This is a genomic window from Butyrivibrio sp. MC2013 (assembly GCF_000424585.1).
GTDB lineage: Bacteria > Bacillota > Clostridia > Lachnospirales > Lachnospiraceae > Butyrivibrio.
Window position 1 is genome coordinate 57,672 of the sequence record NZ_AUKE01000012.1, and the last position, 57,671, is coordinate 115,342.

48 protein-coding genes (2 of these 48 cut by a window edge) are annotated in these 57,671 nt (G+C 43.1%); 12 read left to right on the top strand and 36 right to left on the bottom strand.

Annotated elements, in window-relative coordinates; translation table 11 throughout:
* The 4 genes in view from G636_RS19525 to G636_RS0108560 are tightly spaced (at most 45 nt apart) and all read right to left on the bottom strand, a layout consistent with a single transcriptional unit that may run on beyond the window.
* Window positions 1–415: the 5' portion of an NADH-quinone oxidoreductase subunit C gene (locus G636_RS19525; RefSeq protein WP_051226763.1), read on the bottom strand. 62 nt of this gene lie to the left of the window's left edge; 415 of the gene's 477 nt are visible here — the first part of the coding sequence; its start codon is at window positions 413–415; the stop codon falls past the left edge of the window.
* Entirely contained in the window at window positions 408–866 is a 459-nt protein-coding gene (locus G636_RS0108550; protein ID WP_026507711.1) for an NADH-quinone oxidoreductase subunit B family protein, read from the bottom strand. Before G636_RS0108550 ends, G636_RS19525 begins: the two co-directional genes overlap by 8 nt.
* A gap of 45 nt (window positions 867–911) precedes the next feature.
* Window positions 912–1,775: a respiratory chain complex I subunit 1 family protein gene (locus G636_RS0108555; RefSeq protein WP_026507712.1), complete on the bottom strand. Its 864-nt coding sequence runs from the start codon at window positions 1,773–1,775 to the stop codon at window positions 912–914.
* A complete protein-coding gene (locus tag G636_RS0108560; RefSeq protein ID WP_051226764.1) occupies window positions 1,772–3,706 on the bottom strand; it encodes an NADH-quinone oxidoreductase subunit 5 family protein in 1,935 nt (644 codons plus the stop codon). Before G636_RS0108560 ends, G636_RS0108555 begins: the two co-directional genes overlap by 4 nt.
* A gap of 129 nt (window positions 3,707–3,835) precedes the next feature.
* Between G636_RS0108560 and G636_RS0108565 the strand changes: the two genes are divergently transcribed.
* The 3 genes from G636_RS0108565 to G636_RS0108575 all read left to right on the top strand — a co-directional run bounded on the left by G636_RS0108565 (window position 3,836) and on the right by G636_RS0108575 (window position 7,932).
* Complete coding sequence (locus tag G636_RS0108565) at window positions 3,836–4,246, top strand: hydrogenase maturation nickel metallochaperone HypA/HybF (RefSeq protein WP_051226766.1); 411 nt, start codon at window positions 3,836–3,838, stop codon at window positions 4,244–4,246.
* 262 nt (window positions 4,247–4,508) lie between these two features.
* Complete coding sequence (locus G636_RS0108570; RefSeq protein ID WP_026507715.1) at window positions 4,509–6,254, top strand: GGDEF domain-containing protein; 1,746 nt, start codon at window positions 4,509–4,511, stop codon at window positions 6,252–6,254.
* Window positions 6,247–7,932 carry a sensor domain-containing diguanylate cyclase gene (locus G636_RS0108575; protein WP_026507716.1) on the top strand — a complete coding sequence of 562 codons (1,686 nt, stop codon included), beginning with the start codon at window positions 6,247–6,249 and terminating at the stop codon, window positions 7,930–7,932. Before G636_RS0108570 ends, G636_RS0108575 begins: the two co-directional genes overlap by 8 nt.
* Window positions 7,933–7,996: 64 nt before the next feature.
* Here G636_RS0108575 and G636_RS0108580 read toward each other — a convergent pair whose 3' ends face one another.
* The 12 genes from G636_RS0108580 to G636_RS0108635 form a co-directional block, all read right to left on the bottom strand.
* Entirely contained in the window at window positions 7,997–8,743 is a 747-nt protein-coding gene (locus G636_RS0108580; RefSeq protein ID WP_026507717.1) for an amino acid ABC transporter ATP-binding protein, read from the bottom strand.
* 49 nt (window positions 8,744–8,792) lie between these two features.
* Window positions 8,793–9,449: an amino acid ABC transporter permease gene (locus G636_RS0108585; protein ID WP_026507718.1), complete on the bottom strand. Its 657-nt coding sequence runs from the start codon at window positions 9,447–9,449 to the stop codon at window positions 8,793–8,795.
* A 26-nt stretch (window positions 9,450–9,475) separates the two neighbouring features.
* Complete coding sequence (locus G636_RS0108590; RefSeq protein WP_026507719.1) at window positions 9,476–10,273, bottom strand: transporter substrate-binding domain-containing protein; 798 nt, start codon at window positions 10,271–10,273, stop codon at window positions 9,476–9,478.
* A 148-nt stretch (window positions 10,274–10,421) separates the two neighbouring features.
* A complete protein-coding gene (gene nagA / locus G636_RS0108595) occupies window positions 10,422–11,597 on the bottom strand; it encodes an N-acetylglucosamine-6-phosphate deacetylase (protein WP_026507720.1) in 1,176 nt (391 codons plus the stop codon).
* Between the two features lie 30 nt (window positions 11,598–11,627).
* Window positions 11,628–12,410, bottom strand: coding sequence for a response regulator transcription factor (locus G636_RS0108600; RefSeq protein ID WP_026507721.1), 783 nt, complete (start codon window positions 12,408–12,410; stop codon window positions 11,628–11,630).
* A gap of 32 nt (window positions 12,411–12,442) precedes the next feature.
* Entirely contained in the window at window positions 12,443–13,789 is a 1,347-nt protein-coding gene (locus G636_RS17900) for an ABC transporter substrate-binding protein (RefSeq protein ID WP_051226768.1), read from the bottom strand.
* Window positions 13,786–15,492, bottom strand: coding sequence for a sensor histidine kinase (locus G636_RS0108610; RefSeq protein WP_081668335.1), 1,707 nt, complete (start codon window positions 15,490–15,492; stop codon window positions 13,786–13,788). Before G636_RS0108610 ends, G636_RS17900 begins: the two co-directional genes overlap by 4 nt.
* A 106-nt stretch (window positions 15,493–15,598) precedes the next feature.
* Window positions 15,599–17,041, bottom strand: coding sequence for a phosphoglucomutase/phosphomannomutase family protein (locus G636_RS0108615; RefSeq protein WP_026507723.1), 1,443 nt, complete (start codon window positions 17,039–17,041; stop codon window positions 15,599–15,601).
* A 23-nt stretch (window positions 17,042–17,064) separates the two neighbouring features.
* Entirely contained in the window at window positions 17,065–19,488 is a 2,424-nt protein-coding gene (locus G636_RS0108620) for a GH36-type glycosyl hydrolase domain-containing protein (protein ID WP_026507724.1), read from the bottom strand.
* An 89-nt stretch (window positions 19,489–19,577) separates the two neighbouring features.
* Window positions 19,578–21,236: an ABC transporter substrate-binding protein gene (locus G636_RS0108625; protein ID WP_026507725.1), complete on the bottom strand. Its 1,659-nt coding sequence runs from the start codon at window positions 21,234–21,236 to the stop codon at window positions 19,578–19,580.
* An 18-nt stretch (window positions 21,237–21,254) separates the two neighbouring features.
* A complete protein-coding gene (locus G636_RS0108630; RefSeq protein ID WP_242826942.1) occupies window positions 21,255–22,196 on the bottom strand; it encodes a carbohydrate ABC transporter permease in 942 nt (313 codons plus the stop codon).
* 16 nt (window positions 22,197–22,212) lie between these two features.
* Window positions 22,213–23,193: an ABC transporter permease gene (locus tag G636_RS0108635; protein ID WP_051226771.1), complete on the bottom strand. Its 981-nt coding sequence runs from the start codon at window positions 23,191–23,193 to the stop codon at window positions 22,213–22,215.
* A gap of 731 nt (window positions 23,194–23,924) precedes the next feature.
* Between G636_RS0108635 and G636_RS0108640 the strand changes: the two genes are divergently transcribed.
* Window positions 23,925–24,857 carry an ArsR/SmtB family transcription factor gene (locus G636_RS0108640; RefSeq protein WP_026507728.1) on the top strand — a complete coding sequence of 311 codons (933 nt, stop codon included), beginning with the start codon at window positions 23,925–23,927 and terminating at the stop codon, window positions 24,855–24,857.
* 54 nt (window positions 24,858–24,911) lie between these two features.
* Here G636_RS0108640 and G636_RS0108645 read toward each other — a convergent pair whose 3' ends face one another.
* The 7 genes from G636_RS0108645 to G636_RS17910 all read right to left on the bottom strand — a co-directional run bounded on the left by G636_RS0108645 (window position 24,912) and on the right by G636_RS17910 (window position 36,232).
* Entirely contained in the window at window positions 24,912–26,822 is a 1,911-nt protein-coding gene (locus G636_RS0108645; protein ID WP_026507729.1) for an alpha-amylase family glycosyl hydrolase, read from the bottom strand.
* Window positions 26,823–26,846: 24 nt separating this feature from the next.
* On the bottom strand, window positions 26,847–29,237 hold the full coding sequence (locus G636_RS17905) for a glycoside hydrolase family 31 protein (protein WP_051226773.1): 2,391 nt from the start codon (window positions 29,235–29,237) through the stop codon (window positions 26,847–26,849).
* Between the two features lie 134 nt (window positions 29,238–29,371).
* Window positions 29,372–30,628 carry a sugar ABC transporter permease gene (locus G636_RS0108655; RefSeq protein ID WP_242826943.1) on the bottom strand — a complete coding sequence of 419 codons (1,257 nt, stop codon included), beginning with the start codon at window positions 30,626–30,628 and terminating at the stop codon, window positions 29,372–29,374.
* Window positions 30,628–31,995, bottom strand: a complete 1,368-nt coding sequence (locus G636_RS0108660; protein ID WP_196803061.1) for a carbohydrate ABC transporter permease — start codon at window positions 31,993–31,995, stop codon at window positions 30,628–30,630. Before G636_RS0108660 ends, G636_RS0108655 begins: the two co-directional genes overlap by 1 nt.
* 35 nt (window positions 31,996–32,030) lie before the next feature.
* Entirely contained in the window at window positions 32,031–33,326 is a 1,296-nt protein-coding gene (locus G636_RS0108665; protein ID WP_026507732.1) for an extracellular solute-binding protein, read from the bottom strand.
* A 257-nt stretch (window positions 33,327–33,583) separates the two neighbouring features.
* On the bottom strand, window positions 33,584–34,591 hold the full coding sequence (locus G636_RS0108670; RefSeq protein WP_026507733.1) for a LacI family DNA-binding transcriptional regulator: 1,008 nt from the start codon (window positions 34,589–34,591) through the stop codon (window positions 33,584–33,586).
* Between the two features lie 81 nt (window positions 34,592–34,672).
* Window positions 34,673–36,232 (bottom strand): alpha-amylase family glycosyl hydrolase, encoded by a 1,560-nt coding sequence (locus tag G636_RS17910; RefSeq protein ID WP_196803062.1) that lies wholly within the window; start codon window positions 36,230–36,232, stop codon window positions 34,673–34,675.
* A gap of 258 nt (window positions 36,233–36,490) precedes the next feature.
* On the opposite strand from G636_RS17910, the gene G636_RS0108680 reads away from it, so the two are divergent.
* Window positions 36,491–37,033, top strand: a complete 543-nt coding sequence (locus G636_RS0108680; RefSeq protein ID WP_026507734.1) for a glutathione peroxidase — start codon at window positions 36,491–36,493, stop codon at window positions 37,031–37,033.
* Window positions 37,034–37,190: 157 nt separating this feature from the next.
* Here the strand turns inward: G636_RS0108680 and G636_RS17915 are convergent, their stop codons facing one another.
* From G636_RS17915 to G636_RS0108710, 6 genes are all read right to left on the bottom strand, one after another.
* The gene (locus tag G636_RS17915; RefSeq protein ID WP_035779279.1) at window positions 37,191–37,469 is read right to left on the bottom strand and encodes a barstar family protein; all 279 of its coding nucleotides are present in this window, start codon (window positions 37,467–37,469) and stop codon (window positions 37,191–37,193) included.
* An 86-nt stretch (window positions 37,470–37,555) separates the two neighbouring features.
* Window positions 37,556–38,206, bottom strand: a complete 651-nt coding sequence (locus G636_RS17920) for a ribonuclease domain-containing protein (protein ID WP_196803063.1) — start codon at window positions 38,204–38,206, stop codon at window positions 37,556–37,558.
* 130 nt (window positions 38,207–38,336) lie between these two features.
* Complete coding sequence (locus G636_RS0108695; RefSeq protein WP_026507735.1) at window positions 38,337–38,618, bottom strand: type II toxin-antitoxin system HicB family antitoxin; 282 nt, start codon at window positions 38,616–38,618, stop codon at window positions 38,337–38,339.
* 59 nt (window positions 38,619–38,677) lie between these two features.
* Complete coding sequence (locus G636_RS0108700) at window positions 38,678–39,529, bottom strand: MetQ/NlpA family ABC transporter substrate-binding protein (RefSeq protein ID WP_026507736.1); 852 nt, start codon at window positions 39,527–39,529, stop codon at window positions 38,678–38,680.
* Window positions 39,530–39,729: 200 nt separating this feature from the next.
* Window positions 39,730–40,401: a methionine ABC transporter permease gene (locus G636_RS0108705; RefSeq protein ID WP_035779281.1), complete on the bottom strand. Its 672-nt coding sequence runs from the start codon at window positions 40,399–40,401 to the stop codon at window positions 39,730–39,732.
* A complete protein-coding gene (locus G636_RS0108710; RefSeq protein ID WP_196803064.1) occupies window positions 40,401–41,465 on the bottom strand; it encodes a methionine ABC transporter ATP-binding protein in 1,065 nt (354 codons plus the stop codon). The genes G636_RS0108705 and G636_RS0108710 overlap by 1 nt, the downstream gene beginning before the upstream one ends.
* Window positions 41,466–41,731: 266 nt before the next feature.
* Here G636_RS0108710 and trxA point away from each other — a divergent pair, with 266 nt between their 5' ends.
* On the top strand, window positions 41,732–42,049 hold the full coding sequence (gene trxA / locus G636_RS0108715) for a thioredoxin (RefSeq protein ID WP_026507739.1): 318 nt from the start codon (window positions 41,732–41,734) through the stop codon (window positions 42,047–42,049).
* A gap of 89 nt (window positions 42,050–42,138) precedes the next feature.
* Here the strand turns inward: trxA and G636_RS0108720 are convergent, their stop codons facing one another.
* Entirely contained in the window at window positions 42,139–42,321 is a 183-nt protein-coding gene (locus tag G636_RS0108720) for a hypothetical protein (RefSeq protein WP_026507740.1), read from the bottom strand.
* 332 nt (window positions 42,322–42,653) lie between these two features.
* On the opposite strand from G636_RS0108720, the gene G636_RS0108725 reads away from it, so the two are divergent.
* On the top strand, window positions 42,654–43,172 hold the full coding sequence (locus G636_RS0108725; RefSeq protein ID WP_026507741.1) for a helix-turn-helix domain-containing protein: 519 nt from the start codon (window positions 42,654–42,656) through the stop codon (window positions 43,170–43,172).
* Window positions 43,173–43,230: 58 nt separating this feature from the next.
* Here G636_RS0108725 and G636_RS0108730 read toward each other — a convergent pair whose 3' ends face one another.
* Window positions 43,231–43,524 carry a hypothetical protein gene (locus G636_RS0108730; RefSeq protein WP_026507742.1) on the bottom strand — a complete coding sequence of 98 codons (294 nt, stop codon included), beginning with the start codon at window positions 43,522–43,524 and terminating at the stop codon, window positions 43,231–43,233.
* A gap of 429 nt (window positions 43,525–43,953) precedes the next feature.
* On the opposite strand from G636_RS0108730, the gene G636_RS0108735 reads away from it, so the two are divergent.
* Window positions 43,954–44,550: a TIGR01440 family protein gene (locus G636_RS0108735; RefSeq protein ID WP_051226783.1), complete on the top strand. Its 597-nt coding sequence runs from the start codon at window positions 43,954–43,956 to the stop codon at window positions 44,548–44,550.
* Window positions 44,551–44,582: 32 nt separating this feature from the next.
* Here G636_RS0108735 and G636_RS0108740 read toward each other — a convergent pair whose 3' ends face one another.
* Window positions 44,583–45,284, bottom strand: coding sequence for a tRNA threonylcarbamoyladenosine dehydratase (locus G636_RS0108740; RefSeq protein WP_026507744.1), 702 nt, complete (start codon window positions 45,282–45,284; stop codon window positions 44,583–44,585).
* 217 nt (window positions 45,285–45,501) lie between these two features.
* Between G636_RS0108740 and G636_RS0108745 the strand changes: the two genes are divergently transcribed.
* On the top strand, window positions 45,502–47,160 hold the full coding sequence (locus G636_RS0108745) for an ABC transporter substrate binding protein (RefSeq protein ID WP_026507745.1): 1,659 nt from the start codon (window positions 45,502–45,504) through the stop codon (window positions 47,158–47,160).
* Window positions 47,161–47,272: 112 nt separating this feature from the next.
* On the opposite strand, the gene G636_RS17925 is transcribed toward G636_RS0108745, so the two are convergent.
* Both G636_RS17925 and G636_RS0108755 read right to left on the bottom strand, forming a co-directional pair.
* Window positions 47,273–48,484: a substrate-binding domain-containing protein gene (locus G636_RS17925; protein WP_081668337.1), complete on the bottom strand. Its 1,212-nt coding sequence runs from the start codon at window positions 48,482–48,484 to the stop codon at window positions 47,273–47,275.
* Between the two features lie 25 nt (window positions 48,485–48,509).
* Window positions 48,510–49,292 (bottom strand): DeoR/GlpR family DNA-binding transcription regulator, encoded by a 783-nt coding sequence (locus G636_RS0108755; RefSeq protein ID WP_242826944.1) that lies wholly within the window; start codon window positions 49,290–49,292, stop codon window positions 48,510–48,512.
* A gap of 316 nt (window positions 49,293–49,608) precedes the next feature.
* On the opposite strand from G636_RS0108755, the gene G636_RS0108760 reads away from it, so the two are divergent.
* The 3 genes from G636_RS0108760 to G636_RS0108770 are packed head-to-tail and all read left to right on the top strand — an operon-like array spanning window position 49,609 to window position 52,762.
* Window positions 49,609–51,012 carry a PTS mannitol transporter subunit IICB gene (locus tag G636_RS0108760; protein WP_026507747.1) on the top strand — a complete coding sequence of 468 codons (1,404 nt, stop codon included), beginning with the start codon at window positions 49,609–49,611 and terminating at the stop codon, window positions 51,010–51,012.
* 41 nt (window positions 51,013–51,053) lie between these two features.
* Window positions 51,054–51,476: a PTS sugar transporter subunit IIA gene (locus tag G636_RS0108765; protein WP_026507748.1), complete on the top strand. Its 423-nt coding sequence runs from the start codon at window positions 51,054–51,056 to the stop codon at window positions 51,474–51,476.
* A 20-nt stretch (window positions 51,477–51,496) separates the two neighbouring features.
* Window positions 51,497–52,762: a zinc-binding dehydrogenase gene (locus tag G636_RS0108770; RefSeq protein WP_026507749.1), complete on the top strand. Its 1,266-nt coding sequence runs from the start codon at window positions 51,497–51,499 to the stop codon at window positions 52,760–52,762.
* Window positions 52,763–53,017: 255 nt separating this feature from the next.
* Here the strand turns inward: G636_RS0108770 and G636_RS0108775 are convergent, their stop codons facing one another.
* Both G636_RS0108775 and G636_RS0108780 read right to left on the bottom strand, forming a co-directional pair.
* Complete coding sequence (locus G636_RS0108775) at window positions 53,018–55,291, bottom strand: glycoside hydrolase family 3 C-terminal domain-containing protein (protein WP_026507750.1); 2,274 nt, start codon at window positions 55,289–55,291, stop codon at window positions 53,018–53,020.
* Between the two features lie 22 nt (window positions 55,292–55,313).
* On the bottom strand, window positions 55,314–57,671 hold the 3' portion of the coding sequence (locus G636_RS0108780) for a beta-mannosidase (protein WP_026507751.1). Its footprint extends 243 nt past the window's final position; only the last 2,358 of its 2,601 coding nucleotides appear in the window; its start codon lies beyond the right edge, outside the window; its stop codon occupies window positions 55,314–55,316.

Below are 57,671 nucleotides of genomic sequence, written 5' to 3' on the forward strand. Positions count from 1 at the left end.
CTTCTGCACGCTTTTTAGCTTCCGCTTCTTCCTGAGCCTTCTTTTCCAAAGCGCCTTCCGGAAGCATGGGAGCTTCCTTCTCTATGCGATAAAACTTACCATGGAAGTCCAGATCGATCATCTCTACGTTTACATCATAGAGCTCTGCGATCTCGTTCTCATAGAAGATAGCATAGGGATAGATCTTGCATATACTGGGCACTTCCTCGTAGAGGTCGATCACTACGCGCAGTACTGTGTACTGGAAGCTCTCATCATCTGCAAAAGAATAACTCAGCTCATACTTTTCATTGATATAGGAAACACAGATTTGTGACAAGCGAAGACCGGCTTCCTTCTTTTTCATGACTTCAAAGAGGAGCTTATCCAGGGCTATTGTTTCCTGAATAGGTTCAGGATTTAATACCTTACACATTTGCAGCTCCTTTCTGACTGCGCATAAGCGCATCATGTTCATCAGACCTCTGCTGGAAGAGCTCTCTGGCCTGGATGATACCGTCGATTATGGACTGGGGCCTTGCTGCACATCCCGGAACATAGATATCTACAGGAATTACCTTGTCAGCTCCGCCCAAGATATTGTAGGTCTCCTTAAACACGCCGCCTGTGCATGCGCATATACCTACTGCTACAACCACCTTGGGTCTGGGCATCTGATCATAGAGCTGCTTTACAACAGGAGCATTCTGAGTATTGATACCTCCGGTTATCAGAAGGATATCAGCCTGCATGGGGTCTCCTGTGTTCTCTACGCCCAGTCTCTCTGCGTCATATACAGGAGTCAGACTTGCCAGTACTTCTATATCACATCCGTTACAGCTCGATCCGTCATAATGGAGGAGCCACGGGGATCTCTTAATATTCATGGATTAACTTCCTTTCCTCTAATCCGGTATTGTTACCGGGCATCGTTAACGGATCAGCATAAGTGCCATGAGGTTAACGCCTCCGGCAAGTAATGTTACTATCCAGCTGAGCTTTAGCATATCCTGCCACTTCATACGAGCTGAAGTGTTGTCGATGAGGATCTCCAGGAAATAGGTGAGTAAGATCACGATAACTGCTGCAAGCCAGCTCCATGGATTCTTGTTAACGATAAATAGTGCCTCAACACCCAGCATCAGGATGATCTCGTACCATTCAGTGATCTGGAAGAAGGCCAGATTCTTGGCACCCATTTCTGTTGTGATACCCTTGACAAGCTCCTGGTGAGGATGATGGGACTGAGCGCTGTCAAAGGGAGATTTTCTCATCTTGATGGTCAGTACAAATACAAAAGCAATGAAGAAGCCGGGCATCTTAACGATGGCACTCACATCTGAGTTCATGATCCCATGTACATCAAAAGTACCTGTTGTGAGATAAAAACCCACAGCGGCAAGCAGTACAGCAGGTTCATATGCCATATCCTGTACCAGCTCTCTGAGGGCACCCATAGTACTCATAGGTGATCCTGAGATAACTGCTGAGAAATAAAGGAATACAGCAGATGTGGACAGGACAAAGAGGACCATGAGAAGGTCAGTTCCTGCAAAGAACATACAGCCTGTCATAACGGTAAGGAGCAGATATGACAAAAGCAGGAAGTTCTGTGATTTCTCAACTACGATCACCTGCTTCTTCCAAAGCTTGATCACATCATATATAGGCTGTAATATCGGAGGGCCAACACGGCGCTGCATCCTGGCGGATATTTTTCTGTCAAAGCCTTCCATGATCGCTCCGCACAGAGGGGCCAGGAGGAGATAACACATCATAGGTATAAGTTGATTCATATCATTCCACCTCCCAGAGCTGAAGCAATTATCATACACATCATAATAATGATAACCGCGGTTGTAATGGCAATGCTGGGGTTCATCAGCTTTCTCTGTCCGCAGATATCCTTAAAGTAGAGATTAGCAAGTACCAGCTCTTTTTCTGCACCCATAGATCCCATAAATGCATCATTTTTGCCGGTATTGATACCATTCATATAAGAGAGCTTCTTATTGGTCTTGACGTTCTTCTCATAAATATATGCAAGGAAAGGAACCGCAAAGAAGAAGCATATCAGGATTATCAGGATGTAAAGAACATTATTGCTGATAACCTGGTTGGACTCAGAGAACATCTCCATAAGGAGAGGCTCTACATATACGGATGATAAAAACGGGAACAGAATGCAAAGTGCCAGCATCAGTACCGCGTGTATGGAAAGAGATATCATCTCGTTCTTCTTGGTTATATCCCTTACAGGAGGACGATTGGTATGAGCAATGAGCTTGCCCAGCCACTTGGTCCAATAAAAGGATGTTGTAGCAGAACCAAAGCAAATGAAGAATACAAGGATTATATTATTCTCATCAACTGATGCCTTAAGAGCTGCCCACTTGGAGATCAGCATACCAAAGGGTGCCAGGAACATACCGCATATTCCGATGAACATGAAGAGTGCCAGTACAGGCAGTCTGTAAAGGAGGCCATGCATCTCTTCTACGTCCCTGCTGTGAAGTGAGTTTTCTGTTGCACCTATATCCTGGAAAAGAAGGGACTTGGATACAGCGTGGAATATCATCAAAAAGCATCCTGCCCAAATTGTCTCAGGCCTTCCAACGCCGGCGCAGGCTACCATAAGTCCCAGATTGGAGATAGTAGACATGGCCAGTACTTTCTTGCCGTCGCTCTGAGCAATGGCCATGATAGAAGCTGACAGGAATGTAAAGCCTCCAATAAAGGAGATCATGGTACCTGTCATATTACCGGACATCGCAGGAGCAAGGCGGAAAAGAACGTAAATACCTGCTTTTACCATGGTCGCTGAGTGGAGAAGTGCTGATGAAGGTGTAGGTGCCACCATCGCTCCAAGGAGCCATTTAGAAAAGGGAAGCTGAGCAGCCTTGGTAAGGGCAGCAAAAGCAATAAGAGCGATAGCTACCTGTACAGAAGCAGGAGCCTGTCCTGTTCCCTGCTCAACTAATACGCTAAGTGAAGCGGTTCCCTGATCAAGGGCAAAATATACTATTCCCACGCAAAGAGCACAGCCGCCAAGCAGGTTCATCCATAAAGCCCTGAAAGAGTTGTGGATAGCTTCCTCCTGCTGGGTATAGCCAATAAGGAGGAATGAACATACGCTGGTGGTCTCCCAGAAGAGATCGATCCAGAGAAGGCTGTCTGAAAGGACAAAGCCAAACATAGCTCCAAGGAAGATAAAGAGTATCATGAAGAAATAGTATCTTCTGTCAGGAATCTCAGTGTGATAGTGCTGATATCCATGCATATATCCTACAGCATAGATCACAATAAGGCTGCCGATGATACCGATGATGATACACATGAGAATGGAGAGATGGTCAACCTTTATATGGCTGATAGCATCAAGCTCCGGGCCTTCCAGCTCAAGCCATGCAATGACGGCTGTAGGCACAATAGACAGGAGACTGACCCAGGGACGGTTGTATTTGAAGCTAAGGAAAGTTACAACCAACATAAGGAGGATCTCAGCCCCTAATATAAAATGATCTACCAGCTCGGTCTCAACATAAAACTCGGCCGGCGCAAAACCGTTCATGCCCCAATGAACAGTAAGTACTCCAGTCATAAGCATAATGATGACCGCGCTGACGTAAGCTACTGCATTCCTTATCTTATTGATCCTGATACAGAACATGAGTACAGAAACAACAAGTGGAAAGCATATCAGAAACGGTATTTCCCACATATCCATTTCAATTGCTCCTTTCCTTTATTTATTCGCATTTACTAAAGTACACCGTTTTTATATATAAATCTAGTTAAAACTTTCACAAAAACTAATGGAATACAAATGTTTTTTATGCTAAAGTAAGCATTAACTGTGGGCAATAACAAATCCGGCCTGTCTGTGGTAGCCTCCATTGCCGGTGAAAAGAGCGGAAATATGCATGAACTAAGTTACATCACCCGTCTATGTAAAATTGCAGAAGCTACTGCCGTAGAGCAGAATGCAAAGTCAGTAGATACTCTGTCCATACAGGTTGGTGAGATGACAGGTCTGATCCCCGAATATCTTCAGCGTTATTATCCGGGCGTAGTCAAAGGCACCATACTAGATGGCTCAAAGCTTGAAATAGAGTATTTGCCGGTCAAAACAAGGTGCTCTGATTGCGGGGAGCTATACCATCCCTGCAAGGACAATTCCTATCTCTGCCCTAACTGCTCATCTCCTAAAGGCGAGATTATAAACGGCAGGGAATTCCTCATCAAAAATATGATCATTGATGACTAATATGCTCATATTCTTTGAGCGGTTTACTGCATAAAAAGATACATCACTCCTTGGTATTTCGGCCAAAAGCATTAATAATTTACTATAAGCCGTACGTATTCATACGCTAATACATTTATTATAGCATAACACTCCGTTGTCTTTCTTAAAATACAAGCGCTAATATAAGCTTAAATTCTCTTTTTTCCGATAAAATAAAGGACATATTTATATTTGATGTCAGAATCTGTTATCTGATCGATGCTATTATGGAGAAAGATTCATGGTTTCTGAGGAGAGATCCGGTTTTCTTCATAATCTTTTATTTGCAATGCTGGCGGCACTGATACCTGTATTTATCTTCGTATCTGCCGGTAGTTTTCTTAATTCTACTCCTGTATATCCTATTTCTCCTATTAACTACGGCTGGATGATCAAGACCGATGAAGGTACCCAGGTAGGAGTGTCTCTGGCAAGTGCCAAAGTAGGACTCATGGGTAAGGGTCAAAGTGTGACTATGACCAATAGCTTGCCTGTTTATGAGATACCAAACGGTGTCCTGTACTTTAGATCGGATCTGGCCACGGTAACTGTTTCCATTGATGGCAACGAGGTCTACCGCTACGGCTTTGACTACATGGAAAAGGGCAAGATGGTTCCTGTACACTACAACTTCATCAATGTTTTGCCAAAGGATCTGGGCAAGCAGTTTACCATTACTTTGACAGGAGCTGAAGTTCTGGCATTCTCAGGCCTTCCATCTGTCGTATATGGCAATGCCGATGATCTGGATACCCATTTTGTACATTCACTTAGATTTCAGGTACTTACAGGAGTATTTCTATGGATCTTTGGCCTTATTGAGTTGGTGCTTTATATTTTCTTCAATTCCGGTCATAATTTTAATGCATCCATGATCTTTTCAGGAATGATCTCTTTTCTCTTTGGCCTGCTGATACTGTGCTATAACGGCTTCTTCTATTACATCAGCTCCAATGAGTATCTATTTACACTCATAGAATATATCGCCCTATATCTGATTCCTCCTGCCATGATGGGCTTTTTGATCTACAGCAGCCCATCTTCTTCAAACAGTATCACCAGGACTTTTTTGATAGGCAACATCATTGCAGTGCTGATCATGCCCTTTGTTCACTTCTTTTTGGGTATCCATATCAACACCTTCCTTCCTTTTGTCAATTCCATTTCTGTTGTGGAAGATATTCTTATAATAGCTATCATCATTGGTATGTACCGCCCCTTGTATGACAAGAGTCAGAAGGGCAAGGCTCTTCCGACCTTTTCCCAGACCATACTGATGCTGGGTCAGCTGTCTCTTTTGATAGGCGTGGGCCTTGATCTTTTTAATTTTGTTTATGTCAAATATCTGTCCGTTAAAAGTGCGACAAATATCCAACTTAATCTCACCTGTATAGGTGCCCTGATCTTTGTGATATGCATAATAGTCAACTTCTTCCTCTATATCACCGAGCACATTAATGAAAAAACTGTTAGAGCCAATCTTGAAGGCATCGCATATACAGATGCTCTGACAGGGATATCCAACAGAGCCAGGTGTGAACAGGCATTCAAAGAAATAACAGAGGGCAAGGATAATTTTATTATCATAAGCTTTGACCTGGACAGGCTTAAAGCTGTCAACGACACCTTTGGTCATAATGCGGGAGATAAGATGATAGCTGATTTTGCCCGGATACTGGCAGATATATTTGAAGATGCTTATCTCGCTGGCCGTATGGGCGGCGATGAGTTTATAGTGATAATAATCGGTAATGATCACCAGAAAGTAGCCGGTCTTTTAAGAGAACTTACCGCAAGGCTCGGTATTTATAATGAAACTAATACCCAGGTACCACTGCACTGCTCTTGGGGCGTTGCAGCCGGTATAGGCGGCAAGGATACGGCTCACTTTGTATATATGGAAGCTGATGCTGAGATGTATATCCGCAAGATGCTCAATCATGCGGCTCTTGATGCTGCAAGTAAAGGAGGTACAGGTAATGAATAATAAACTTCTGATCCTAATGACCTCCATAGTATCTGCTTTTTTTGTATGCATCTGTATTTATTCTCTCCATTACAACACCAGCTATCCAAGCTGTGAGTTGATGACAGGCTGGAATATAACCTATAATGGCAAACTATACAAGAATGTTAACCTGGAAGATCTGGATGAACTGATAGGAAACAATTTCCCCAAGGGCAAAGAACTTGTAATGAGGACGAGACTACCTGACCTTGGAGAATTGCCTCTTCCGTCAATAAGGATCTATGCCAGATTCTGCGCAGTGAAAGTGACCAGTGCAGATGTGCTTCTCACAGAAGCTTTCCAGGAAGAACTAAAAAAGGGTGACGCTGTAGGGTGCGGCCATATCTATGTTCCCCTGCCTCAAAAATATCAGGGCTGCGACATTGTTATCAGCTATACATCGGGAGAAAACACCACCTTTAAGGAAATGCTCAATCCAATCCTGGGAGATTACCATGATCTGAGGATGGGGCTGCTCCATATGTATCTTTTCCCCTTCCTTACAGGTATTTTCCTTTTTATATTTGGAGCTTTGTTTTTGTCTGTGGCTTTGGTCTTCTATCCCAGAATGCATGGCTTAAGAGGACAGCTCTTCAGCAGTCTTTTTACCATGGATATAGGCTTATGGATGACCTTCTATTTTAAGGTAGGAAATTTAATCATAAGCCTAAAATATACAACCGACATAGAATATGTCGCGCTCTTTTTGCTGGTACCATTATCGTTTATCCTTTTTGGAAATATTATGGACCTGAGACACAGGAATGGCTACAGGGTAATAGCCGCAATTGGCTCTGTCCTTGCGCTTACCTTTATCGTACTGCATTACACCAATATACTTCACATGATCAACACCCTTAAGTATGTGCACCTCATGGGACTGGTTATCATCATAATAATCTTCTACTATAGTTTCTTTGATAAAAACGGCAAGAAACTTTCGCCTTCCAACAGAATTCTGATGAATGGCTTCAGCTTCCTGGGAGGTATGCTGATCTTCGGTGTACTTATCTATCAGTTCAGAACCTGGAGGTTTATAGAGCTCTATAGACCTGACCGTTTTGTCATGCCTATTGGTGCTCTGGTCAATACCTTCTGTCTGCTGATCAATTACTACCTATATATTGCAGAATCTTATGCAAGACAGCGTGAATACAGCTCTCTTACTCATCTGGCGTACGCTGATGGCCTGACAGATCTGCCCAACAGAGCAAAAAGCGACAGTTTAATGGAGGAGCTGGACAGCGCTTCTGAGCCCTATTCGATAGTCTCTCTGGATCTTAATGGGCTAAAAGAGATCAATGATGTGCACGGTCATGCTACAGGAGACAGATATATTGTCGAATTTGCCATGGCGATCAAGGAATGCCTTGGAGAGGGTGATTTTTGTGCCAGAATAGGCGGAGATGAATTTATAATCATTACAAAGAATACCAAAACCGGTTGGGTTGATGAAAGAATAGGAATCCTTAAAAACAAACTTCAGACATTAAATGCTACAGATCCTATGTACACACGGAGCTTTGCCTCAGGTTATGCCAGCAGTAGTGAATTTGAGAAAGCTGATTCTCATTCTGTATACCTGTTGGCAGATCAGCGCATGTATGCCAACAAGAGGCAGATACACAAGGCCCTGGGACTTAAATCCAGAAGTTGAAAGTTAAAAACCCTTCTTTACAGCCTGCTGACAGGATTACTGCAAAGAAGGGTTTTGGGTTTTATTATATGGCTTGTACAAACTGCTTCGTACGTTCATTCTCGGGGTTTCCAAATACTTTGTCCGGTGTACCTCTTTCCAGGATGATACCGGAATCCATAAATAGTATCTGATCGGATACGTCCCTGGCAAAGGCCATCTCATGAGTAACTATGATCATGGTGGTCTTCTTCATTGCCAGCCTCTTGATGACCTTCAGAACTTCGCCTGTAAGTTCAGGATCAAGGGCAGATGTGGGCTCGTCAAAGCAAAGTATGTCAGGCTGCAGGGCAAGTGCCCTTGCTATAGCCACTCTCTGCTGCTGACCTCCGGATAGCTGATGGGGATAATTTTCAGACCTGTCACTAAGTCCCATCAGATCCAGAAGCTTTAAGGCTCTTTCCCTTATCTCCGCCTCGCTTGACTCTCCCTTAAGCCTGGGTGCCAGCATGATATTCTCCAAAGCTGTATACTGGGGAAAAAGATTAAATTGCTGAAACACAAGGCCAAAATGCTGACGTTTATGCCTTATATTGTTCTCAGATAAAGTGGACGGATCATCTGAATCAAGAAGAACATCTCCCTTTACTGATATGATACCGGTGTCCGGAGTCTCTAGGAAATTCAGGCAGCGAAGCAGGGTGGTTTTACCACTTCCGGAAGATCCGATTATGGACACAGTCTCCCCTTCTTCCATTGTAAAGTTAATATCATTTAATACTTCTGTATTTTCAAACTTTTTGCTTAGGTTCTTTACTTCAAGAATAGACACATTTACCTCCTATGCAGGGCTTTTATACGCGCCCCGCATCTTATTGGGATCATCTGAAATATGAAAGCTTCTTTTCAATAAGGCCAAAAAGCCATGTAAGAAGGCCTGAGAAGACCAGATAGAAAACGCCTGTATAAAATAGCGGCCAGATGATTCCTGCTGATTTGATAAATGCCTGACCATTCCAAATGATCTCATAAACAGCAATAACTCTGGCAAGCGATGTATCCTTTACCAGAGTAATGATCTCATTGGACATAGGTGGTACGATTCTCTTGATCACCTGAAGCAGTACTACCTTAAAGAAAATCTGCCTGTCAGTCATACCCAGTACCTTGCCGGCCTCATACTGGCCCACAGGTATAGACTGTATTCCACCTCTGTATATCTCAGAGAAATAGCAGGCATAATTGATGACAAAAGCAGTCAAAGCCGCAAGGAAACGTCCTGTATCTCCGGATCCCCATACGTTATTACCCAGGAAAATACCAGGCCCGTAATAAATGATAATAAGCTGGAGCATCAGAGGTGTCCCTCTGATGACCCAGATTATAAATTTAACAGGATATTTGATAAGTGCTGATACGCTCATAGACCCGAAGCAGATAAGGAGCCCCAAAGGAAGAGCGAGTATCAGCGTCAGCGCAAAAAGCTCTAATGTTCCCAGAAAACCTTCCAGGAGCGATAATGTAACCGTTAAAAACATAATAAAGATCCCTTATGACTAAATGATTATTTCCAAGCCAGAGCTTCCTGTACTCCATATGTGCCGGCTGCTTCCTTCATAGATCCATCTGAAGCAAACTTGTCAAGGCATCCGTTAATAAACGCAGCAAGATCTGATCCCTTGCGGCATCCAATACCATACTCTTCAGTTGTCAACTCTGCTGTATGAGCAAGACCCGGATAGGATGTGCCTTCTCCGATCATTGCGCCGGCCATGAGAAGGTCAATGATGCAGGCATCAGATGTACCTGCTGCAACTTCCATAACAGCATCAGCCTGGGAGGTAAGTGCTGTGTAATTGTAGTTGTTCTCTTTAGCAGCTTCCTCACCTGCAGAGCCTGCTTCTACTGCAAAGTAAAGATCAGCAGCAGATGCAGCATCTGTAATATCTGCAGCCTTGTCAGAAGAAACTACTACAACCTGAGCATTATTGAGGTAGGGCTTTGTACACTCCATTGAAGATGTAACCTCACTTGTGAGTGTCATTCCATTCCAGACAACGTCAATAGACTTGTTATCAAGCTCCAGGATCTTATTATCCCAGTCAATCTCTACAAATTCAACTTCTACGCCAAGTTCATCAGCCACTTTTCTGGCCATATCTGCATCAAATCCGATCCACTCACCATTGTCATTCTTATAGTCCATGGGAGCAAAATCGGTTATACCTACGATAAGCTTTCCTTTATTCTTGATATATTCAACATCACTTGCAGAATCACTTGTCTGAGTTTTGTTTGCGCATGCACAAAGCATAGCTGACATAATAAGAGTCGCTGCCAGTGCCACTATCTTCTTTTTCATAAATCCTCCTTTATGAGCTTTAACTCGTTAGATGTTTATCACTGTACCATATAAAAGTGCCTTTGTAAATAGCTATTTTCATAATAAAATGGCGATCGCCGGGATCGCCATTTTATACTATCTTCTACCAGATTTTAAGGCTAACTGATCAGCTGAGTTTTTGGCCCTTAAGGACAACTGCCTTAAGATCAAAATTGTTCTTATCCGCTATGAGGATATTAGCAATCTTACCCGGAGTAATGCTTCCAAGCTCGTTATCAAGGCCGATAGATACTGCAGGATTAAGAGATGCAGCTCTTATCGCTATCTCGGGAGCAATACCCATATCATTGATACATACTTTCATGCAATCATAGAGATTGGTAACTGAAGCGGCAATGGTACCATCTGCCAGAAGTGCCTTTCTGCCTGTCACTGTAACCTTGTGGCCGCCAAGCTCGTACTCTCCGTCAGGCATTCCTATAGCTCTCATGCTGTCACTGATCAGGACCACCCTCTCAGGTCCAAATATCCTAAAGGTATTGCGTACAACACAGGGATGGATATGGAAACCATCTGTGATCAGCTCCACCATGCTCTCCGGGTCGTCGCTGGCAGCTCCGATCACTCCGGGAGCTCTGTGAGTGTAAGGGCTCATTGCATTATAAAGGTGAGTTATATGATGCACACCTTTGCTGATAGCCTTCATACATGTATCGTAATCAGCATTGGTATGAGCAATGGATATGACAACTTTGTCCTTCATTTCGTCAATAAATTCCATCGCTCCATCCATCTCGGGAGCAATATCCACCAGCTTAATTGCGTCGCCGCTAAGCTTTTGCATTTCTTCTACAAATTTACTGTCAGCTCTTTTGATATCAGATTCTTCCTGTGAGCCCTTTTTGGCAGGGGATATAAAGGGGCCTTCCATGTTGATACCCGCAAAAACGGCTTCCTTCATGTGAGCTGTGGGATCAGCCTTCAGATCATCCAGGTATTTGCCTGTTTCTCTGGCCACAGAGAGCAGTCTCTCCTCAGGTACAGTCATAGTGGTGGGACACAGCGCAGTTACGCCCAGACTGGCCTCATATGCCAGAAAATCAGAAATAGACTCCATATCTGCATCACAGAAATCTCTGTTATGACATCCATGTACATGTACATCAACCAGGCCTGGGATCACATAATTTCCTTCTGCATCCAAAATATCATTGCAATCTGAAATACAGCCTGTGAGACCCTCTTCAAGGGACACTCCAAGGATACGTCCGTCTTTTATCTCTACACAGCCTTTTTTGAATACGCCCTCGTCTGTGTAAACAAGTCCGTTAATTATCTTCACTTTTATTCCCTCCCTTTTTAGTATTATCCGTTATTCCATGGTCAATTGACTTCTATATTTGCCTGCAGGAACCCCTTCCACAGATTTAAAGACTCTTGCAAAATGGGCAAGATCAGCAAATCCGGAGCGTTCAGCTACATCTGCGATAGTAAGGGATGGATCCCTGAGGTATTCTTTGGCTTTGGTTATCCTAACTGAATTAACAGTTTCAGAGAAGCTCTGCCCTGTCTGCCTGTTAAGGAGTTTTGATAAATGCCAGGAGCTTACATATACCTGCTCTGCCACATCAGTTAAGGTGAGCTTTTCATTATAATGACTCTCAATATATGCAAGGGCATTACTTACGATGAAATTGCCTGCAGCAGACTCGTCAAGTACTTCCTCGTCCTCTTTCGCAGGAAGCGACGGAAGGTCTCCTTCTCCCCTAAGGGCTTTTCTTTGATCCAGCTTGCCGGTCATGGCGCGAACAGCTTCTTCAAGCTCTGACATCTTGGAAGGCTTAAGAAGATATCTTCTGCATCCAAGTGCTATAGCTTCCTGAGCATAACTAAACTCAGGAAAACCGGTAAGTATAGTGATCTCCATATCCGGGTGTTCTGACCTTAGTGCCGCCACCATGGTAAGGCCGTCCATCCCGGGCATTCTTATATCAGTTATCAGTATATCGGGGTTTTCTTTGCTTACAAGCCTTAACCCGCTCTGACCTGCATTGGCAGTAGCGATAACCTCGCATCCGTAATCTGCCCACTTTATTACTTTTTTTAAGCCTTCTACTATAACAGGCTCATCATCAACAAGTACTACTCTGTACATACCACTCCTCCATGCATACGAAACACTGCATGTTATTCGCTTTCGTGATAGATATCAAGTCCCTCCTGGATAGCCTTGGATATATCCTTTCTTCCTGTAACCAGGGAGGGCATTTCATTAAATGTAGACACCCTGCACTCACCGTTATACAGATCCTGGACGGCTCCTGTAAAAGAGGTGACCCCTGTCATCATGTTCATGGCCTTGAGCTGCAGGCTGTTATACTGCTGCATATCCGAATCAGGGACTTCTTTTAGCGCTGTTGCCGTATGCTGAGCAAATAAAACAGCGTTCTTGGTAGAAGTCATATATTCTACAAAGCTGACAGCTGCGGCCTGTTTCCCCGGATCTTCGTAAGCTTTTCGGGTTATATAGTAGCCCATAGAAAAGCCGCCTATAAGGTCTGTGGATTTTCTGCCGCCGTTCCCCGGAAAATAAGTAACATCAAAATTATCAAGCCTCTCCGTATCAAGGGTGCTCTCGTCTGCCTCATTCACTGTACAGGCCTGCACAATACTTCCCAGTTTCCAGGAGCCGTCTACAAGGAAGGCCGCCTGGGAGTCCATAAACATCGCAAATGTCTCATCATCTGTGGCATAAAGTGTATTCGCAGGAAAGTAGCCCCTTTCATAGAGTGTCTTGATATCTGTGATTCCGGCCTGCCACTGAAGTCCGATACCATCCACATTACTACTGGGTATGACAAGGTGGCTTTCGGGGCTCTGGTGGTTAAATATCATGTATTCCCACCAATAGTGAGGTATATTACCCAGAGCTGCCGCAATAGGTATATAGCCGGCAGCCTTTATTTTTTTGCAGTCTTCCAGAAATTCATTCCAATCGGTATCAGGTCCCGGTTTTTCAACACCTGCCGCTTCCAATACTTCCATATTGCAATATAGAGCCTCCCAATAACCTCTTATAGGGATGGCATATCTTACGCCGTCTGCAGGGGATTTACCAATAAGGCTATCGTTCATATTGGACGCATACTCAGGATAGTCCTTCCTGATCTCGTCAATCGACACTACTTTGCCGGCTTTTATAAACTCGTCGGCATCCGCCCCGTTAAAGAAAAAGAGCACATCCGGTTCGTCACCTGCTTCAAAGGCGGTAGTTACACGCATTTTGAAGGTCTCATCGGAAGACGTGGAATTATCCCTTACCTTATATCCGCTCTCCTTCTCCCACTCGTGCACTGCATTACGGTATATCCTTCCATCCTCGTCTTCGCCTGCAAAAGTAGTTGTGACTGTAATGGTAACAGGGTCTGTGTCCTGAACCCATAAATCCCTGTATCCATGTCCTGGTGCGCAGGAAACTGTAAGGAAGATCGCAGAAAGCGCCAATGCAGCTATCATTAATATCCTGCTCTTCATACTACGCCACCTCCCGAAGTATCTATACGGATAGTGTTGACTGTGTTACCTTCGGAATCCGTAGTGATAGAAAGGCCCGAACTTCCTCCGTACATAATCTGCAATCTCTTGTTAACGTTTCTGATACCAATAGAAAGCGAACGATTATCACCAGGTTCATCCTCCGTGGAAAGGAGTTTTTTGATCTTATCCCAATCACCGGAAGTAGGAACCCCCTTGTTGACAATCCTGATCTCTATGAGACTGACCTTGCCATCCACATCCCTTGTGGCGCCTGCAGACATAAACACTCTTCGTTTGCCTTCGGCATCGGCACCATGCTCTACAGCATTTTCTATAACAGGCTGGACCACAAGTCTGGGTACCAGTTCATCCATGATGCTATCATCAGTCTCTTCGCTATATTCAAAGCTTTGACCAAATCTGCAGCGGATTATAAAAATATATGCTTTTACATATGAAAGCTCTTCTCTTAAAGGAATAAGGGGCCTTCCCGATCTGTCCAGTGTAGCTTCAAGCATTGTAGACAGAGCCTCTATCATCTGGCTGACTTTTTCATTACCGGCAATTCTGGTCTCCCAGTTGATGATCTCAAGAGTATTATTTAAAAAATGCGGGTTGATCTGAGATTGCAGAGCATGTATATTTGCATCCCTAAGAGCGATCTCCTCCACAAAGATCCTCTCGAACTGCTCCTTGAGCTTTTCGCTCATCAGATTAAAGTTGACACTAAGATCATCAATCTCTCTTATATCTGTATTTGCTGCAACTCTTACATCAAAATCACCTCCGGCTATTTCCTTGGAAGCAAGAGCCAGACCGGATATAGGTCCTGTGATCCTCTTATTGGTAAATGAAATGATACCGTATAAGAGAGGGATAGTCATAATAAGGAGAGTGGCAAAAGCAAGAGATATACTCCTTCTCTCTGTAAAGGCGCCATTTCTGTCATAGTCAACACCATACTTGAAATAAGCATCTTCTATCCTGCTCTGTTCATAGATCCTGTAACCGCTATCGGTATTGCCGCTAGTATAACACAGAGCATCATCGTACCATACAGACATGCCCTGGTACTGCCATACACTGGTCAGACTTCCGAATATCTCATTTCTGTCCAACTCCATAGCAATGATCGCGATTGGCTCAAAATGTTTATCTACAACATTTCGCACCATATACATTCGATCTTTTGCGCACAGAAAACCGACCCTGGTATCCAGCCCTTTGGCATAGAGCTTGATATCGGGCCATATATCGCGCCTGAGCTCTGACAAGGAAGCTCCTGACCGTTCCATACTCTCGGATCTGGTGTAATAAATATCATCGGGACTATCATTGAAGGTCAGAACGGTCATTTCGAAATATGGATTAAATTTGTATTGCTCTTCAAGGAATAGAGTAACTGAATTATATAGACTGTTTTTGTCTCCTCCTGCCTCGTACTCTGAATAAATATCACGAAGCTCAGGAAGATAAGTTGCATTCCTGGAAGCCTTAATACAGTCGTTGATCCTGAGACTGCATATCTCCGTAGCCTGTTTCATAGACACAGAGAGCGTCCTTAGCGTCTGCCTGCTGATACGGGTACTTGCACCGAACATCAGTACAAGAAGTATGGTAAGCAGAGGAATGAACCAGAACAGCATCAGCATCCTCATTATCTCCCCTCTTAGAGTGTGCTGTCTGCTATTATTATTCATATTCAGATTGTAAACCGACCTGCTTTCTTATACAAGGGTTGATGCCGATACCCTAAGGGCATCGGCATCTGTCAAAGAAGAAAGAAGTGAGATTGGAGATACAAAACTATGCAGCATTCTTGCCGTTGCCGTCATGATCGAGCCCCAGGAAGACTCTCCATGCTTCGCTAACGGCTTCTGCCTCATCTTTGCTGGGCATCTCCGCAAATACTCTGAGCAGGGGCTCTGTTCCAGAGAATCTTGCGCTTACCCATCCTCCATTTTTGAAATAAACCTTGCATCCATCCATATAGGATACATGGTCAATTTCCTGAGTAAATTCAGGGATCTTCCTGTCCTTGGAAAGAATGTTCAAGAGTTCTTCTTTCCTGGAAGCCTTGAATCTGTAACTGCTCTGGCTCATATAGATTGTGCCGTAGTGTTCTCTGATCTCATTCATGAGCTCAGATACTTTTCTACCGGTAACAGCCAGCATTTCAACAAGTAAAGCAGCAGCGTATACGCCATCTTTACCATGGATATGACCTCGTACAGTCAATCCTCCGGAAGATTCGCCTCCTATCAGTGCACCTGTCTCGGTCATCTTGGCAGATATCCACTTAAATCCAACAGGCACCTCGTAGCAGTTTTCGCCGAATTCTTCCGCTATACGATCAAGCATGTGAGTGGTACAGAGATTTCTAACTACTGCACCTTTCTCACCTCTGTATTTAACAAGATAATAATATAGAAGGATCATGATCTCATCAGGAGAAAGATATCTTCCTGTATCATCTACCACACCAATCCTGTCCGCATCGCCGTCTGTAGCAAGCCCTATCTGACATTTTCTGTCCACAACAAACGCTCCAAGCTGTCTCAATGCTTCTTCATTAGGAGCAGGGAGCTTGCCTCCAAAGAGTGTATCATGACGACCGTGTATGGTATCCACTTCACATCTTGCCGTGATCAGTATGGTTTTGATGGAAGTCTCAGCCACACCGTACATGGGATCCAGCGCGATATGGAGATTTGCATCCCTGATAGCCTGTACATTTACAGCCTTCAATATGTTATCCAGGTATTCGTTAATGGGATAGATTTCTTCGATAAGTCCTTTTTCCACTGCCTCATCATAATCCATCTCAGGAACTGGAATATCCGTTACATCTGCAATATAATGCTCTATATCTGCTGTCTCTTTTTCGTCAGCATCCCTTCCGCCATAGGTAAATACCTTTACTCCGTTATATATAGCCGGATTATGGCTGGCAGTGATCATCATGCCGTAATGAAGGCTATGAGCTTCCACATAGTACATGATCAGAGGTGTTGGGCTGGACTTGTTGACCAGCTTTGCCTTGATGCCATGCTGTGCAAATACCTGACCGCACCACCTCATTGCCTCTTTGGATAGGAATCTCCTGTCATAACCTATGATTATACCTTCATCAGCCACGTGTTCATTTTTCATCTTTTCAACCATGGCCATGGCCAGGATCTGGATATTTTCTTTGGTGAATTCATCACCTATGATGGCTCTCCATCCGCCGGTTCCGAATTTGATCATGAAATGCTCCTCTCCTAAACCGCTTACATTATTACTGTTACCTGATGAGCTTTACCAGAAGTCTCTGCAGGGATACTGCTAACCTGGGCACCGTCCAGCATCAGCTTCTTTACACCTTTGGATACGTGGCTTTCATTTACGACTTTAATATCGTATCTTGTGCCCCTGAATATCCTGCTTACTTCGAATCCATCCCAGGAAGAAGGAATGCAGGGATCGATGATCAACTTATCATAATCAGGTCTGATACCCAGCATGTAGTGTGTTGCTGCAAAATATGCCCAACCACCGCTTCCTGTCATAAAGGGATGATGTGCCCTTCCATAGGTTGTGTGATCCTTGCCGGATATAAACTGACAATATGAATAAGGCTCAGCCTCACGTATCTCTATCTTGTCATTCTGATAATAGGGTGTCAGTGACTTGTAGTACTCAAATGCCCTGTCTCCGTTGCCCAGCCTGCATTCTGCAGCCCATACCCAGGGATTGGGATGAGAGAATACACTTGAATTCTCTTTAAGGCCGGGATATACACGGGTGATAAAGCCAATCTCATCATTTCTCTTGGTATAAGCGGGAGTATTGAGCATGATACCATAGGGAGTTGCAAGATGCTCATGTACTGAATCCAGCGCTTTTCTTGCTTTATCTTCGTCTGCTGCGCCGGACAATACAGCCCAGGCGTTGGATTCCAGATGGATCCTGCCTTCTTCGTCTGTAGAAGTACCAATCTTACGTCCGCTCTTTGTATAACCTCTAAGGAACCAGTCGCCATCCCAAAGAGTATCGTTTGTCAGCTTGGAAAGCTTTTCCAACGCTGCATTCATTTCATCGGCATCCTTTTTATAAACCTCCCTAGCTTCTCCGGTATTCTTGGAAGCAAGGTAGTTTGCAACTTCCGCGAACTGTACCCTGGCATTGTATTCCAGGAAGGTACACAGTGTACTCTCTCCTCCGCCCAGGTTCAGACAGTCATTCCAATCTGCTCTAAGGCCCTGGCATACACCATGGCTGCCTATGTGGGATGCTGCAAAATCTATGATCATCTTCAGATGCTCGTATACTGTGCCCTCACCACCGTCAGCATAGCCTATCTTTTCATTCAGAAAAACCATATCTCCTGTTTCTCTGACATACTCGAGAACAGAAGGTACCAGCCACAGAGCATCATCAGCGCAGGCATGCTCAAGACCATGTACATGACTCGTTACCTTCTCCCCTGGGATAACTGTGGGAGAATCAAAATCATCTTCCTCTTCATTTATATCCGGATCAAACCACGCAGGCTCAAAGAGATGTATTCCATAACCCGTGGATGTAAGCGCCCTAAGGAGCTGTTTGATCCTCATTTTACAGGTTGCAGGATCTGATGAGATCACAGTCATAGCATCCTGAGCTGTATCTCTGTATCCCAGTCCTGTTCTTCCTCCAACTTCTATAAAGGAAGCAAATCTTGAGAACATTACATTTATCTCAGCCTGATAAAGAGTCCAGATGTCTATCATGGTATTCATACCTTCATCAGGTGTCTTTGCATAAAAGGCAGCTGCTTTTTGTGCCCAAAAATCAGCAAGCCTGTCATATTCTTTGTCAAGTTCCGCAGAATCTGCGTATTTTTCTCTTATAGCCAAAGCTTCCTTTTCTCTACCTTCACCAAGGAAAAAAAGGATACGGATGCTTTCTCCGGGTGCAAGAGAGATCTTCTTCTGAAGGCTGGCGCAGTGATTATTGCCAAGTTCTTCTGATGATGAGCATGCACCTTTTTCCACTGCCAAAGGATTGGACTCCGTACGGTAGCTTCCCAGGAATGAATCTCTTACTGTATCGTAGCCGTCCACTTTAGTATTAGATGTAAAAAACTCATATCCATCCTCTTCATAGAAAAGATCAGAGAGGATAATACCATCTTTATAGGATGTGCCTGCGCAGTACAGACTCATCTGGAAATTCTGGTTATCAATGGAGATCTCATGGAAAGACAGCTCCGCATATGTAAAAAGATCCAGTTCTCTCTTAATATCACTGTCGTTCCTTACGTTAACATCCCATACCATTGCATCCTGACCCATAGGGATGGACACCTTTTCGCTGGCATGGATACCCTTATAATCACAGCTGTATATGCTATAGGAGAGACCATGTCTGGTCTCGTATCTGGCTTTGTCCAGGTCCTTGGCAACAGGCTGCCAGGAGATTGACCAGTAATCACCGTCTGCAGAATCTCTAAGATATGCATAGAATCCCGGTCTGTCCATAGGCACACCGTTTCCTCTGAATCTGGTGATACGGTGATGCTCGGGAGATTTATAAAAAACATATCCGCCTGCAGTATGATTAACTACTGCGCACATATTTTCCACACCCAGATAATTGGTCCATGATGTGGGCAGGTTCATTTTGTTAATAACATATTCCTTGTGTTCATTGTCAAAATATCCGTACTGCATCTTTATACTCTCCTGAGGCTTTTCTTTAAATTGAGGTGCCCCATATAGGCGGCACCTCATTCATTAAGATCATATTTTCAAGTGGCTTATTATTTTGCTGACATGAAAGCGTCAAGCTGTGCGTTTGCATCATCCAGAACATCGTTGATTCCATTAGCTTCAAGCTTATCAAGGAATTCAGGAAGCTTCTCGTCGGGATCTACAGTACCTGTGCACAGAGGCAGCATGTACTCAGCAACAACGTTTGCAACTGCACCCATCTGAGTCTCCATCTCTGAAGAATCATATGCATATCCAAGAATCGGGATCTCTTTAGCTGCTCCGTAGTATGCCTTGAAGCCATCCCAGAAATCTGCGCCCTGATCAGCTGTAGGAGGAAGGATTGTTACGTTACCAACACCGTTTGTCCAAGGCTGATACTCAGCTCTCTTATCTGTGAAGGTTACCAGTCCGTCAGCATCCTTTGTATAGTGAACATCTTCTACACCATAGTTGAGAAGAGTCATAAGATAAGGATCTGTGTTCAGAAGGTTCAGGAACATCATAGCTCTTTCAGGATTCTGAGAAGCTGTGGAGATAGCCATCATAGCACCCTGAGAAGAAGTTGTATCAACATAAGGATCTGTGCAAGGAACCATTGCTACTTCAATGCCGCGCTCCTGAGAAGCCTGGAGCTCATAGCCCAGTGAATAGGACTGTGTTCCAATGAGATACTCGCCGGAAAGCTGCTTCTGGCTTCTGGTATCATTTGCCTGCTGAGCATTGCCCATAGCGGGATCAATGTAGCCTGCTTCATAATATTCTCTTGTCTTCTCTGCGAACTTCTTGAATTCGTCTGTAGCAAACTTGTTAACAATCTTGTTGCCATAAGCGCCTTCAGCAGATACATCATCAGGATTGATGTAGTAAGACATGAAGTTGCCTGTTCCGCTATCACCTGTAACGATTGTTACGTTGTCAACCATACGCTCAAGTACGGCGCCTTCAACAAGCAGAGGATAGAAATCCTTGCCATACTTATCCTTAGCAGCCTGGAGCATATCGCCCATTGAGTAATAGTCCATAGCCTTAACATCGTCTACTGTATAGCCCAGCTCTGTAAGTCTGTCTACATTTACGTCCCAGCAGTTCTGGGTTGCAATATCCTTGTATCCGGGAACAGCGTATGTACCAACACCGTCAGCACCACTTACCTTTGCGCCGTTTGTCAGGACTTCAGGAAGAAGGTTCCACAGATCCTTGCCATACTGCTCGATCAGATTATTGTCAGGGTCGTCAAGGCGTACCCAGTAACCGTCTCTTGCAAACTTGTTGTACTCATCAGCGCTCCATGAGCATGTGAAGTAGATATCTACATCGTCACCACCCTGCAGAGCAAGAACAGCGTTAGTATCAAAGTCACCCCATGTTCCCCAGATGGGCTCAAGTGTGCAGTTCAGTTTCTCTGTAAGGTATTCATTAACCTTCTCAAGAACTGCCGAATCATCAGTTACGTTACTTCCGTGGAAGTACATCTTCAGAGTAACAGGCTCCAGATCAGAAGCACTAACCTCTGTCTCTTCCTGAGCTTCTTCAGCTTCTTCGGCAACTTCCTCTGTTGTCTCTCCAGCTTCTTCAGTTGTCTCTTCCTGGACTTCCTCAGCTGCTTCAGGCTCAGCGGGGGCGCTTGTCTCTCCCGAAGAACCACATGCAGCCATGGACATCACCATAGATGCAGCAAGAACACATGATAACAGTTTTCTTTTCATAATTTCCTCCTTTTATAATTATCCCTTGACTGACCCTATTGTCAGACCGGATATAATATACTTTTGGAAAAATGGATATGCAAAAGCTATAGGTACTACTATCAGTACAACAAGTGCCATCTTGAGTGAATCTGCAGGGAGCGAGCTCATGATAGATGAAGCCTCAGCTCCGATCACGCCGCTATTCTTAACAAGGAAGTCAACCTTGGTCTGCATCTGCATGAGCAGATACTGAAGAGGTATAAACTTGGCATCTCTAACATAGAGCATGGGTATGAACCACTCATTCCAGTATGCCAGTGCAGTAAGCAGTGATACTGTTGCGATTCCCGGTTTGGAAATAGGGATAATAATCCTGAACAGCGTTGAATACTCACCGCTTCCATCTATAAATGCCGCGTCAATGAGCTCACGAGGTATAGATGTGATAAAGAAGGTTCGCATTACTATGATATTAAAGGGATTCAGCAGCATGGGAATAATGATAGCCGCATAGCTGTCTGATAAGCCGAGTACTGTCTTACACATTACGTATGTAGGAGCCAGACCACCGCCAAAGAGCATTGTGAAGAAGCAAAAGAAGTTAAAGAAGCCTCTGAACTTGAAGTCTGTCCTGAACAAAGCGTAAGAATACATTATGGTAACCAGCATACTGAAGAAAGTTCCAACAGCAGTAATAAAGAAGCTGTTAAAATAGGATCTCCAAAGCTGTGTACCAAGTTTTAATATGTAGTTATAAGCATCAAGAGAATATGCCAATGGCGTAAATGAATAACCTATGGATCTGATGCTTTCCTGTGCTGTAAATGAAATAACTACTACGAATACAAAAGGAACTATACACAGAAGGCAGAACGCGATCATGATAAGGTGAAAAAGGATCTCCACCGGTATGCTGACTTTGTTCATTCTCCTCTTTTTGTTAACAGGAATTGCATCCTGCATTACTGTAACATCCATTTTTTACCACCTTTCCTCAGAAGAGACTACTGTCTTCATCAATCTTACGGACTATCCGGTTAGCTACAACAATAAATACAAATCCAACGAGATTCTGCATTATGCTGCCCGCCGTACTCATTCCGATATTGTTGGTGGCTGTCATAACTCTGTAAATATATGTGTCTATAACCTGGGTAGTTGAGAAAAGAGATCCTGAGTTCATAGGCACTGTGAAGAAAAGACCAAAATCTGAATTAAAGATCTTACCTACGTTCATGATAAGCAGGATGCTGATCATAGGACGGATGGCGGGAAGAGTGATATTCTTTATCTGCTGCCATTTGCCGGCTCCGTCTATCTCGGCTGCTTCATATAATGTAGGATCTATACCTGTGATAGCTGCAAGATACAGTATCGTGGAGTAACCTGTATTCTTCCATACATTACAAAGCGTTAGTATCACAGGCCAATAGCCTGCCTGATTGTACCAGTCTATTGCATCCTTACCATGAGAGATCAGGTAGTTATCGATAAGTCCTCTTGTGGGATCCAGGAAAGCAAGTACAAAATAGGAAGCAACAACCCATGAAAGGAAATAAGGGAAGAACATCAGTGTCTGGTAAAACTTGGCCAGAAACTTCTTTGTGAGCTCGTTAAGTATGATCGCAAATGCTACAGATACTACAAGGCCAAGTATGATCCAGCATATGTTATATACAAGTGTATTTCTTATGTAGATCCTGGAATCTGTTGTTTTGAAAAGAAATTCGAAATTTTTGAACCCAACCCATTTGCTGTGTATCAGATTATTCCAAAAGGTCGGCTTCTTGGTATATACCTTGTAATTCTTAAACGCAAGGACGATACCTGCCATTGGAACATATCTGAGAAGAAAAAACCAGATAGCACCGGGAAGCACCATGGTCGTTAACAGCAGAGTCTTGCTGTTTTTAGATGTGAGGAGCTGACGTTTCTCCTTTTTTGTGCCTTTATTTTCTGCCGTTTCTAAACCCATAGCAATTACCCCCTTACAGATATTAGTCTAATCGTTTTACCGTTAATATTTGAGTGCCACTTTTGTTATAATTTGTTCATTTTTGGCGGCCAGTTTAGAAATCCTTAATAACTGTTTAGGGTCACTTAATTGTATCCTGGAACGAAGATGCTACAATAAGATTACCAACTGAAGTAATTACCCCACTGATTACATTTCATTTTGATCCCCTGCCGGCCGGCAAAGGTCGGCAGGACTCCTCCCCTAAACCAACCCCCATTGGTTTAAATGTTTATTTGCAGGAACCCCGAAACAATCGTTTCGGGGTTCTTCTTTTTGAGGAAGCATATATTCTTGGATAAAATATCCAAGAATATATGCAGTAAATGCGTGTTTCTGAAGGTACGTCTAATAACATATACATTCTTGGATAAATAATCCAAGAATGTATGCAAATAGGCCATTTGAGAGCGGCTAGGGCCGCTGGGCCTATTTGCCAGCAACATGTTCTCACGAAATACGCAGTAAATGCGTATTTCTGAAGGTACGTCAATAACATATACTTATCAACACAAATAATGTTTAAATTACTGTATTATAGTAGTTTGACGTCTATCAAACCGATAATCCAAGCTAATACATATGTGCATAATATATGAAAAACACTGAGCATTCTCTCCTATTTGATACTTGTTTTTAAAAAGACATATTTTATATAATAAAAAAAGTGAAGGTAAAGGGGATATTAAATAATGAAAGAAAAACTTAACTATGCACTGCATAATCAAAACGAGATCATAAACGTCTGCAAAGCGCTCTCTTCACCTATAAGACTTCAGATATTGAACTTTCTGACGCAAAAGCCCGCGATCATATCAGATATAGCCCAGGAATTTGACATCCCCGCATCCAGCGCAGCTCTCTATGTCAAAAACCTGGAGGATGCCGGCCTTATTTCAACAAAGGTCATACCGGGTTCAAAAGGTTCCCAAAAGCTCTGCGGCGTCGTTGTGGATGCAGTCAACATTGATTTCTTCAAAGATAATACAAGGCCCAACATTGATTGCGTTTATACTCAGTCTATGCCTGTAGGCTGCTATTTTGATTACAAAGCCACTCCGTCTTGCGGAATGGTAAGTGAAGCTCAAGATCTTGGGATTGAAGACAGTGTTGCGGTATTTTGCAGCCCCAATCGTTTCAAGGCCCAGCTTATCTGGCTTAGTACCGGTTTTCTGGATTACCGCTTTAATAATTCCTATCTCTTTGATCATAGCATCAACAGGATCCACTTTTCTTTTGAGATCTGTTCAGAAGCCCTGGGCTATGAAAATGACTGGGCCAGCGATGTTACGCTTAGCATCAACGGTATCAGGCTGGGAGATATGAGATGCGACGGAGACTACGGCGGACGCCCCGGCAGGCTCAACCCCAAATGGTGGAGTTCAGGATCTACTCAATATGGCAAGCTCAGAGAGCTTGATATAACCGATAACGGTTCATTTCTTGACAATCAGGCTTTCTCTGATATCAGCCTTAAGGACCTGAAGCTCACAGATAATCCATTTATTGCTCTCAAATTTGAAGTTCGTCCGGACGCCAAATATGTTGGAGGCTTTAATCTCTTTGGGGAGAAATTCGGAGATTATCCACAGAATATTGTCATGGAGTTCTATGACAAAAAATGATCATTGAAAATGGCGCAGGTAAATTACCTGCGCCATTTCCTTTAGTGACGGTCATCACTTACACCGAAATAGATAGGGTGTATGAGCTTTTATATTCAAACGAAGGCTTCTGCCATCATTTGAAATCATATTTATACTGCTTCCGAAGATATCCTCTTTTGATTCAGGCTGACTAAAGCCGATACTAGCCAGGGGAAGCTCAATCTCTTTATCCTCATCCGCAACAGACATTATGCCTACATAAGCTTCTTTATCCGAGAATCTGGCCATAGCCAGAACATCTCCCTCGGCATAAAGGATCTTCCAGCTACCATACTTAAACTCATCAGTTTGAACCTTAAGCCCGGTAAGCGTCTGATAGAACTTAAAAATCTCTCCTTCTTCAAAACCGCTGTCCCATGGCATGGGATATCTGCATCCCGCATCATCTCCCACATATCCATCAATACCAGCTTCATCTCCATAGTATATACAGGGACTTCCGGGAAGCATAAACTGCATTATCACCGCTCCCTTAAGCTCATCCCTGTTAACCTTGGGATTATTATGAAGCCTTGGTACATCATGGCTTCCAAGGAGATTAAACTGTATCTCTCTAATGACACCAGGAAGCTTGTCAAAATGAGATCTGATCCTGGCAGCTGCATCCTCAGCCTTCATGTGGTAGCCGCAGTTCTTAAGGCCTTCTACTCTTCCTATGAAGAGATCATCCTCTCCAAGGAACTGCCTGAATACTCTGGCACAGCCAAAATAGTTCATGGGAGAATCCCATTCCTTACCCTGCAGGTAGCCGGAGCAGTCACCCCAGTCTTCCGCAACTATGTACGCATCTTTGTTTTCTTCCTTAATAGAAGCGGTAATCTCAGGCCAAAGCTCCCTGGCAAGCTGATGCTCGTCATTTCTGGCAAAAACATCGGCCACGTCAAATCTCCATCCATCTATGGAATAAGGAGCTTTAAGCCACTTTTTTAAAGCAGAATCCTCATCCTTGTATACAAGAGAGCGAAGCTTCTGGGAATGATAATTGAGGACAGGAAGAGACGGTATATCAAACCAGCCCTTATAGCTATTATCTTCACCAAAATAATAAAAATCTCTCTCAGCTGCATCGGGATTATTATATGCACCTTCTGATCTATCAAATAAGAGGCATTCCTTGTTAAACCACTTATTAGCTGTACCTGTATGATTGATAGAAATATCCAGCACAAGCTTCATTCCCTCATCATGAAGAGCTTTGGACAGCTCCGCCAGAGCTTTGTCTCCGCCAAAATGAGGATCCACTGCAAAATAATCCGCACAATCATATTTGTGAGCTGAAGGAGCCAGAAATATGGGATTGAGGTACAGAGCTGTTACGCCAAGCTTCTTGAAATAAGGGATCTTCTCGATGATTCCTTCCAGATCGCCTCCATAAAACTCAAATCCGCCACTTTCATGTGCGGGAAGAGGGGGCTCATTCCAATCATCATGAGCTATTGCTTTGAATCCATACTGCTCAAATTCCCCATCTTTGACATCGTTGTCCTTATTGCCATTGCAGAAACGATCAGGAAATATCTGATAGAAAACCTGCTCTTTGACCCACGCAGGATCATGATAATCTGTCATGATCACAAAATCATGGATATTATCCTGAACATATGTGGTCACCCCCGCCTGAGAATAATAATATATGGTATTACCAGCCAGAATATAGAACTGATACTGAGTTCTGGGATCATGTATTGTGATCTCTGCTTCAAAAACAGCAAGACCTCTGGCAGACTCTTTCCTCACCGCCTCTGTTACTTCTTCGGCGCCATTGGGAAGAGCCCTGAGGAAAACCTTATCCACAGGAGCATCTTCATAGCAGGTAAGTTTTACTGTTATCTTCTCATATAGTCTGGGTGAGGGATTAGATACATAGAATCTGCTTCCGTCACTATATATGCTTTCCAGCCACCATTCCTTATTATTTGTCATATCTAATACTCCAAAGCTTCAAAATCATGAACAAATATCTGTTACCATCTCTAACAGTTCACTGCCGGGCCTCAAGCTGACAACATCCTGCAAAAAGCAGCCCAGATCAAGCTTACCGTCTTTTAAATTTGCCTGATATCTGTTGTATATAGCTGCCTTAAGGTTATAATCAACCTGCGCAGCCATAAGAGCATCATAAAGTCTCTTGGCTACAGAAGGCTGCTTTATATCAGCTCCTGTTCCCTTGATCAGGATAGCTATTTCTCCTTCGCCATCATAATCAACAGTAGCCAGAATGCAGCAAGCTTCATTATCATATTCAAATACAAGTTCCTTTTCGCCTGAAGCAGAGCTTAAGATCACCTTATTTGGCTCTCCTGCCCCTCTTAAGCGGATATTATATCTGCGCCTTATTGAAGAAGAACTTCCTATTGTGATAACAGCATCAACATTCTGTGGAGTATATCGGATATCTGTTGTCATAAATGCGCCGCTGGGATCCTTTTGTCCCTTATCTTCAATAAGAGTAAACTCGCCCTCAGCTCCCGCGAATATCTCCAGATCAAGCTCAGCAGGTATAGCTTCCGGCTCATTGCAGCTGATATCTGACGCCATAGGAATGATACCGCCTGCCTTGACCAGCACCGGTATAGTGCCCAGACTCCTGCGCATCAATCTCTTTCCGCCACGGATTATCTGTCCTGTGAAGTAGTCATAATATGTTCCATCAGGAATCCAGGTCTCTACAGCAGCAGTAAGAGTCTCAGGATCCATCTGTGATGTGATGGGCGCTACCAGCATCTCACTGCCAAAGAGGTACTCACCCGGAAATTCATACGCAGGGAAGCAATCGTTCTCATAATAAATAGGTCTGATAAGCGGAATTCCTGCCTTATGAGTAAGTACATTCATGGTATATATATACGGGATAAGCCTGTGTCTGAGTCTTAGAAAATCATCAAGGATAGTCCTCTCCATTACAGGGAATGTCCAAGGTTCCTTTGAATAAAACTCGTTAGAGGTGCTATGAAGTCTCATTATAGGAGAAAAAACGCCAAACTGTACCCATCTGACAGTAAGCTCATTATCCCTCTTGCCACCCATATGGCCGCCTATATCATGACTCCACCAGCTATAGCCTATATTGCTGGCTGTAGCCGTAAACCTGGGCTGGAATTCCAGGCTCTTCCAGCTGCATACGCTATCTCCGGAGAAACCTATTGGATATCTGTGGCTTCCGGGACCTGCAAACCTTGAAAAGATCATAGGTCTCTTCTCGGAAGAAGCCATATCCATGAAATGAAGGTGATTAAGCATCCAAAGAGCATCTACCCCTTCTATTCCCGAATGACTTCCTTGCTGCCAATCAAGCCACCAAAAATCAACACCCTCTTTTTCCAGGGGAGCTATAGCACCCTTGAAATAAGCGTCCATAAAGTTTTTATCAGTAACTACGAAATCAAAAGTTTTCTTTTCCTTGGGATCAGCACCAAGTTCTTTGCAAACATCTTCGTAGCAATCTTCAAATGCTCTGATTCCATCTGCCGGATGAAGATTAAGCGTAACCTTCATTCCTCGCTCGTGAAGACTCTTAACAAAGCTTTGAGGATCAGGAAACAGCTCTTTATTCCAGCTAAAGCCAGTCCATCCTGTACCATAGCCCTCAGGAGTGTCTACTATATGCCAGTCCATATCCATGACTGCCACGGAGAAAGGAATATCCTCTCTTGCAAAATCATCTAAAAGCTTATTGTATGAATCTTCACTATATCTGTAAAAACGACTCCACCAGTTGCCAAGAGCGTACCTGGGAAGGAGTGCGGGATAACCTGTAAGCTCGAAATAATCTTTAAGGCATCCTTCATAGTCCCTGCCATAACCAAAGAAATATATATCGTGTGAATCTTCTTCCTCACGAGGATGTATCCAGGAGTCATCGCCAATATAAGCACTCCTGCTATCGTCCAGTATGGTAAATCCATCTCTGGATAGGATACCGGGTCCAATCTCAATCTCTCCGTCTGCTCCATCGAGAGTCCTGGCTGTACCTCCAAGATCGCGTATCTTATCTCCAAAATGCCATCCTGCATCTGAGATAGAGCATCCGTTTCTCAGCCTTACTACAAGGCCCTCTGAGGAAAAAGCCTTTTTATCGTAATTTATTATAAGATCCTGTGTTGAGATAACGATCCTGCCGTTTTCTTCCCTAACATCAAAAGAAACAGGATCAAATCTTCTGTTGATAACCACCTGACTGGGACTGTCAAGAAAAAGTCCGCTGGGTGAATACTCCATCCTGATAAGTCTGGATGTCAGCATGGTGAAACGATAATTATCAGATCTGACCATAGATGACGGATCTGCCTGGGGATTTGCTTTATATTCTTTATTTAATACGTCTTTAGATAATTTCATTATGATCTGTTCCTTATAGTCTTCTTGCTTCTCATAAATAGCTCTCAGCCATAGATTGATCTAAGGCTGAGAGTTATTTTACAGGGCTTTCTAAAAGCAATCCGCTTATCGGATCCGTTTTAGCGTTTTAATGATCATCCCTTAACCGCACCGGAGAGACCTTCTACGTAGAATTTCTGAAGTGCGATAAACAGAATAACAATCGGTATTGATACAAGGACAGCACCAGCAGCAAACTGAGTGTAATATGCATCAATTCTTCTAAAATCAGTCATCCACTTAAGACCGATGGCTACAGTGTATGACTCCTGCTTGTCTCCAAGGAGCATGCTGGGGAAGATATAATCGCCCCAAGGTCCCATAAAGGAGGTCAGGATAGTGTAAATGATAATAGGTCTAGCAAGAGGGATTGTGATCCTGGTGAAGATCTGCAGTCTGGTAGCTCCGTCGATGATAGCTGCTTCGTCCAGTGATTTGGAGATAGTATCCATAAATCCTTTACAAATGTAATATCCCATTGCTGCTCCGGCTACATTAACGATGACCAGCGCTGCAAGGCTCTGAGTAAGTCCAAGCCCCTTTAAGATATTGTATACAGCGATCATGGACATGAAGCCTGGAAACATTCCAATGACCAGCATCACTCTCATAAGAGGCTGTCTCCATGAGAATCTGCATCTACTAAGTACATAGGATGTCATAAGAATGATGGTAGTTGTAAAAATACATGAGAAGATAGCTACTATAAAAGTATTGAGCCACCATTTTCCGAAAGGAACCACACTTGTGCGTGAGAAAAGCTTTGTAAAGTTGTCAAGAGTAAATCCCTTGGGAATAAAGTAGCCTACATAATATCCGCTCTCAGCCCTGAAAGCTGTAAGGATGATCCACACAATAGGGAAGAGCCAGATTATGCTAAGCCATGTCAGTACTATGTATCCGGCACTTATCTTGGCAAAGTTCATTGAAAGTACCAGGCTTACATAGGAAGACAGAAGCATCAGCCAAAAGCCAAATCCAAAATCCTTTACCATAAAGCCGCTTACAAGGCCTGAGCCTTCCAGCAGTGCCTTTGAGCCAAAGAGAAGCAGGCTGGATATTACTGCAGTAAGAACCGCAAAGGCAACCTGTACTCTGCTAAGTGCATAAGAAGGCTTAAATGCGTTAACCAGTGCCATTGCAAAGCATCCAAGTCCGCCAACAAGCAGAAGCCCTGCAAATACGGGAAGCACACCGCTTCCGGATAAGAGCCTAAGCACATTAAAGCTGCCATTATCATCCGATGCATAGGGCATGAAGAGCGACAAAGCTGTAACTCCGGCCCCTGCAAGAGCAGGCATTCTAAATGATCTTTTTATCTGATAAGTTGTATCTCTGATTACTTCTTTCATCACATGAATCCCTCCTCATTCTTTACAGCATTTGACCTGGTATAGGATATCAGTGAGAATGTAGCGGAGATAATAAATGATACGATACCGATAGTAGCAGCAAGGTTGTAGTCCTTACTATCCTTGGTCAGCTTATATAACCATGTTACAAGGAGGTCTGTACGTCCCGCACCCTTGTAGTACTCAAGTGTGTTGGGCTGACCTTCTGTAAGGAAGTAGATAACACCAAAGTTATTAAAATTACCTATCAGCTGAGTGATAAGATAAGGAGTGGTCACAAAGATCATATAGGGGAAGGTGATGTGAAGGAATGTCTTCACAGGGCCTGCACCATCTATATGAGCACTCTCATAAAGCTCAGCCGGAATATTCATAAGTATGCCCGTTACCATGATCATAGTTGAAGGAATGCCTATCCAAAGGTTAACAACTATAACTGTACATTTAGCCCAAAGGCCATCTGTAAGGAACGGAAGCGGTGAAGAGCTAAATCCCCATCCCTGAAGGAGTACGTTTACGATACCATTCTTACCAAGCATAGTACCCACAACCAGCAGAGAAATAAATACAGGGATTGCCATTGTCATTACAAAAACTGTTCTCCACATCTTCTTAAGCTTGATGCCCTTGGAGTTGATGAGCATAGCCAGGAACATTCCAAGGAAGTAGCACGAAAATGTAGCAACAAAGCCCCAGATCAAAGTCCAGCCAAGTATAGGCCAGAATGTAGCAGAAAGCTTACCTGAGGAGGATGCCAAAGCCCTGAAGTTAGCCAGACCAACCCAGTCAAAAAGATTTCCGGGGGGCTGATGCTCAGCATCATAATTTGTGAATGCCATAAGGATCATATAGATCAGCGGCATTATGGTAAATACAAGGATTCCAAGAAGAGGGAATGTCATAAAACCAACATGGATGTTCTTGTTGGCAAGACTTTTTATGTCTTCGAGGAATGTAGGCACCTTACGTCCGGCTGTCTTAAGCCTGTGAGCTTCATAGCCAGATCTGATATTCAGGTACCAAAAGCCAAGGAACAATACAGTAATAACCGCTGTAACAACACCCCAAAGGAGGATCAGCATAGAGTTATCACCCTGTGTTACTACATATATTCCAAGCTTTTCATCCAGAGTCATGCCCTGCTGGTTTTCACCCAGTGTAGCAAGAGCTGCCAGATTATGAACGCCTGACATGATCATGTATACAATGTAAGCAATCTCTGTCAGCAAGAAAAGAATGCCCTTAACAATCTGTGAATTGCCTATATTACCTGCCCCGAAGAGGATAAAGGAGAGCCTGCAAGGCAGGCCCCCCTCCTTAAATATATCTCCGAGGCTCTTTTTCATTACATTTTCACTTTTTTTCATAATAGAAAGCCCCATTTTGCGTATTATAAGATCAATTATTCAGCTGTGAGCTCATCAAGGATACCTGTTACTGTAGAATCAAGCATCTCCTGAAGGTTGTCCTTTGTAACCTCACCGTTGACCATGCCTGTACCAAGTGCTTCAACAGGTGACCAGTAGTTTGCGATCTGAGCGATAGAAGGCTGAGGTGTTGCATACTGTGTCTGGCCGATCAGAGCAACTGTTGCAGGATCTGCAGCGATCTCTGGATTCTCCTGAAGTGAAAGAACTGTAGGAGTCTGGCCATTGTTCTTGTAGTGTACAAGCTGATTCTCTTCGTTAGCAAAGAACTCTGCAAGCTGCTGAGCTGCAAGAGGCTGAGCTGTGCTGGACTTAACTGCATAGCACTTGTAATCTGCGAAGTTGCTGAGCTGGCAATCCTTACCATCAATCTTGATTGTGGGAAGGGGAGCTGCTGCATAAGCATCGCCAAGAGCTTCCTTAACATCGTTAGATGCCCATGTTCCAGAGCAAAGAGCTGCAAGCTTGCCGTCCTTCATCATAGAACCTGCAATACCATCCTCATCCTCAAGGTACTTAGGATTAGCGATCAGATCAAGAACATACTCACCAGCCTTAATACCGTTTTCATTGTTCCATGTGCAATCTGTAGGATCTGTTCCATCTTCACCAAAGAGTGTGCAGCCAGCTGCATAGAAGAAGGACTCAAGATACCATGAGTTGTGTATTGTGAAGGAGAAGTTCTTAACATCAGCGCCAAGATCCTTTGCCATCATAGCGTCAAGAGACTTAACCTCTTCTTCTGTATACATATCCTTGTTGTAATACATGAAGAAAGAGTTGGGAGATGAAGGAATGCCGTAAAGCATATCATCCTTTGTGCAAGCTTCGATAGCACCTTCGCCGTAGAGACTCTTAACATTCTCAAGGTCGTAAGCGATAGGAAGAAGAAGACCTGCATTTGTCAGCTCCGGGATAGATCCGGAAGGGATCAGGAATACGTCTGCAGCTGCATCAGCATCTGTTGTCAGAGAAGCGCCGGATTCGTCGATTCCTGTGATGGAGATATCGAATGTGATGTTGTATTCAGGATGAGCTTCGTCAAAAGCTGCACACATATCATTTGTGATATCCATATCTTCTTCAGGTGTCCATACCTTAAGAGTGATATCCTGTACTTCTGCTGTCTCATCTGCTGCAGCCTGATCAGCTGTAACTTCAGCTGACTGTGCCTCACCTGAAGATGCAGACTCAGTGCCTGAGCTGGAGCATCCCGCAGCAAAAGCCATCATAGAAGCCATAACCAGTGCCAAAACCTTTTTTCTTTTCATTTGTTTCCCTCCAAAAAAATTTGAATTGCGGTTAAGCGGTAAACCTTACAAAAGAATCATATGACCACAGCGAGGTAATGTCAATAACTTATTTCATTTTCATAATTACCGACAAATCAGTCCATGTATAATTGTGCATATCTTACAACAAAATACAAAAAATCAACAGCATTTCGCCTCCTGAAATACTGTTGATCTTATCGATACATTATTCAATTAAGTTAAAAAACGGCCATTTCAGTTAATCCCTTAACTCATCATATAGACTTGACCGACTGTCTCTCAACAATCTCAACATCCACATGTTCATTGGTCACGATCTTCTTATCCTCAGTTATCATGTCAAAGAGGACTTTTGCTGACAACTCTGCTTTTTCCCTTATATTCTGTGAAACAGTTGTTAGCTGCGGATTGGAATAACTGCAAGCAGGTATATTATCAAAGCCAACTACAGATATATCATCAGGCACTATCACGCCGGTACGTCTCAGCCCATCCATAATACCAAATGCAAGGATATCTGACATACAAACAACAGCAGTATACTTAACGGATGAAAAAGCAATCTTTTCTCCCAGCTTAACTCCCTGTTCAAAAGATGTCATCCCAACAAAGCAGTTCTGCTCGCTTACTTCAATGCCTTTCTCTGTGCAAGCATCAAGAAAGCCCTTATATCGTTCATTGATAACGCCAGGGTCATTATAATCCGGGCCCGCCCAGGCAATGCTCGTATGGCCGCGCCCAATCAGATATCTTGTGGCAAGATACCCACCCTTGTAGTCGTTGATCCCAACATTGGCAATAGGCAGATCTGAAGCATAGGTATCAATATATACTGCAGGACAGTCCAACTTGGGAACTATCTCCTCAACCTCATCCTTGTACGCACCAAGAAATATGATTCCATCCACATTCCAGGATAAAAACAGCGGGATAACTTCTCTGCATGCACCTACGCAACGGATCATCATATAGTATCCCCTGTTTCTTATCTCCCTTTCTAGACAGGACATTATCTCAGTATAATACGGACTTTCGGAAAAATACTGTCCATCTCCCAAATCCGGCAATACCACCGCAATAATGCGGCTTTTTTTGGCCGCAAGGCTCCTGGCCGTAGCGTTGGGATGATAGTTTCTAGCATCGATAATCTTATTTACTTTCTCAATAGTCTCTTTGGAAACCTTTCTGTAATTTCCATTGATAACATTCGAAACCGTAACAGTACTTACTCCGGCCTCTTTTGCTATGTCTTTTAATGTCATGTCACTCCCCACATTTATCTGTTAGTGTAAAGACAGCAGGAAAGAGCCGCTCTTCCTGACCATCTTTATCATTATACATCATCAGTCCTGAATTATCACAAATTCCCAAGGATCCATAAGATTATCTTCCAGGCTGTCAAAGCTATCATCAGCCTTTTTCTCTCCCACGTAGTGGAGAAGGCAAGTGTCAGAAGCATCTATTACAGAGCTAATATCTGTCTCCTGCTCTCTCTTTGACAAGTTCAAAATGCACTTTATACTGTTGTCTCCAAGTGTTCTATGGAAAATAAGCACATTTCTGTTATCTGAGTCATCAAATTCCATTACTGCGCCATAACTTCCTGCATAAAGAGCCTCGTTTTCTGTTCTTATCTTTGCAAGCTCTGTCAATAGTTCTCTATAGGAATGGTCGCTCTCCCATTCAATGAGATCTTTTTCCATAAATGAAAGTGCCTTCATTCCGCCTTCTTCGTCTCCGGAATATACAAGGGGCACTCCCTCAGATGTAAATGTCAAAGCATACATTGCTGCAGCACCGTCAAAACCATAGCCTGTCTCCAGGGTATATTCATAGGAATTCTTGTCATGATTATCAGTAAAATTCATGGCAAAGGTTCCTTCCTGCATCTTGGGCTGGAGGTAGTATTTAAGCTTATCTGCGGTCTTGCTGTCATGACCCACCTGGATTATGGAATCATAAAGATTCCAGTTATAGTTAGAATCAAACGCACTATCCAGAAGCGAAGGCACTAGATTGTCTTCAGCCAACATATACAGTGCGCTTCTGCTGCTATCTTCAAGTATCTCTCCTGCATCTTCAAGGCAGGGAAGACCTTCCTCAAGATCCTTTTCCAAGCGGGCTCTCTTGGCCTCTTCCAAAACAGGCCTTGCACTCTCCCAGAAATCGACAGGTACGCCTGTTGCATAATCACATCTAAAGCCGTCAATATCCGCATTATCAATCCAGTATTTCATGCAGTCTATCATTTCCGCACGCATTTCTTCATTGTCATAATTAAGATCTGCAACGTCCGGCCACCCCATTCCCTCAGGCGAAATCACTTCGCCCTTGGAATTCTGTGTATACCAGTCCGGATGCTCACTTATCCAGCTGCAATCCCAGCCGGTATGATTGGCAACCCAATCCATCAAAACAGTAAAGCCCATAGCATGCGCCTCATCAACCAACGCAATGAAATCCTCTTTGCTGCCAAATTCAGGGTTGATCTCTCTGTAATCTGTGATTGAGTAATAAGAACCTAAAGACCCCGAGCGATTAGTCTCAGAAATAGGATGAACAGGCATAAACCATAAAGTATTGATACCCATGTCCTTAAGTTCTTGCAGATGTGGCCTGAAGGCATTAAATGTACCTTCTTCACTATACTGCCTGATATTGACTTCATAGACGACCATTTTACCGGTCCAGGCCGGAAGCTTACGAGTGGGTTCCTGCACCTCATCCTGGTCATCTGTGCTAGCAGCGTCTTGCGCGTCAGCAACTTCCTGCTTAGCGCTTTCATTATCAGCTTCTTCATGACCGCTATTAGCACCGCATCCTGTCATTACAAGCGCAGCACAGCTCACTGCCACTACAAGATTTGTGAAACAGCCGGATATGATACCGGCATCTTTTGACATTATCTTTTTTATAAACATCCCTATATTCCTTTCGAATAAAAAACGAAAGAGCAAATACAGCTCTTGCTCTCATGAATATGTAGCTTTGCTTCATTGATCCAAAGAATATAGGTTTACCGTTAAACCGTTTTAAGTGTATCAAGCCTTTGCAAAAGAGTCAATAAAAAAGTCTTGACATATTAGATTGCACGCAATATAATTTAGCCATAACAACAACCGTTCTGTTGAAGCAATACGCTTCAGATAAGGAGAAATAATATGAGTTTCTACGATTATAGCGTTACCAATACCAAAAACGAAGAGATCTCTATGAGAGACTATGAAGGCAAGGTTGTGATGGTAGTTAATACCGCCACAGGATGTGGTTTTACTCCTCAGTACGAAGATATTGAGAAGATTTATGAAGAGTTCCATGACCAGGGCTTTGAAGTCATAGATATACCCTGCAACCAATTCGCAGGCCAGACTCCCGGAACAGATGAAGAGATCCATGAGTTCTGCACTCTCAAATACAATACACAGTTCCCCCAGATGAAAAAGTCTGATGTGAATGGAGATTCTCAGCTTCCCCTTTATACATACCTCAAGAGCCAGAAGGGATTCGAGGGCTTTGGCAAAGGAGCAAAGGCTTTGGCCATGTCTGCAATGCTCAAGGCAATCGACAAAAACTATAAGAATAATCCCGACATCAAATGGAATTTCACCAAGTTCATCATAGACAGGAGCGGAAATGTTGTCGCTCGTTTTGAGCCCAACAATGATATGAAAGCCGTTAGAGACTGCATCGCTTCTCTCATCTGATCATATGTATATTCATAGCCGGGCCCGGCTACATCCTATATGATCTCACATATTGCGACCGGCAAATGGATCTGCAATCAAATACTCTTTCACTTGCCGGTTTTATTTATCAAAAGGTGATCGCGTAACAGATATCTGTTATTCGATCACCTTTTTGTTATTCAATCAATATACGCAAGTGGGGATTCTCCTGCACTGCCTTACTGAGAACAGTGACTGTATTATAAGCATAATCATTAGTAGATATATACTCTATGCTATCTCTTTCCAGGACAATATCCACATCTCTTGCATATTCCGACAGGCAGTCATAGAGACTATCCAGGTTGCCGCCAAAATAATCCGGAAGTGACCATATTTCGTCCATATATACCGCCATAGAATTCTTATCTATGACCCTGGTCATATCAAGTTCAATTCTGCTCGCATCTCTCATATCTGTCCTCTATGATAGTTCATTGCTTTTGTTAACAGTAACCCCCCAAGCCGGTTCAAGTGGATCAAGCTGTTTATATCACAGACTTAATCATCTCCACTTAGGTGCTCAAAGCTTTCATAATGATCAGCTGTATAATAAATATTCCAGCCATCCTCTGTATATATGATCCTTTTAGGGCCTCTGCTTTCACTATCCAGCGTATCTATATCACACTCATAATACACTCTTCCCTTTTTCTTTGGAAGAAGGCCTTCAAAATTACTGAATTTGTCACCACCGATACACATTCCATCTACAACAAGATGTAAAGCTCCGCCTTCCCAGCCAATAGTCCTTGCTTCCTGCTTTGTCATATAATTGTCAGGCAGATGGTGGTAGGTTTCAATATACTCAGCAACATCTTCCTTACTGTCATAAAGCCCTGCCTCATCCAACATCGAAGAAGCTTCCGGATATTCATTATCTGTATCTCCAGACTCTTCATCGCTAGCTGTCAGTTCAACCTGCGCTTCATCTGCATCTTCTGTTTTACCAACTTCAGGCTCTTCTTTTTTCCGATTTTCTTTAGGCTCCGCATCCTCCTGCTCGGACATCTGGATCTGCTCTTCTATCAGCTGAAGATCCCCGCCTTCTGTACCGCCTCCGCTATTCCTGGTAAATCCAAAAAAATATCCCGCCAGCACGAAAAGCACCAGCAGTGTTATTGTAAAAAGATTTTTCCTTTTCAGTTTCATCTTTTCCCTCATACTTTATTGCAAGAACAGCCCAAAAGCCTGTATCTCAAAGCTTTTGGACTGCTACTCATGATTCTAAACTCTTAATTAAGCTTTATATATCAAAATAAATCCGGAACAGCTATGCATATCACTCTTCCCAGCCTTCGGTATACCTGTAATGAATACAGATATTTCTGACAAATTCTCCTTCAGAAAGCTCTATATCTTTTTCCTCAGAAACTGGAGGCAGGTAAGGCTCCTCCTCTTCCTCCAGTTCAACTCTGACCCAATCGTACATCGACGCTGCTGCGTCATCCAGGGCAAAATTAATATCTCTGCCCTTAAACCTGCACTCTGCCAGATCCGGAAAATATCCGCAATATGAACCATCTGTATTCTCTTTAACTACTGCCGGGTAAATAATCGTCACTGCAAATTCCTCTCTTATTATGTGATTCTTTCCAGGGGGCACTTGTTCCCTATTTTTACTCAGTCACCTGTATAAGGAACCACTGAGCCTTCATATGTTTCTTCGATCCACTTCCTGACTTCATCAGACTTGAGAACCTCTACAAGCTTCTGAATCTTATCATTCTTTTCGTTGCCTTCCTTTACTGCAATTACATTCACATAACTGCTTGCAGCGTCAGAATCCTGAGCTTCATAGGCAAGAGCATCTGTAGCCACAGTAAAGCCTGCCTCCATAGCATAATTACCATTCATAACAGCATATGCAACACTCTCAAGCTGATGTGGTACCTGTGCAGCTTCTACTTCCACAATCTCAAGATTCATAGGATTGTCGGTAATGTCATTTACTGTAGCTGTCAAACCAGCTCCGTCCTTAAGACTGATAAGCCCGTTACTCTGCAACAAAAGAAGAGCCCTTGCTTCATTGGTTGTATCATTAGGGATAGCAATAGCATCTTTTTCTGCTATATCATCAAGGCTTTCCTTTTTACCGCCATATATACCAAAAGGTTCATAATGTATGCCACCGGCTGATACCAGGTGTGTACCGTTTTCATTATTAAAATCATTCAAATAAGTAATGTGCTGAAAATAATTGGCATCTATCTCACCAGATTCAACTACATTATTAGGCTGTACATAATCCTGGAACACCTTAACATCCAACTTAATGCCTTCCTTTTCAAGCATCTCGGTAACGATACCGCTTTGCAGGATCTCAGCGTGGGGAGCCGCCGTTGCTGCAACAGTGATAGTCGCAGTGTCATCTGCTTCATTACCGCCTGCAGCATTTTCAGATGATCCGCAAGCTGTCATGAGAGCCAGAAGAGTTGAAAGTGTCAATGTCAGAGCAAGCAATTTCTTTTTCATAACTAATCCTCCTCATTAAGTATATGTTATTAGGCATACCTTCAGAAACACGCATTTACTGCGTGTTTCGTGAGAACATGTTGCTGGCAAATAGGCCCAGCGGCCCTAGCCGCTCTCAAATAGCCTATTTGCATACATTCTTGGATTATCTATCCAAGAATGTATATTTATTTACGGGGCTATAGCCCCTACACGCCTTGTCATTTGGAAATCCTATGGTCGAGTGCCTTGCCAAGCTTCATCCCGGCTGCCTGCATGATCTGTACCAGAGCAACAAGAAGCACTACAGTAATGATCATTACTCCGGTCTGATATCTGTAATAACCATACTGGATGGCAACATCTCCCAGGCCGCCTCCTCCTACAGTTCCTGCCATAGCCGAATAACCAAGAATTGTAGCAAGAGCGATGGTCGCACCCACTATAAGAGATGTCCTGGCTTCGGGTATCATAACTTTATATACAATGGTAAAGCTTGAAGCACCCATACTCTGGGCAGCCTCTATCACACCATGCCCGACTTCCAGGAGAGATGATTCAACCATCCTGGCTATAAAAGGGGCTGCAGATACTACTAGAGGTACGATAGTGGCATTGGCTCCGTATGTCTTGCCTACCAGAAGCTTGGTAAAAGGCATTATAAGAATCAGCAATATCAGAAAGGGAATACTTCTGACTATATTCACCGTCACATCCAGCACATTATAGATAACCGCATTGGGCTTCATCCCTCCCGGAGCAGTCAGCACAAGACCAATCCCCAGCGGAATTCCTATAATATAAGCAAGAAGGGTTGATACCAGTACCATATACAGGGTCACACCTGTATTATTCAATAGCAAACTGCCATATTCATTCCAAAATTCACTCATTAGTTTTCCTCATAATTATCTTCAAAGTCCTTCATTGAAGAAAGATCTTGTACTTCCAAACCTCTTTCAATAAGGTATTTCTTCATATTAGCCCTGAGTTCCTCATCATCGGGCAGCTGCAATACCATCTGGCCTCTGGCTATCCCGCCTATATCTCTGGTGTCGGCACGCATGATATTAACAGGTGAGCCGAACTTAAGGACCATGTTGGCAACCACCGGCTCATAAGAGGAATTGCTTGTAAATGCGATCCTGATCAGATGCTCACCGGGAACACGCTCTGCAGTGGATCCCCCTGCAGATAATACAAGTCTCATACCCGCTTCTGACCTTGGATTGCTAAAGACCTCCTGCACCTTACCGCTCTCTGCCAGCCTTCCGTTGTCGATGATCGCAACCCTGTTGCATATCTGGGTCACCACACTCATAGCATGAGTAATGATCACTATTGTGATGCCGTGCTTCTCATTGATTTCCTTAAGGAGCTGCAGTACTTCACCTGTAGTCTTGGGATCAAGAGCGCTCGTAGCCTCATCGCACAGAAGGATTGAAGGATCATTGGCAAGAGCTCTCGCTATGGCTACCCTCTGCTGCTGACCTCCCGAGAGCTGGGATGGATAGCTCTTTAACTTGTCCCCAAGCCCTACCTCTGCAAGAAGCCTTGTCGCTTTTAACCTTGCCTGCTTTTTGGGTACGCCCGTGATCTCAAGAGGAAAGCAGACATTATCCAAAACATTACGCTGCTGCAATAAATTGAAGCTCTGAAATATCATGGCAATATCATGCCTCTGAAGGCGCAGCTCTTTAGGTGAAAGATGGCTCATGCTCCTTCCCTTGACGATAACGTCGCCTGAGCTTGGCTTTTCCAGAAAATTAAGACATCTTACCAGAGTTGACTTACCCGCACCGCTCATACCGATAATGCCGAATATATCACCCTTGCCAATATCAAGGCTTATGTCGCTAAGCGCCTCTACGGTGTGATCTTTGCTGCTAAAGGTCTTGGACAAATGATCTATATGTATGATGGAATCCAGGATTTCATCCTTATCAATAATACTCATACCACTCCTCATTGTGAAATAATAAGCTAAAAAATAGAAAAAACATGCGGCGCCCCCCTTGCTCACATGTATACTCCACAAATCATACAACACAGCCGTACAAAGTTCAATAGAGCCTGTGAAATACACCAGGTAATAACTTTCTTACCATGTAAGAATAAAAATAGTACTTGAATTATATTTTGCACAATTTATAATTAAATCATAACAGTTACATACAATTGTTTTTTCAAGTCAAGTTGAAAAGAAAGGATAAGGATAATAACATGGAATACAAGTTTACATCAGCAAATTTTGAAGAAGAAGTAATGAACAGCACCCTGCCCGTAGTGATCGATTTCTACGCAGACTGGTGCGGTCCCTGCAAAATGATGGCTCCTGTTGTAGCAAAGCTCGCTGAAAAATATGAAGGCAGAGCAAAGGTTGGCAAGGTCAATTCCGATGAAGAAATGGAGCTTGCACAGAGATTCAACGTAATGAGCATTCCGGATATTGTATTCGTTAAAGACGGCAAAGTAGTAGACCAGTCTATTGGCGCAGTGAGCCAGGCTGTCCTTGAAGAGAAGCTTGAAAAGCTTCTGTAATATTATTGTATTTAGATAATACACAAATCAATAAAAAGAGCAGGAAAGATTAGCACACATCTTTCCTGCTCTTATCATATTCCAGTCAATTACCACCAGATAAGGCTTCCCTTAGACTCTTTGTAATGAAACCAGCGCCCGCCTTCATACTGGATACACAGCGCACAATCATGATAGATAGCCCTTACCGGCACTCCATACTGCCAGATACCGTTCGCTTTCTTGTGCGCTTCATAATACTGCTGTGTCAGTGACTTCAGAGTCAATCCCATTGTGATCTCCTTCGCCCTCAGGCTTAAAACTAATAAATATTGATCTCCACCCGCTTAAATCCACAACATCTAGTATTACCTCTGTAATCTTTAAACATTCTAGCACATTTTTGACCAAATGTTCTAATTCTTTGCTCTTTAATAATACACGAACATTCATGTCAGTTTTTATAAAATCTGCACTATATAAATATAACTATTGTAATTCTGACGTAGCTTATATTATTTAACATACGCGAGCTTGTATCAATTGAATATTCATTTTTTAACTTATTGTTCACAACTCTTATATATGTTAAACTGCAAAGAGATAAAATACTAAGGAGAAATAAATGGGGCGCGCATCAATAAAAGCAAATAAAACATTATACCAACTTAAGCGAGAGGAACTTGGTCTCACAAGAGAGGCAGCCTCCGATCTGCTGGAAGTAATATCCGATGACAGGATTGAGAAAATAGAAAATGAAAAAGTCCTGCCTCATCCAGACGAGATACTCATAATGGCAGACAAGTATAAAGCACCGGAACTCAAGAACTATTTCTGCACTCACCACTGTGAGCTTGGAAGAAAGAGCGTTCCAGAGATCAAGATGAAAGACCTGGCTCAGATCACGCTGGAAATGCTGGCTTCTCTTAATTTAGCGACCAAGGATAAGGACAGGCTCATCGAGATCACAGCCGACGGAAAAGTCGACGATGATGAGATCAAGGATTTTGCCAAGATTCAGATAACTCTGGAACAGACTGTCATAGCAGCTGAGAGCCTTAAACTGTGGTCAGAACAGATGATCGCCAACGGCATGATTGATGAAAAGAAGTTAAGATATTATATGGAACATAAGGACCAGTAAGAAAACAGCCCCTTCTCAATTTGAGAAGGGGCTTAAATATTGCCTGTTCAATTGCGGATCAAACATCTAATCCATGAAGCCTGCCAACCTTGGCAAACAGATCATTGCCATCAAGATTCAACATTCTGTGGAATGCGCCAAACTCTGAAAGAGTAAGCTCATAATCTCCACGATAGAACTCCTCAATCTTCTCTGCGCTGATCTCACAGCCGAGAGTTGCCAGAACTGTTGATACTCTCTCAGGAGTTGTCATACCATGCTCTTCGCAATAAGCCTTTATAACAACACCAAGATCACCCATTCCGTTGATCTTCTGCTGAGATACTCTGGATTCTGTGAATGTAGTTGCCATATTATTCCCCCTTTCTGAATAACAAATAACCCTTAACCAAATTCATTATATAACACAACCACTATATATTGTATAAGAAAATATATTTCAGAATATATAATGTGGTGTCAGAAAAAGCAGCAAATTGTTCGGTGTAGATCCCAAACTGTCCGACACTGCTTTTTGATGTCCTCTATCAAGGTACAATAGCTACATTAGACTACAATTAGGACAATTCCTTTCAACAAGGTCTTTTTGCCTGTGATCATCTGTATTCAAATCTTCACACATTTAATAAAACTCAGATAAAAACCCCAATACGATTTACAAGTCAATCTTTTTGCTGTATTTTAATCATAATAATGTGCATGGCAAAAGGAGCCTAGACTCTCCTAGCATGCTAAAAAGAAATCGTCATATTCCCATCAAATGACAGAAAAGAGTGAAACAATGCAGTTAGAAGATATTTACAGAGAAACCGGTCTGGACCTTGACCTGATCAGAAAAGAAGCTTCAGAGGTGTGCAAAGAGGTGATCAAGAATTCAAATCTCAAAGAAGGAGACGTATTTGTCGTTGGTTGCTCTACAAGTGTTGTATGTGGCGACAAGATTGGCACAAATTCAAGCATGCCCGCTTCCAAAGCTGTATTTGAAGGCATCTATGATGTACTGCGATCAAATGGCATCTATCTTGCAGCTCAGTGTTGCGAACACTTAAATCGTTCAATTGTGATTGAAAAGACAGCTCCACATACAGGAGACGAAGTATGCGTTGTTCCCCAGCCCAAAGCCGGCGGTTCATTTGCAACCTGTGCATACTACAGTTTCAAAGAGCCCATACTTGTCGATGAGATAAAGGCAGATGCAGGTATGGATATCGGTGGCACTATGATAGGTATGCACCTAAAAAAAGTGGCAGTACCAATCAAGCTCTCCAAGAACTCCATTGGACATGCCACAGTTATTGCTGCATATACAAGGCCCAAATATATTGGTGGAACAAGAGCTTCTTATGAAGAAGATCCATCCATCAGGGCAATGTTTTAAGCTATCCAGGCTCCTTTAATACTAAACAGCTCCTACAGACTATACTGGAGCGAAAGGTCTTTTATGACTTCACCGGCAATGATAAGTCCCATTGCTCCCGGAACAAAAGAGAGCGACCCGGGACTCATCCTTGTCTTTGTAGGATTTTTTCTTGGGCTTTCTTTGGAATATACCACTTTCAAATGATCTATTCCTCTTTTTCTGAGCTCTCTTCTCATAACCCTTGCCAAAGGATCTTCAGTTGTATCCATTATATCTGATACTTCAAAGCGCGATGGATCCAGCTTATTACCCGCTCCCATAGCACTGATGATAGGAGTGCCGGCCTCCTTGCAGCATTTTACAAGCTCCAGTTTGGCAGTCACCGTATCAATAGCATCAACCACATAATCATAACTTGTAAAATCAAATTCACTTGCGTTTTCAGGTAAAAAAAAGGCTCTGTGAGTATTAACTTTGCAGTCAGGATTGATATCCAGTATCCTCTCCTTCATAACATCTGTTTTGTACCTGCCAAGGCTTGAATGAAGTGCAATTATCTGCCTGTTAAGATTACTGATACATACTCTGTCTTTATCTATAATATCAATAGCCCCGATCCCGCTTCTTACCAGTGCTTCACAAACGTGACCACCCACGCCTCCTATTCCAAATACAGCCACATGGCTTAACTCAAGCCTCTTTACCGGTTCATCTCCCAAAGTTCGTCTGGTTCTAGTTAAAAAATCTGTCATAATGCCTCATTTCTCGGCAATAATCTACTAAGAGAAAACCTCTATTCTGCCGATAAAGTATCTGATAAATAACTATTATACATTCTTGGGTAAATAATCCAAGAATCAAAAACAAACAATGCTTATGAAGCTGCGTCATATATTTCACAAGTTCATTATTTCGTTATTGATCATACTTGTTTCATTGGGTTCTATTACCTCATGGGGCATTTTTTCTGTGCCCGTAAATGCTTCTTCAGACGCATCAGAAGCTTCTGTCAATGATTCCTCTTTATCCGAGGAAGAAACAGAGACTGACGCCTTATCATCAGCTTCATTCTACTACGACGGGATCTTCCGTATCCTGTGTATTTCCTCATACAATTTCTCCCATATCCCTGTCAGAGATGAGCTTTTGGGCTTTGAAGAAGGTCTTGGTGACCTGAATGCTGTTGTTGATTATGAATTCATGGACGCCAACAATTACTATGAAACAGAGGATTTTGAGAAGTTTTATGAATATATCTCCTACAAGATCAGGTCCAAAGATTATAGTTTCGACCTTGTTGTTCTCACCGATGACTCTGCCCTGGCTTTTGGTACCAACTACAGAGCCGAGCTTTTTGGAGATATACCCATAGTATTTTTCTGTGTGAACTCTATCAGTGATTCTAACACCGCAGACAGCATGCCCAATGTAGCAGGCATCGCGGAAGTATACGATTACGAAAAAAATCTCGCATTATGGAAAGATCTCTTCCCTGAAAGAAAAAAGATTGTGGCCATAGTAGATAGCACAAGCACCGGCGCCGGCTCCTATGTGGAGTTTATGAAGTTCATCGAAACTCATCCCGAGATAGACTACAGCATCATAAATACTTCTTACTACTCTACAAACGGACTCAAAAAAGCCTTTAGTGAGATTGGAGAGGATTCCATCATCGTCTGCCTTGATTTCCTTCAAGACGGCAGCGGCAAGATCTATGCAATGGACACCGCAATGCGCCTGATGACCAGCTGTGCACCGACTGTGCCTGTATTCAGGATGGCTTCAGCTGATATTGAAAATGGTGTGCTGGGCGGTGTAACATACTCCTACCGTACTGCAGGCAAAAAGGCCGGCGAAATAGCCCGAAGTGTTTCTTACGGAACTAATATTGACCAGATCCCTCTAAATACGGAGCCTTATGATGAACCGGTTTTTGATTACAAGGAGCTGAATAAATTCGGGATCAGCGTACTGTCTGTACCAAAAGATGCCACTATACTCAATGAGCCCTATACCCCCATTACCTTCTATAGGGAAAATATGGTTATCAGTAATCTCGTTGCTATAATCATCATCCTGCTAACCGTAATGATACTCATTCTGTCCAGACAAAACAGGCGCCGTTATCATTTAGTAAACACCGATTTTCTTACGAAGCTGCCAAATCGTAATTATATCAATAATAAGCTCCATCAGGCCTCTATTGCCGGTCAGAGCTTTGGTATCCTTATGATAGATGTGGACGATTTCAAAAAGATCAATGATAACCTGGGCCATCCTGCCGGAGATGAACTGCTCATAGAGATAGCACGAAGGTTGGGCACTCTTGCTGAAAAAGATATTATTTTCGCCAGGATCGGCGGAGATGAATTCATGTGCCTGATCATGAACCCGGATCTGAATAAAGCCCTGAAAGTCTGCAGAGATATCATGACCATCATGCAAAAGCCCTGTAAGCTCAAGGCTGGTTCAGTAAGACAGACTGTCAGCATGGGATTTGCCATGTATCCTGATGATACCAATAATCCTGACCGTGTAATGTCCTGCGCAGATATGGCACTCTACCGAACCAAAGCTTTTGGCAAAAACGGCTATACCCTTTATGGTTATAAAAACCCTTCAAGATAATGTAAATATTGAATGCAACACAGAGCAAAGCCTGAGAATATCAATAAGATATCCTCAGGCTTTTATAAGGTAATTACAGTAGCAGAAGCTATCACATGATTCTGTGCTAATACTAATCCGGCAGAGAATCCAGATTGTCTTTCGTTATGACCATAGGTGATAGTAGATATGAGTCAACCGACCCTTTTCCATTATCATAAGATATATTGTCAAATCTAATATCAAAATCCAGCTCTTTATCAGAAGCAAACTCCTGCCCCAAAGCTTCCCCTTTAAGGAGCGCATCTACATAGTAAAAAGCCGTCATTGTTTCATTGGTGAGATTCTTATACACTGTCATGGACTGCTCACCGGACTCTATAAATTCCCTGTTCTTCTGATCTGCATCCTGACCTGTGACCAGCACCTTATTCTGCCCTCTGTAATTTTCTCTAAGTGCCATTATCGCACCATATGCAGTAGAATCGTTAGCACATAATACAGCATCAAGCTGTCTCTTGGGATAATATGATGACAGTATACCTGCAAATCTCTTAAATGCAGTATCTGATGACCACTGTCCTGTGCATGTTTCGTAAAATGACATCTGTCCGGATGCCACCTTAAGGCTTCCCGACTCTATATAGGGCTTTAATACGTCCATAGCTCCATTATAGAAGTAGAAAGCATTATTATCCGAAGGGTCGCCTGACACAATCTCAAGATATTTGGGCTCTGAGGATGATACTTCATCCAAAAGCAGCTTATCTTTAATAAATTCCCCCTGATATTTTCCCACAGCATAATTATCATATGATATATATCCCGAGATAGCATCAGACTTCATGATAAGTCTGTCATAGGCCACGACCTTGACTCCTGCGTCATGCGCCTCCTCAAGGACACCTGTGAGTGAGTTTCCGTCTACTGCTGCAATCAGCAGTACATCCGCTCCCTGTTCTATCATCGTCTCTATATTAGACTGCTGAGTATCAATAAGATTATCTCCCGTATAGAGGATAACCTCATATCCTTCTTTAGTAAAAAGGCTATTCAAAAAAATGCCATCTTTATTCCAACGTTCCAAAGTACTATCAGGCATTGATATACCTATCACATTTCTACCGTCATTTAAATGATCCGGTACATGAACTGTATCCCGCATTTCTTTTGAAGCCTCTTCCTGAGACCCAAGGCTCCCGGGAATAACAGCTGAGCAGCCGCCTGATAACAGTATGACAGACATCAAAATAGTGCAAAAAGAAAGAGAGCTCCAGTGGCATTGCCTGAAACAAGATTTCTTTATCCTGTTTTCAACCTTGCTCTTTAGAGTTCTCTTAAGCATAGTGTACTCCTAACTCGCATAGAGATCAGATAGCCTTACCCAATATTATAGCTGTCTGATTACCTATATCATCATGAAGCTTATCAAGTTTGTCACCTGCGGTAATAATACCATCCAGTTCACTCCAGTATGCATATCTGAAATGAGATGTAGAAAAAGCCTTGGTCGAGTCCGCAACAACATAGCTTCTGCTGCTAACCTTCATTGCATGAGTCTTAATGGTTGCTTCTTCATATCTGAGAGATGAAGGGCCACCCATTCCAAAGAATCCATCAGAACCAAGGAATGCGATATCAGTATGGATATTATCAAGCATATCCAAAGCCCAACCACCAATAAGAGCTTTATTACTCCTTCTGATCTTGCCACCCAGAAGAAATACCTCATTATCTGATTCGGACAAAATACCCGCTGTAATAACAGAGTTGGTAAAAATTGTGAGTCCCGATCTTATGATAAGCTGCCTTGCGATCGCATTTGTAGTACTACCGGTATCCAAAAAGACAGTATCATGATCATGTATCATGGAAACAGCAGTAGCAGCAATAGCATTCTTTTCGTCTGTATGTACAAACTCTTTCTCATCCAATGTCTTCTCAACAACATTGGTCTTTGAGATCGCACCACCGTGGTTCTTCTCTGCAAGTCCCTGCTCTTCAAGATATATGATATCTTTTCTTATGGTCTCAGTGGAAACACCAAAGCGTTCCGCAATGTCTCCCACTCGGATACTTCCTTCCTGGACCAATATCTTTGCTATTTTGTTGCGCCTGTCGGCTGTAAGCTCCGCCATGGATAACTCCTTCATTATTATATACGGAAATAACCGGCACCATTTTGCAAGTAATTCCCAATCAATCCCATACTCGTATCAAATAGATTATATATCAAAATCCAACATTTCACAAGGATTTTGTTGCGTTAGTATTGGTAATAATAACCAAAAAATAACACTTAAAACTGTTAAAAGCAACCAAAAGCAATGTTATGTTTGGGATAACTTGCGTTTTATGTTGACATGCTTGGTATCCAATGCTATGATTTTCTTAACGATATCGCAGCGAATTCGATGCAAAGGGTAATTCAGTAACAGTTGGTATGAAAGTGAAAACGGAGGTTAAACAATGAAAGAGAAGGTACAATCGTTCGGTCGTGCCCTTAGTGCAATGGTTATGCCGAACATCGGAGCTTTTATAGCATGGGGTCTTATAACAGCTCTCTTTATCGCAACAGGCTGGCTGCCCAATGAGGCGCTGAGCACAATGGTTAGCCCTTTCCTGAGCTACATTCTTCCTGCTCTGATCGCATATCAGGCTGGTAAAAATGTAGCAGGACAGCGCGGCGGTGTTATGGGTGTCATAGCAACAGTCGGTGTTATCTGCGGTGCTCCTGACTACCCTATGCTGATGGGCGCTATGCTGATGGGACCTCTCGCAGCAGTAGTAATCAAGTGGTTTGACCAGGCAGTTGACGGCAAGATCAAGGCCGGCTTCGAAATGCTGGTTAACAACTTCTCAGTAGGTATCCTTGGTACCATCATGGCTATCATCGGATTCTACGTAATCGGACCCTTCATGGGTGCCATCCTTACAGTTCTCAACGGTGGTGTTGATGTTCTGGTTAATGCAGGACTTCTTCCCCTTGCTTCTATCTTCGTTGAGCCCGCTAAGGTTCTGTTCCTTAACAACGCAATCAACCACGGTATCTTCACTCCTCTTGGAGGACAGCAGGTTGAGCAGATTGGTAGATCTATCTTCTATATGATCGAGACCAACCCTGGCGCAGGTACCGGTGTTCTTCTTGCATATTGGCTGTTCGCAAAGGATAAGACAACTCGTGATTCAGCTCCCGGAGCTCTTATCGTTCACCTGCTTGGCGGTATCCATGAGATCTATTTCCCTTATGTTCTTATGAATCCCCTTCTTCTCCTTGCAACAATCGGCGGATCTGTAGCAGCAATGTTCTTCAACACCATTTTCAACCTTGGTCTTGTAGGTCCTCCGTCACCTGGTTCAATCTTTGCTTACATGGCAATGGCTCCTAAGGGATCATTCATCATGATTATGCTTAGCGTTGTCATCGCTGCAGGTGTATCTTTCGCAATCGCAGCTCCTATCGTAAAGATGTCCAATCCTAAGGAAAGCCTTGATGATGCTACATCTCAGATGAAGCAGATGAAGGCTGAGTCCAAGGGCCAGGCTGTTGCTCCCGTTAACGTTGATCTTACAACAATCAAGAGCATCGTTTTCGCATGTGATGCAGGCATGGGTTCCAGCGCAATGGGCGCTTCTGTAATGCAGAAGAAGCTTGATGCTGCAGGACTTTCCGATATCAAAGTTTCACATTCATCAGTTTCTGAGATTCCTGCTGGAACAGCTCTCATCCTTTGCCACAAGGATCTGGCTGCAAGAGCGTCCAAGAGTGCTCCCGGCGCAAGGATCGTTACTATCCAGAACTTCATGAATGCACCTGAGTATGATGCAGTAGTTAATGAAATTGCAGAAGCTCGTGGCGTAAAAAAAAATTAACAACTGAAGAAACAGTACAGCCTGAAAAGACTGACGCTGAAATGGGGGTTCTTCTCAAGAAGAATATCCTTCTGGGAAAACCCTCAACTTCCAAAGAACAGGTCCTAAGGGAAATGGGAAAACTTCTTGCTGATGGCGGTTATACTACCGATAAGTATACTGACGCCCTCTTTGAGAAGGAGAAGGTATTCAATACCTACCTTGGAAACAGCCTTGCTATCCCTCACGGAGTAGAATCTATGAGAAGCGAGATCCTGGGATCCGGTATTGCGATCTTCACATATCCTGACGGTGTTGATTGGGGCGATGGCAACATCGCAAAACTTGTTATTGGTGTAGCAAGTGTAGGCGATGATCATGTACAGACCCTGTCCAATATTGCTATGGCCTGCTCTACTCAGGAAGCTGTCGACAAGATCCTTACAATGAATGTCGACGAAATATATGAAATATTCAAAGGATAAGCAATAGGAGGTATGATACTTTGAAGACAAAAGCAGTAAGAATGTACGGAGAAATGGATCTGCGACTTGAGGAGTTTGAACTCCCCGAGATCGGTGATGACGAAATCCTTGCAAAGATTGTATCAGACAGCATCTGCATGTCTACTTACAAGCTTGCTAAGCAGGGCAAAAAGCACAAGAGAGCCCCTCAGGATATCGATGTCAATCCTATCATTACTGGCCACGAATTCGCAGGTGTTATCGTTAAAGTAGGCAAGAAATGGCAGGATCAGTTCAAACCCGGAATGCGCTTTGCACAGCAGCCTGCGCTTAATTATAAGGGCAGCATGGCTTCTCCCGGATACTCCTACATGTATTACGGCGGCGATACTGAGTATTGTATCTTCCCTCATGAGACCATGGAGTGCAATGCACTCATGCCTTTCGACGGAGACAGCTTCTACAAGGCTTCTCTCGGTGAGCCTCTTAGCTGTTCCATAGGTGCTTTTCATGCTCAGTATCATACCAGCCGACATGATTATCAGCACATAATGGGACCTAAAGAAGGTGGCAACATGATCATCATGGGCGGTTGCGGACCTATGGGTCTTGGCGCTATCGGTTATGGAATTGCAGGTCCTTATAAGATCGGCAAGATTGTTGTTACTGATATCGACGATGCTAAGATTGCAAGAGCCAAGGAAGTAATGCCCGTTGAATTTGCAGCTGAGCATGGCGTAGAACTCGTATATGTCAACACTGCAAAGATGGAGGATCCCAAGCAGGGTCTCCTGGATATTACGGACGGTCACGGATATGATGATGTTCTCATTTATATTCCCGTACCTTCAGTTTGCGAGCTTGCAAACTCTGTAATGGCCTTTGACGGATGCCTAAGCTTCTTCTCAGGTCCCTCCGATAAGAACTTCTCTGCTACCATCAATCTTTATGATTGTCATTACAATGCTACTCATATCATGGGTACAACAGGCGGAACCAATGAAGACCTGATCGAAGCCAATGAGCTTATCGCCAGTGGCAAGATCGATCCTTCCGTAATGGTAACCCATGTCGGTGGAATTGATTCTATTGCAGAGACCACTCTCCACCTTCCCGAGATCCCCGGTGGCAAGAAGCTGGCATATACACAGTTTGATATGCCTATGACTGCTATTGATGATTTCGGTAAGCTTGCTGAGAAGGATCCTTTCTTCAAGGAACTGGATGAGTGCTGCAAAGCTCATAAAGGTCTTTGGAATCCTGAAGCAGAGAAAATGATCCTCACACACTTCGGTGTTGAGATCTGATAGTCTTGATGTATAGGCTGAATTGCCTTATCAGATAAGCCACGGCAGGCTTCAATGTGCCTGCCGTGACATTTGTTGGATCTGTTATTACCTTCATTGGTTACAATAATAGATTAACCAACTACTTTCCCTTTATTTTTTTGCCTATGAAATACCCAGTCGTTGCCTGCCCCGTACCGACTGGGTATTTCACATTAATTATTTATCTGTACTTATCCGCTTTTTTACTCGTAGCTTATCGCTAATCAGATCTTCTTATGAATTTAATCTATTTATTATATCTTCAATTGCGGATTTTTCTTTGCCGGCAAACTGAACAATAGCTCTAAGCGGCATATACTTAAGCATAGCCTCTATCATCTGATTTGATATCGCTCCTTCATCATTATCACTACTCTCCTCTCCTTGCCCTCCAAAGCCTTCTTTCAGAGCATCCAGCACATCCTTGATCCTCTCCATTTTGTCCGGCCTTTCCATCAGATCTCCAAAGGTTGAGTTCTGAGTGAAGCGATAAGGGATCTCAACAGTAGAATCTATGTGGACCTGCGCAGTTAATGCAATATCTCTTGAAGAACGAGCTGCTTCAATCAGATATTCACCGGTGAGCACATGAAAATCTCCTATTATGTCATTCCAATATGCAAAAGCTCTTTTTGTCAAGTCAAAAGATACTTCCTTACTTTCGCCGGGCATAAGCTCAACTTTGGTAAACGCTCTCAGTTCCCTAACAGGCCTTACTATTCCAGGGTCCTTTTGCCCCACATATATCTGAACTACCTCTTTGCCTTTTATTTTGCCAATATTTTTGACCTTGAGACTTATGTGCACGGTTTCCGTATCCTTCATGCTGCTCTTATCGATCACAAGATCCGAGTATTCAAACTCAGTGTAGGACAAGCCATAGCCAAAAGGAAAAAGTACATCCATTTTCTTTTTGTCATAGTATCTATATCCCACAAATATATCTTCCCTGTAATCCACATGGTCACCATCCAGACCAAATGTCAGTGCAGTCGGGTTATCCTCACACCTAATGGGGAAGCTCTCTGCAAGCTTGCCACTGGGATTGACATCGCCAAAGAGTATGTCATATTCTGCTTCTCCTGTAGCTTCCCCTGCAAGATATGCTTCTAGGATAGCGTCTACTTCTGATACCCAAGGCATCTCTACAGGCGAACCGTTATGGAGTACTACCGCGCATCTTATTCCCTCTTTGCACAGTCTCTCTATAAGATCATTTTGGCACTGTGGTAGCTTCATGGTAAACCTGTCATAGGCCTCAGATTCATATTTATCAGGAAGACCTGCAAATACAAGTGCAATATCAGCTTCTTTGGCAGACCTAAGAGCATCTTCAAGAAGAGAAGGATCTGTCTCCTCCTGTCCATCTCTAAATCCCAAGGAAAAGCTTATATCAGGATCATCCTTTAAAAGATCCATAAACGAAACAACATTATCTGTGTTTATATGAGCTGAACCGCCGCCTTGATAACGTGCTTTTTGTGCGTAGCAGCCTATAACCGCAATTTTCATTCCTCTTATCAAAGGCAGCGTATTAGCTTTGTTCTTTAAAAGGACCATTCCCTGGCCCGCAAGCTTTCTAGCCTCTTCATGGTCAGCTTTTCTGTCAAACACAAGGCCTTTTTGTTTATTTTCTACGTATCTCATCACTATACGAAGAACATTTTCGGCCGCTTTATCTACCAGTTTTTCGTCAAGCTCATCATTTTGAACAGCTTCGATGATACTCCTGTCTCCAACTCCACCTGAGGAAGGCATTTCCAGATCCAGGCCTCCTGCAACTCCGTATACTCTGTCATTTACAGCACCCCAATCACTTACTACCAGTCCATCAAAGCCCCACTCTTTTCTAAGGACTTCGTTAAGAAGCCAGTTATTCTCACAGGAATAACATCCGTTTATTCGGTTGTAGGATCCCATCACAGTCCAAGGTTTGGAATCTTTGACCATCTCTTCAAAGGAAGCAAGATAGATTTCTCTAAGCGCTCTCATACTGACTTTTGAATCAGCGCTCATCCTGCGATGTTCCTGGTTATTAGCAGCGAAATGTTTGGGGCTGGTGCCTACTCCCCTTGCCTGTACAGCCTTTACATATGCTGCTCCCAGTTTTGATGATAAAGTAGGATCTTCTGAGTAGTATTCAAAGTTTCTACCGCAAAGAGGGCTCCTTTTTATATTCATAGCAGGTCCCAGTATGACCCCTACATCTTCTGCAAGACATTCCTTTGCAAGAGTATCTCCCAGCTTTGCCAGTGCATCTATGTCAAAGGATGCTGCATTAAGGACTCCTGCAGGAAAACACACTGCTTTAATGGATTCGTTCACCCCAAGATGATCCCCATGCTCATCCTGCTTTCTAAGGCCTACAGGCCCATCTGATACCATCATCCTGGGGATCCCCAGTCTCTCAATTGCCTTTGTATGCCAGAAATCATCTCCCGACAAGAGTGATGCTTTCTCTTCCAAAGTCATTTGCGATACAAGCTCTTCGATCCTACTCTCTTCCATTTCTTTTCGCTCCCTTTTCTGCTTATTTGATATCAAACACGCTTCTGAGCCGAATTGAATCTGTATTGCCTGATAATATCTTTATCCGTCTTTGGCCCTTATCCATATCAAAATAATTATCTGACAGGATCAGATCTTCATTTTCATTTTGTATCTCAATACCTCTTGCATAGGCTGCCGATTCAACTATTATCTCGTCATTATCAAGATATGCTTTTAGCTGAGGATCCCTATATTTATAATATTTTGGCAGTGAAAAGATCACGGAACCCGAAGATACTATCACTCCATCCTCATCTTCAAGCTCATAGCTTACGTAATTTTCAAATTCATCCACATCCTGCATTTGGATTTTATCCATCCATACAGAGCTAAGAGCAGGAACTACTATTTCTTTTGTCCCCTTTGCCTCAGGGTGGGCGCTTATGTAAGCAGTATCTTCTTCTCCGTCTGTCCTCATCAGCTTCCAGCTGGCCCTGACCACTCTATCCTGCATAGTCTCATTGGATATGCAGAGTCTGATAGATTTATTAAAGCTTCCCGGATACTCATTAAGGGCATATGAAGAATTGATCCTGCCCTCTTCTTCACATGAGATCATTAGCGGAGCAAAAGCTCTTTTTTCTGAGTAATGAAGAGCTTTTAATCTCCCTGAATAGTCAATACTGGACCAGGATGATACGGGCCAGCAGTCATTGAGCTGCCACACAACAGCCCCCATACACTCTCCCCTGTATCTTCTGAAATGTTCTATGCCATATCTGATCGCATCAGCTTGAAGCATATGGGATGCATAGAGGATGGTATCAAAATCTGTGGGATACCTGTAGGTCTGCTGCATATAATTCATTATTTTGCCGTTAGCCTGGCCATTTCTTTGATGTCTTTCGAAAACATAAGAGAATATATTTCTGTCTGCCGGATCATCAGTTATGAGATCCACTGTTTTTCTCATAGGGAAGGACTGGAAACCAAACTCTGACAGAAATCTGAATTTAAACTTTCTAAACTCTGTAAAAGGTTTATTTCCATGCCAGACATCCCAATAATGCTGGTCACCTCGTGTTTCCGACGAGGGCTCATCAAAGGCTCCTCCTGACGAAGGACTTGAAGGCCAGTATGCAACGTTCTCTGCCAGCTCCTTTACCATATCCGGAAGGATCTTCTCATACATGATGGTATAATCCCTGACCTCTGATTCATCATGTACCCAAAGCCTTCCTTTTACAAACTGCTCCATTTCATTATTTCCGCAAAATAAACCAAGTGAAGCATGATTCCTAAGTCTCTTTATATTTTGCGTAAATTCTTCTCTTATATTGGCTTCGAATTCGCTATCAAGGTGATATACTGCGCATGCAAACATCATATCCTGCCATACTACAAGACCAAGCTCATCACAGATGTCAAAAAAATAATCGTCCGGATAATAACCACCGCCCCATACTCTGATGCAGTTATAGTTTGCAAAAACAGCCTTTTCTAAAAGCCTTCTTGTTGTATTTTCATTTACTCTCCCAAGAAGATGATCCTCAGGGATATAATCTGCTCCCATTGCAAATATTGGAGTTCCATTTACTCTGATGGCAAAATCTTTTGCCTTTTGGCCTTTTTTGCAGGACAGGTCTATGGTTCTAAGGCCTATCTTCTCTTCTGTGCTGTCTATAAGATCCGAGCCTGAATACAGACTCATTTTGACAGTATAAAGAGGCTGCCTGCCATAGCCATTTGGCCACCAAAGCCTGGGAAAATCAATCTTTAGGGGGCCTATTTCTTTTTTATCAGACAGCCTTAGTCCTACCAGTCCATCTGCCCTATTCATAGACGAAAGGATATTATCCACTTTTCTAAATAGCGTGTTCTCTTTGTGATCTATTATCTTTTTCCCTTCAGGATCATATATTTCCAACTTGAACGCAAGTTCTTTTATTTTTTCATCATAATCCCCAAGGCTTTCGCATTTTAGCAGGATCTCAGGCTTAATATACAGACGGATTTCATTTTGGCTGCTGAGCTTTTTGTGGTCCTGCCTGATTTTTACTGACTCTATTCTTGCCTTTTCAGCTCCGATCAGATATATAGGCCTGTATATACCTCCGTCCGGAAGGTGCGCTCCCCAGTCCCAGCCAAAGCTGCAATGGGCCTTTCTGATATGAGGAAAGCCCGGCATGGCATCCTCAGAACCGCCTATTGGGTCTTTTTCCTGCTGCTCCCTTATATATCGTGTAGGTGAAAAGATAGTTACACTAAGATGGTTCTCACCGCCCCTAACAGCCCCTGTAACATCGAATTCATATGCTCTATGCATATTCTTAGTCTGGCCCAGTTTTCTGCCATTTAGGGCGATCTCGGCTATGGTATCCAGACCCTCAAACCTTAA

Excerpts from the sequence above, each read along its gene's own strand:
- G636_RS0108550 (WP_026507711.1), bottom strand. The coding sequence starts at position 866 with ATGAATATTAAGAGATCCCCGTGGCTCCTCCATTATGACGGATCGAGC.
- G636_RS0108555 (WP_026507712.1), bottom strand. The coding sequence starts at position 1,775 with ATGAATCAACTTATACCTATGATGTGTTATCTCCTCCTGGCCCCTCTG.
- G636_RS0108560 (WP_051226764.1), bottom strand. The coding sequence starts at position 3,706 with ATGGATATGTGGGAAATACCGTTTCTGATATGCTTTCCACTTGTTGTT.
- G636_RS0108570 (WP_026507715.1), top strand. The coding sequence starts at position 4,509 with ATGGTTTCTGAGGAGAGATCCGGTTTTCTTCATAATCTTTTATTTGCA.
- G636_RS0108575 (WP_026507716.1), top strand. The coding sequence starts at position 6,247 with ATGAATAATAAACTTCTGATCCTAATGACCTCCATAGTATCTGCTTTT.
- G636_RS0108585 (WP_026507718.1), bottom strand. The coding sequence starts at position 9,449 with ATGTTTTTAACGGTTACATTATCGCTCCTGGAAGGTTTTCTGGGAACA.
- G636_RS0108590 (WP_026507719.1), bottom strand. The coding sequence starts at position 10,273 with ATGAAAAAGAAGATAGTGGCACTGGCAGCGACTCTTATTATGTCAGCT.
- G636_RS0108600 (WP_026507721.1), bottom strand. The coding sequence starts at position 12,410 with ATGTACAGAGTAGTACTTGTTGATGATGAGCCTGTTATAGTAGAAGGC.
- G636_RS17900 (WP_051226768.1), bottom strand. The coding sequence starts at position 13,789 with ATGAAGAGCAGGATATTAATGATAGCTGCATTGGCGCTTTCTGCGATC.
- G636_RS0108610 (WP_081668335.1), bottom strand. The coding sequence starts at position 15,492 with ATGAATAATAATAGCAGACAGCACACTCTAAGAGGGGAGATAATGAGG.
- G636_RS0108615 (WP_026507723.1), bottom strand. The coding sequence starts at position 17,041 with ATGATCAAATTCGGAACCGGCGGATGGAGAGCCATCATAGGTGATGAA.
- G636_RS0108620 (WP_026507724.1), bottom strand. The coding sequence starts at position 19,488 with ATGCAGTACGGATATTTTGACAATGAACACAAGGAATATGTTATTAAC.
- G636_RS0108625 (WP_026507725.1), bottom strand. The coding sequence starts at position 21,236 with ATGAAAAGAAAACTGTTATCATGTGTTCTTGCTGCATCTATGGTGATG.
- G636_RS0108630 (WP_242826942.1), bottom strand. The coding sequence starts at position 22,196 with ATGGATGTTACAGTAATGCAGGATGCAATTCCTGTTAACAAAAAGAGG.
- G636_RS0108635 (WP_051226771.1), bottom strand. The coding sequence starts at position 23,193 with ATGGGTTTAGAAACGGCAGAAAATAAAGGCACAAAAAAGGAGAAACGT.
- G636_RS0108640 (WP_026507728.1), top strand. The coding sequence starts at position 23,925 with ATGAAAGAAAAACTTAACTATGCACTGCATAATCAAAACGAGATCATA.
- G636_RS0108645 (WP_026507729.1), bottom strand. The coding sequence starts at position 26,822 with ATGACAAATAATAAGGAATGGTGGCTGGAAAGCATATATAGTGACGGA.
- G636_RS17905 (WP_051226773.1), bottom strand. The coding sequence starts at position 29,237 with ATGAAATTATCTAAAGACGTATTAAATAAAGAATATAAAGCAAATCCC.
- G636_RS0108655 (WP_242826943.1), bottom strand. The coding sequence starts at position 30,628 with ATGAAAGAAGTAATCAGAGATACAACTTATCAGATAAAAAGATCATTT.
- G636_RS0108660 (WP_196803061.1), bottom strand. The coding sequence starts at position 31,995 with ATGAAAAAAAGTGAAAATGTAATGAAAAAGAGCCTCGGAGATATATTT.
- G636_RS0108665 (WP_026507732.1), bottom strand. The coding sequence starts at position 33,326 with ATGAAAAGAAAAAAGGTTTTGGCACTGGTTATGGCTTCTATGATGGCT.
- G636_RS0108670 (WP_026507733.1), bottom strand. The coding sequence starts at position 34,591 with ATGACATTAAAAGACATAGCAAAAGAGGCCGGAGTAAGTACTGTTACG.
- G636_RS17910 (WP_196803062.1), bottom strand. The coding sequence starts at position 36,232 with ATGTCAAAAGATGCCGGTATCATATCCGGCTGTTTCACAAATCTTGTA.
- G636_RS0108680 (WP_026507734.1), top strand. The coding sequence starts at position 36,491 with ATGAGTTTCTACGATTATAGCGTTACCAATACCAAAAACGAAGAGATC.
- G636_RS17915 (WP_035779279.1), bottom strand. The coding sequence starts at position 37,469 with ATGAGAGATGCGAGCAGAATTGAACTTGATATGACCAGGGTCATAGAT.
- G636_RS17920 (WP_196803063.1), bottom strand. The coding sequence starts at position 38,206 with ATGAAACTGAAAAGGAAAAATCTTTTTACAATAACACTGCTGGTGCTT.
- G636_RS0108700 (WP_026507736.1), bottom strand. The coding sequence starts at position 39,529 with ATGAAAAAGAAATTGCTTGCTCTGACATTGACACTTTCAACTCTTCTG.
- G636_RS0108705 (WP_035779281.1), bottom strand. The coding sequence starts at position 40,401 with ATGAGTGAATTTTGGAATGAATATGGCAGTTTGCTATTGAATAATACA.
- G636_RS0108710 (WP_196803064.1), bottom strand. The coding sequence starts at position 41,465 with ATGAGTATTATTGATAAGGATGAAATCCTGGATTCCATCATACATATA.
- trxA (WP_026507739.1), top strand. The coding sequence starts at position 41,732 with ATGGAATACAAGTTTACATCAGCAAATTTTGAAGAAGAAGTAATGAAC.
- G636_RS0108720 (WP_026507740.1), bottom strand. The coding sequence starts at position 42,321 with ATGGGATTGACTCTGAAGTCACTGACACAGCAGTATTATGAAGCGCAC.
- G636_RS0108725 (WP_026507741.1), top strand. The coding sequence starts at position 42,654 with ATGGGGCGCGCATCAATAAAAGCAAATAAAACATTATACCAACTTAAG.
- G636_RS0108730 (WP_026507742.1), bottom strand. The coding sequence starts at position 43,524 with ATGGCAACTACATTCACAGAATCCAGAGTATCTCAGCAGAAGATCAAC.
- G636_RS0108735 (WP_051226783.1), top strand. The coding sequence starts at position 43,954 with ATGCAGTTAGAAGATATTTACAGAGAAACCGGTCTGGACCTTGACCTG.
- G636_RS0108740 (WP_026507744.1), bottom strand. The coding sequence starts at position 45,284 with ATGACAGATTTTTTAACTAGAACCAGACGAACTTTGGGAGATGAACCG.
- G636_RS17925 (WP_081668337.1), bottom strand. The coding sequence starts at position 48,484 with ATGCTTAAGAGAACTCTAAAGAGCAAGGTTGAAAACAGGATAAAGAAA.
- G636_RS0108755 (WP_242826944.1), bottom strand. The coding sequence starts at position 49,292 with ATGAAGGAGTTATCCATGGCGGAGCTTACAGCCGACAGGCGCAACAAA.
- G636_RS0108760 (WP_026507747.1), top strand. The coding sequence starts at position 49,609 with ATGAAAGAGAAGGTACAATCGTTCGGTCGTGCCCTTAGTGCAATGGTT.
- G636_RS0108765 (WP_026507748.1), top strand. The coding sequence starts at position 51,054 with ATGGGGGTTCTTCTCAAGAAGAATATCCTTCTGGGAAAACCCTCAACT.
- G636_RS0108775 (WP_026507750.1), bottom strand. The coding sequence starts at position 55,291 with ATGGAAGAGAGTAGGATCGAAGAGCTTGTATCGCAAATGACTTTGGAA.